The sequence below is a fragment of the Pseudomonas sp. BW7P1 genome (genome assembly GCF_024981055.1).
In the GTDB taxonomy this organism is placed as follows: Bacteria; Pseudomonadota; Gammaproteobacteria; order Pseudomonadales; family Pseudomonadaceae; genus Aquipseudomonas; species Aquipseudomonas bananamidigenes.
Window position 1 is genome coordinate 3,070,769 of the sequence record NZ_CP103374.1, and the last position, 57,671, is coordinate 3,128,439.

Below are 57,671 nucleotides of genomic sequence, written 5' to 3' on the forward strand. Positions count from 1 at the left end.
GTCACGCGGGTAACGGAAACGCTGCTGGCGGTGGCCTGCGTGTGTATCGTCAGCTTGCTCACGGCCCGGCCGGAGGCGGTTTCCCGCAACTATTTCGCGAAAGTCGATCAGGTGATCAAACTGGTCGCCACCCATGCCGCTGCAGTAATCCGTACGGAGGAAAGCGAGGCTGAGTTCCAGCGCCGGCAAATGCTGCTGCTCGGCGAAATCAGCGCCCTGGAAGGGCTGCGGCGACATTTGTATTTCGATGCTCCGCGCCTGCGCAGCGCCAACAATCTGGTATTGCTGCTGGGCAATCAACTGATGTTGCTCACCTCGCGCCTGACCGCCCTGCGTCATCAACGTCAATTGTTGACCGAGCGCTGGGAAGGTGACCTGCCACTTGAGGTTCAGCGCCTGCGCGCCGATGAGCTGGCATTTCTCGATGAACTGGCTCGCCACGGACGTTCATTGCCGCAAGAGACGCGGCATCGACTGGTCATTCTGCAACAGCAGTTCGAGCAACTGGCCTACAGGGCCGAACAACTGACGGAGGACATGAGTGCGACGCTGCGCTCCCTCGCATGGGCGCTGCGTTGGGAGCAGGCGCGGCTGCTGCAACAGATCGAGCAGATCCTCGAGCTGAGCGAGGCGATACAGGACGGGCGGGAGGCCAGTTGCATGTTCCGTGGCCAGTCCAGTCCTTTGCACCTGGATTTCACCCTGGCGACCATGAACGCGATTCGCGCCTTCAGCGCCCTGTTGATCGCCGGGCTGATCTGGATCGAAACCGCCTGGGATGGTGCCCGTGGCGGAATGATTCTGGTCGGGATCCTGTGTTCGCTGATGGCGACGTTTCCGCGCCCCTTGATCGCAGCACAGAGTTATGCCCGGGGGCTGGGCCTGGCACTGGTGGTTTCGGCGCTGTATCAGTTCATGCTGGTGCCGGCGGTCAGCGACTTCGAATGGCTGGCCTTGCTGCTTGCGCCGTTGCTGTATGTGATTGCGGTCGGGCTGGCCAGTCCGGCTACCGCAGGCATCGGGATGGGGTTGGGGCTGTCGAGTTTCCTGATGCTGGGCCCCCAGAATGTCGGCACAGGCCAGAACACGGCCATTCAATGGTTCGAGTTCGCCGGCGCCTACGTCAGCGCGGCGATGCTGGCCTTGATCGTGTATGCGTGGATCTTTCCGTTCCGTCCGGTGTTGCGGATACGCCGGCTCTACAACGAAGCGCGAGAGCAGGTCTATCAATTGACCAGGCTGCCTGCCACGGACGAACAGCAATTCGCTTTTGAAAGCCGCATGGTCGATCGCCTGACAACGATGCTGGGGCTGTTGCCGGCAGCGAACGATCCGGACATGCAGCGACGTTATGAAATCAGCCTCGGCTGTGTGGCACTCGGTGTCGCCACTTTCCAGCTCAGGCAGCAAATGCAGACCAATACCTTATTGTCGGATGCCTTCAGCCAACAATTGATGGCGGCCCTGCGTCAGACCGGGCGTTTCGTCGCCGGTCGGCCGGACGCCAACTTGAAACCCTTGCTGACGACACTGCATGGACTGGGCGACGGGCTGGATGATCTGCATGTCGCGACCCATGAACACCTGTGGTCCGTTTTTCGTATGCGCGTGGCGTTACTGATCGTCGTGTCGTTTCTTGAACGCCATGGCGAGTACATGCAGCACCACGTCCCTGAAGGAGTACCTGGCCTTGCCCATTGATTTCGAGATTGGCGGCGTCTACCTGCCGCCCATTGCCCAGGCGTTGATTCTGGCCATCCCGATCTTTCTGTTGCTGGACTGGGGATTGCGTCGTCTTGGCGTGTTGCGTCTGGTCTGGCATGAAGCGCTGTTCGAAGGCGCTCTGTACGCCTGTGTGTGTGCCACATTGATTTTGCTGATGGGAGCCTGAGGCCTTGAAGACATTGCTCACCCGATTGACGACATTGGCGGTGGTGCTGTTGGCCATCGTGCTCGGCTGGTTCGCCTGGGAGCATTACACCCGGGCACCCTGGACCCGGGATGCGCGGGTGAGGGCGGACGTGGTGACACTCTCGGCGGACGTTTCCGGGCGCATTGTCAGTCTGGCCGTGCAGGACAACCAGCACGTTGAAAAAGGGCAACTGCTGCTGGAAATCGACCCGGCCCGCTACAGCCTGGCCGTCGAGCATGCCAAACGCTCGGTCGAAGTGGCGAGGGCCACACTGGGGCAGTCCCGGGCATCCATCGTGGCCAGCGAAGCCTTGCTCAAACAGCGCGAGAGCGAGGAACGGCGCAGGCGCACGCTCAAGCAGGGGTTTGCGATATCAGGTGAGGAGTGGGAAAAGTCCAGCACCGACGTGGCCGTGGCCCAGGCTGACCTGCTGCGCAATCAGGCCAATCTGGGGCTGGCCGAAGCCAACGTGCAACTGGCTGTTGCAGCACTGACCCAGGCAGAGCTGGACTTGCAGCGTACCCGGGTCGAATCGCCGGTCAGCGGCTACGTCACCAACCTGTTGACCCGGCAGGGCGACTACGCGGTGGCCGGCAGTGCATTGCTGGCACTGGTGGACAGTGATTCGTTTTACGTCAGTGGCTATTTCGAGGAGACCAAGCTGCCGAGGATCGAAGAGGGCGACCGCGTACGGATCGAGCTGATGAGCGGAGAGCGGTTCGGCGGCACCGTGCAAAGTATCGCGTTCGCCATCGCCGATCGGGAAAACGCGCCGGGCAGCCGGCTGCTGGCCAACATCAACCCCAGCTACACCTGGGTGAAACTGGCGCAACGGGTGCCGGTGCGGATCGGCATCGACCCTGACTATGCGGGCAAGGACCGTCTCCGGGCGGGCACGACTGCCACCGTGACCGTTCTGGAAAACCACGACAGACAGGCACAAAAAAGCCCCGCGACCGAATGATACGCGGGGCAAAAAATTGGTTGGTTGCGGCCAACCAAAGGAGCTCTTTGAAAACCTGTTACTTGCTGGCGACCGTTTCCGGTTGCCAGCCGCCACCGAGGGCCTTGTAGATCGCCACGATGCCGCGATACAGATCGACTTCGGCCTGGGCCTGGCTGTCTTCGGCATTCAAACGTTCACGCTGGGCGTCGAGCAAAACCAGGAAATCGGTGGTGCCTTCGCGATAGCGGATCTCAGCCAGATCGGCGGCCTTGCGGCTCGATTCACTCTGACGAATCAGCGAGATCAAACGTTGCTGGCGTTTGCCGTAGTCGCTGAAAGCGTTCTCGGATTCTTCCAGTGCCAACAGCACTTGTTGCTCGTAGGTCGCCAGCGCGCCCTCGGCGTCGGCATCGGCACCGCGCAAGCGGGCCCGCACGCTGCCAAGGTCGAACGCTGCCCAGGTGATGCTCGGGCCCAGTGCCCAGGCGTTGGCCGCCGAGGAACCGATCTGCGAGCCGCGCCCGGCAGTCCAGCCGAGAAAGCCGCTGAGGCTGACCCGTGGGAACAGGTCGGCCTTGGCCACACCGATACGCGCCGTGGCGGAAGCCAGTTTGCGTTCGGCGCTGAGGATGTCCGGACGACGTTGCAGCAGTTCACCTGGATCACCGATCGGCAATGCCTTGGCAATGGCAGGCAAGTCCTTCGGGCTCAGATCGACGGTCAGCTTGTCCGGACGCTCGCCCAGCAAGGTCGCGATGCGGTTTTTCTGCCGGACCTGTTCGGCCTGCAATTGCGGCACGCTGGCTTCGACTGAGGCCAGACGGGCATCGGCGCGTTCGACATCGAGCTGGTCGCCAACGCCGGCGTCACGCAGGCTGATGGTGATCTTGCGCGATTCCTGCTGGTTTTCCAGGTTGGCCAAGGCGATCTTTTCCCGCAGCTGGGCGCCGCGCAGTTGACCGTAGGCGTCCACCAGTTCGGCAATCATGGTGACTTGCAACTGGTACAGATCGGCTTCGGCAGCCTGCTGATCGGCTTCGCTGGCTTCCAGGTTGCGCTGGATGCGACCAAACAGGTCGATCTCCCAGGCCATGTCCAGCCCCAGGTCATAGCGTTCACTGTTGACCCGTCGGGTGGTCTGGCCGGGGATCTGTCCCTTGCCCAGATTGCTGCTGGCGCGGCTGGTGATGGTCGGCATTGCATCGTTGCTGACATCGTCGCGGATGGCCCGGGCTGCTTTCCAGCGAGCGAAGGCCACGCGCAACTGACGGTTGCCCTGCAGCGACTGGGTCACCAACTGGTTAAGGGTCGGATCGTCGAACTGTTGCCACCAGATGCCTTCGAACTTCGAACGATCAAAGTTCTTCTGGCCGGCGGCACCGTCGGAGGCGGCCGTGATGTTGGCTGCCTCCGTGGCCGGGGTCTTGTAGTCGGGGCCGACGGCGCAGGCACTCAGGGCCAGCACCAGCAGACTCGGCAGGAAGACTTTCAGACTCATGGGTGCGCCTCCAGTGGCTTTTGAAGATTGTTCGCCTTGGCCGCTTTGCGAGCTTCGCTGCGCTCCACGAAGTTGCGGATCAGGACGTAGAACACCGGCGTCAGCAACAGGCCGAAGAAGGTCACCCCGAGCATCCCGGAGAACACTGCCACGCCCATGGCATGACGCATCTCGGCACCGGCACCACTGGAGAGCACCAGCGGCACGACACCCATGATGAAGGCCACCGAGGTCATCAGGATCGGCCGCAGACGCAGACGGCAGGCTTCCAGTACCGCAGCCAGCGGGCTGAGGCCTTCCTGCTGTTTATCCTTGGCGAACTCGACGATCAGGATCGCGTTCTTGCACGCCAGACCCACCAGTACGATCAGGCCGATCTGGGTGAAGATGTTGTTGTCACCGCCCGATGCAATCACACCGGTGATGGCCGACAGCAGCGTCATCGGTACGATCAGGATCACCGCAAGCGGCAGGCTCCAGCTTTCGTACTGCGCGGCGAGTACCAGGAACGCCAGCAATACGCAGAGCGGGAACACGAACAATGCAGTGTTGCCGGCCAGGATCTGCTGGTAGGTCAGGTCGGTCCACTCGTAGGTCATGCCGTTCGGAAGTTCATCCTTGAGCAGTTTCTCGATGGCCGCCTGAGCCTGACCGGAGCTGTAGCCCGGAGCCGCCGCACCGTTGATTTCCGCAGTGATGAAACCGTTGTAATGCATCACGCGATCCGGGCCCGAGGTGTCACTGACCTTGATGAAGGTCGCCAGCGGGATCATTTCGCCCTTGTTGTTGCGCACTTTCAATTGACCGATCTGGTCGGATTCGAGCCGGAACTGCTGTTCGGCCTGAACGTTGACCTGATAGGTGCGTCCGAAGCGGTTGAAGTCGTTGGCATACAGCGAACCCAAGTAAATCTGCAGGGTGTCGAAGATGTCGCTGACGGCCACGCCGTGGGTCTTGGCCTTTTCCCGGTCGATGGCGGCATCGATCTGCGGCACGTTCACGGTGTAGCTGGTGAACAGGTTGGCCAGCTCCGGAACATTGTGGCTCTTGGTGATGATGTTCATGGTTTCCTTGTACAGCTCCTCGTAGCCCAGGTTGCCCCGGTCTTCGATTTGCAGGCGGAAACCACCGATGGTGCCCAGACCTTGTACCGGCGGCGGCGGGAAGATCGCCATGTAGGCTTCCTGGATCCCGGCGTACTGGCCGTTCAAGGCACCGGCAATCGCACCGGCGGACATGCTCGGATCCTTACGCTCTTCGAACGGTTTCAACGTCACGAACACGATGCCGGCGTTCGGACTGTTGGTGAAACCGTTGATCGACAGGCCCGGGAAAGCCACGGCACTTTCCACGCCTGGCTGTTTCAGCGCCAGGTCGGACATGCGCTTGATCACATCTTCGGTGCGGTCCAGGCTCGCGGCGTCCGGCAGTTGCGCGAAGGCCACCAGGTATTGCTTGTCCTGACCGGGTACGAAACCGGTTGGCGTGCTGGAGAAACCGAAGAAAGTCAGCACCATCAGGCCTGCGTACAGCAACAGGGCGATGCCGCTGCTGCGGATGACCCGGCGCACGGTACCCACGTAACCATGGCTGGCCTTTTCGAAGAAGCGGTTGAAGGGACGGAACAGCCAGCCCCCCAGCAACTTGTCCAGCACTCGGGAGAACCGGTCCTTCGGCGCGTCGTGGCCCTTGAGCAGTACCGCGGCCAGAGCCGGCGACAGGGTCAGCGAGTTGAAGGCCGAGATCACCGTCGAAATCGCGATGGTCAGGGCGAACTGCTTGTAGAACTGGCCGGTCAGGCCGGAAATGAATGCCGCAGGCACGAACACGGCGCACAGCACCAGTGCCGTGGCGATGATCGGGCCGGTCACCTCACCCATGGCCCGTTGGGTTGCTTCGAACGGCTTGAGCCCCAGTTCGATGTTTCGCTCGACGTTTTCCACCACCACGATGGCGTCGTCCACCACGATACCGATCGCCAGTACCAGACCGAACAAGGACAGGGCATTGAGCGAGAAGCCGAACAGGTGCATCACCGCAAACGTACCGATCAGCGATACCGGCACCGCCACCAGCGGAATGATCGACGCACGCCAGGTCTGCAGGAACAGGATCACCACCAGAACCACGAGGATCAGTGCTTCGAACAGGGTGTGAACCACCGCTTCGATGGAACCGCGCACAAAGATCGTCGGGTCATAGACGATGCTGTAGTCCATGCCTTGCGGGAAGTTCTTTTTCAGCTCTTCCATCTTGCCGCGAACTTCGTTGGAAATTTCGATGGCATTGGAGCCCGGGCGCTGGAAGATCGGGATCGCCACGGCCGGCTGATTGTTCAGCAGCGAACGCAGGGCGTATTGGCTGGAACCCAGCTCGACACGGGCGATGTCTTTCAGACGAGTGATCTCACCGTTATCGCCTGCGCGAATGATGATGTTCTCGAACTCTTCCTCGGACACCAGGCGGCCCTGGGTGTTGATCGACAGTTGAAAGCTCTGGGCATTCGGCGCGGGAGGTGCGCCGAGCTGACCGGCCGCCACCTGACGGTTCTGTTCGCGAATGGCCGTCACCACATCCGTGGCGGTCAGGTTGCGCGAAGCGGTCTTGTTCGGGTCGAGCCAGACCCGCAGCGAGTAATCGCCCATACCGAACAGCTGCACGTCACCGACACCACCCAGGCGTGCCAGCTCGTCCTTGATGTTGAGGATCGCGTAGTTGGACAGGTACAGCATGTCGTAGCGCTTGTCCGGCGAGGTCAAGTGCACAACCATGGTCAGGTCGGGCGAAGCTTTGTCGACGGTGATACCAATACGCGTCACTTCCTCGGGAAGTTTCGGTTCGGTGCGGGTCACACGGTTCTGAACCTGCACCTGGGCGTTGTCCAGGTCGGTGCCCAGGGCGAAGGTGATGGTCAGGGTGATCTTGCCGTCGGCGGTCGACTGCGAGGACATGTACAGCATGTTCTCGACGCCGGTGATGGCCTGTTCCAGTGGAGCGGCCACGGTTTCACCGATGACTTTGGGGTTGGCGCCCGGGAAGTTGGCACGCACCACCACGGTTGGCGGCACGACTTCCGGGTATTCGCTGATCGGCAGCTGGAACAGCGAGATGGCGCCGGCGATCAGGATCAGCAGCGAAAGCACCGCTGCGAAGATCGGCCGTGAAATGAAGAATCGGGAAAAATTCATCGGAGTTGTCGTCCCTTAACCGCGTGGGGTCGTAGCAGCCAGTTTCACAACCGAACCCTGTGCGCCTTTGGCAGGTGCGACTTTGGGCAGGTTGCTGGCTTCCAGCGCTTGTCGTTGTTGAGCCAGTGCAGCGAGGGTCTGTTCGCTGGCCATCGGAATCACTTCAGGCGATACCGGAGAGCCTGGACGAACCCGTTGCAGCCCCTTGACGATGATCGTGTCGTCCTTGTTCAGGCCGCTGCGCACGATGCGCAGGCCTTCGATCTTCGGCCCGAGTTCCACCGGGCGGTAGGCGGTCTTGTTGTCGCCATCCATCACCAGTACGAATTTCTTGCCGAGGTCGGTGCCGACCGCTTCGTCATTGATCAGCATGGCGTTGTAGGTGCCGCTGCCAACCAGTTTCAGACGCGCATAGAGACCCGGGGTGTAGGTGCCATCGCTGTTGTCGAACACGGCGCGGCCACGGATGGTGCCGGTCTTGGGGTTGACCTGGTTGTCGACGAAGTTCATCTGACCCAGGTGCGGGTTGCCGTCTTCGTTGGACAGGCCCATGTACACCGGTGTGGTCGCACCGCGCTGACCCTGACGGGCGAGTTGGGTGTATTTGAGGAACACACGTTCATCGGCGTCGAAGTAGGCGTAGACCTTGTCGGTGGAAACCACGCTGGTCAGTGGAGTGGTGTCGGCAGTCACCAGGTTGCCGGCGGTGATCTCCGCACGGCTGACGCGACCGCTGATCGGTGCGGTCACGCGGGTGAAGCTCAGGTTCAGTTTGGCCAGGTCCAGCTGGGCCTGCAGTGCACCCACGGCGGCGCGGGCTTCTTGTGCAGCGCTGGTGCGCGAGTCGGCCAGTTCGGCGGAAATCGCGTTGCTGGCGCGCAGACGTTCGCCACGGCCGGCTTCGTTTTCGCTGCGGGTGGCATTGGCACGGGCCTGAGCAACCAGGGCTTCAAGGCGGCGAACCTCGGCCTGGAACGGACGCGGGTCGATCTGGAACAGCAGGTCGCCTTTTTTGACCAATGCACCTTCGGTGAAGGCGACTTCGTCGATCTGGCCGGAGACCCGTGGACGGATTTCAACGGTCTCCGGCGCCTCGAGGCGCCCGGTGAATTCGTCCCACTCGTTGACCGGCTGTTCCAGCACCTTGGCCACGCTGACTTTTGCAGCGGGCATGGTGGCGGCGGTCTCCGGGGCTTTACCGCAGGCGCTCATCACCATCACGGCCAACAAAGCCAACGGGAAGCGCAAATGTTTGAGTGATTGTTCCATGGATGCATCCGCCAATGTATTGAAGATGGGCGGATGATGCTCGGCGGGTAGTTAGCAAACGAATCGAATGACACGAAGGTAACTATCATTCGGAATGATATAAGGCCGAGCGAAGCCCTCTAGCATGAGTCTTTCGTTAGGGGGCTATCAATGTGTTTCATGACAAATCTGTGTTGCCGTGAATGCAACAGTCATGAAACCGCTGAAGAGGGCTTCAAAGCGTGAAGCCATGTAGCGAGTAAGCCGATCCTGCTTCTTTATAGTAGAGTCGCCATCGAACCACCTGTCGTCTGAAGTTTTCCGGCACAAGGTGTGCGCAAAACGGACAGTTGGAACGACCTGTAAATGAACGACTCTACGGCTACAACCAGCGGCAACTGGTACTCGGTCATCGCGCTGGCACTGGCTGCATTCGTCTTCAACACCACCGAATTCGTACCTGTCGGCCTGTTGAGTTCGATCGGCGGCAGTTTCGACATGACGTCGGCGCAGGTCGGGCTGATGCTGACCATCTATGCCTGGGTGGTGTCGCTGACGTCGCTGCCCATCATGCTGCTGACGCGCAACGTCGAACGGCGCAAGTTGTTGCTCGTCCTCTTCGGCATGTTCATTGTCAGCCATGTCCTGTCGAGTCTGGCGACAAGTTTCGCAGTCCTGTTGCTGAGCCGGATCGGTGTGGCGTTGTCGCACGCATTGTTCTGGTCCATTACCGCCTCGCTGGCAGTACGCCTGGCGCCGCCGGGCAAGCAGGTGCAGGCTCTCGGGTTGTTGGCAACCGGGACGTCTCTGGCAATGGTGCTTGGTATTCCCCTCGGTCGGTTATTGGGCGAAGCCATGGGCTGGCGGACGACGTTTATCGCAATCGCCGCGCTGGCCGCCACGCTGGTGCTCTGGCTGGCCAGAGTCTTGCCGCTGTTGCCCAGCCAGAATTCCGGCTCACTCAGAAGTCTGCCCATGTTGTTGAAGCGGCCGGCGCTGGTGGCGATCTACATCCTGACCGCCATGGTCGTGACCGCGCATTTCACGGCTTACAGCTATGTCGAGCCTTTCATTCAGGTCGTGGCAGGCATGAGCGGCGAGACGGTGACGCTCATCCTGCTGATCTTCGGCGGTGCGGGTATTTTCGGATCTGCTTTGTTCAGCTGGCTGCATCGCTACAGCCCGTCGCGTTTTCTGATCGTTGCCGTATCGCTGCTCGCGCTGTGCCTGGCGTTGCTGCTGCCTCTGAACGGCAGCGTCTCGTACCTGTGTGCGCTGAGCGTGTTCTGGGGAATGGCGATCATGGCGTTCGGCCTTGCGTTGCAATCCCGGGTGCTGGTGCTGGCACCTGACGCCACTGATGTGGCAATGGCGCTGTTTTCGGGGATCTACAACATCGGCATTGGCGGCGGGGCGCTGATGGGGAGTTGGGTGGGGAGCCAGTTTGGTTTTGCTTATGTCGGGGTGGTGGGCGGTATGTTGGCGGCGTCGGCGTTGTTGATTTACTGCCTGTCGGTCTATCGGGTGGCTCGATCCGGAGCTTCTGTTTGAGTTCTTGAACCGCTTTGCTACCGATAGTAAAGCGGTTTCGGAAAGGCTTCTCAGGGACTGTTCGGATCCCCCAAAAACATTTTGACTCGCCTCTAGACCAGTGTTTCTAGGCCGAAATACTCCGTCTATGCCCCCACTTTTGCCCCCGCTCGTATCTAGTGCGGGAGCGATACGAAGAGCTATTTCTCAAAGCTTCCAGTATGGCACTGGCTGGCTATCAGTGTGCGTCCATCCACTATGGGGGGGACGGTTTGGAGCTCATCTACCCGGCCAATGCTCCTCAAGAACGCTGGAGATGCTGCACGACAACTAGGTCAGTGAACTTCGTCAAAACGGTTGAATGGTTCCGACAGGCCAACCGCGGCAAGCGTCCAAAGGGTGGGGCTGGCAAGGGCGGGAAGCGTGGCAAATGACTAGAGGTATTACGGGAGCGGGGGCGATTTAGCCCCCGATGTTGTCACGATCTAGCGCGAATTTTTTTGAACTGGGCACGACCACTAACAACTTTATAAGTGAAACTTTCGTTTCTAGTTGTCCCTTCGACATCTTCGTAGCCTAACTGCACGGTTCCCTCTTCCGGATTAAATGCCGCCCCTCTGGTAAGTTCAAACTCTATATCAGCTTGGCGATTCATTTGGCCGATGGCTACCTCTCCAACATTCAAAAAACGCGGACTGAAAGTGAGGGTCACATTGAAAGCGGTGTTACCGTCATTGCGCATGCGAACCTTGTTCATAGAGGTCCCTGGCTGCGAACCAGAGCCGCTGACTGTCGTCGTAAGGGAAAAGTTCGCTATCAGTGTCCGTTCCCTCTCCTTTTGTTGGAGCTCCAGTGCACTCTTTTGCGCTTCGATTTGCTGCAAAGCCGCATCAGCCATTATTGACTGCTGCTCGACGGACTTTTTGAGCTCGGCCGCCTGCATGTTCAGTGCCTGAGTGCTTTGCTGTAGCTCGACGCTCTGCATCTTCAACGCTTCGGTACCCTGTCTTAGTTCATCACCCTGTTGGATGAAGCCGAACACCAACCAGAGGAACGCAACAGGCCCAAACACACCGGCCAAGAAGTCGCCCACCTCATTCAACGGCATGGTCATCAGGGTGTCGACGCGCCCCCAAATCACAACGGCCACTATGACTAGATAAGTAAGCGTCAGGGCCCCGCCGATTTGCCCGAGATGCTCGCGCAAATGCCAACCCTTTGGCTTGATTCTATGCGCGATGCACTTCAACACTGCCACAGCCGCAAACGTTACTACCAACGTGGTGATAATGACACCCCACAGCGGCCATCCCTCGTTCGGCACAGCAGGTGGTGTGCTCCAAAACGCCCCTGACATTGGTTCCCACAGACCCGCCATCACTGTCCCTCTTGATCGGCGCCGCGATACTTTCGTGGCAAATAGCCGGCAATCATAGCGGCGGGTTACTGATCAGTCACCAGGGTGCCGAAGCACCAGCTTGGCCAGGTGCTACTGGTTCCAAAGCTGATACCTAGCAAGCGTTCCGGATAAAGAGCACACTTTGCCATCACAAATAGTTGGTAGAGGGGAGCAGCGTGGGCGCGGAGCTGGATCGGGTCAAGGAGCGGAGAAGGAGTAGGGCGTTGATTGAAAACCTCTACCAGGACTCAAATCGGGTATATGTAATCCATTACTCATGTGAGTCTTTTTACGATAACGCCACCGGTGAATCGAAGCGAGTTACCTCCATCGCTACGCGGAATCTGAAGTCAGGCCAAACTAAATCTTGGTCGATCCACAAGGAGGCGGAGCTGGCGAAACAGCTCAATAACATGCAGGCCGAGCTGGACAAGTTCGAGAAGGCTATGCTCAAGGGGTATTTTCAGTGGCTTGAACGGCACAAAGACTGCCGGTTTCTTCACTGGAACATGCGTGATGAGAATTTTGGTTTTTTTGCTTTGGAGCACAGATTTCGAGTGCTCGGCGGCAAGCCTTTCGAGTTGCAGGATGACAAAAAAATAGATTTAGCGCGTGAGCTCGTTGCCCTGTACAGCAGGAATTATGCACCGCACAACGATTCAAGGGGGCGAAAGGGTCGCATAATGGCCCTAGCGGAACTCAATGACGCCAGTGACCAGGACGCTCTCCCCGGAGCGGAAGAAGCAGAGGCGTTCGTCAATGCCGAATACATCAAAATGCACCAATCGACCCTAAGGAAACTGGACCTCTTTGCGAATTTTTTTGAGCGAACGCATGATAAATCGCTGAAAACTGCGTCGACCTGGCGAGATCGGCACGGTGTGCATCCGGTTGTAATTTTTGAGGCAATGAAAGAGCACCCGCTGTACACAGCGCTTATAGTACTCAGCCCACTTGCGATCTCTTTCGTGAACTTCTCTAGCTTCTGGAAGTGGATAAAGGGGCTCGGGGGGCAGTGATCCAGCGACGTGAAGTCGTTGCCGAACTCGCAGGGGGGGGCGCCGGCCCCCTTACAGTAATGCAGCGCCTTCTACTGATTTTACTCAATACCCCACAGGTGGGGACCTGTGGCGCGTGAGGTCCTCGGGCAGTCCGGGATTGGATAGGGTAATTAGGGTTGTTCGCGAACCCGCATCCAGTCGGAAAAATCTTCGGATGCAAAGCCGACGCTGCAGTTGGCGTCGAACCGCTCGTTGATTCTGATGAGAGTCATCCGCTGAGCTTCTTGTGGTGAGGTTGGGAGGAAAGCTCCATCAGGTTCGCTGTGCATGAAAAAATCGCCGAGCTTGGCTCCGCAGTTTTCGCAGTGATTCATCAGGTAACGGCTGCCTACCGTTTTACTGTAGGCCTGCTTGAATTCGTTGGTGAAGTGCTGGATCTGCTTCGTGACCAAGGGAGAGAGGCTGGCGACGTTGGAGACCGTCCCGCGATACCCATGACACTTCCATTCGTCGAGGTTGCTTGTGAGCGCAAAATCTTCATCCTCATCCTCGTAGTAATCGAACTCTTCGTGTTGCTCGGGCAGCTTGAACGAGAACACGCGAGTCAAATTAGAGCAGCCCCAGCAGGCGGACACGGACTCTATGACGTAGTAATAGGGTGCTCTTACACTAAATTCAGGTCCGTGCTCCAGGTCTGCATGCGCTGTTACGGGCAGCCATTGAGCCAAGGGGGCGATGTCGACACCTTCCGGGATGTACCAAGTCTTCAGGCTTGGGTCCCATCTGGCACCGAGTGATTTCGCTACATCTTTTTCTGAGAAGGGGACTTTCAGATCAATCCTTGCCATTTCTTTATCCGTACGTATTGCTCATCAGTAAGCGCAGCTTTAACCTGAAGCGATTATGGAATCTTGATCCCCAAAGCATTCAGCGATGGGGTATCCATCCGACCATGCACGGTCAGCCCACTATCTGCCTGAAAGGCCATCAGTGCACCACGAGTTGCCTTGCCCATAACCCCATCAATGGTGCCCTGGTAATACTGGCGCACCATCAGCGCGGTCTGCACACGGGTGACCAAGTTGCTTTTCTGCTCATTGGTTGCGCGACTCTTTGAAGTGCTCGAACTTGTCCCGCTGGTAGTGCCAGACGACTGATAAAGGCTGTTGCTGCTTGAGGTGCTGCTCGAAGTACTCGGCGTACTGTAACTCCGAGTGCTGGTAGCGGGTGGGCTGTAGTAGCGAGGTGCGCTATACCCACCCGAGCCGCTGTAGTGAGAACTGTGTGAGCTGTGGGATCGATGTGAGCTGTGCGAGCGATGTGCCGCGTAGATGTTCACGGCGTCTGGCGCATTGAGCGTATCGGTAAACACCGGAGGCTGAAGCTTGTCGCTAGGTTGCCAGCTTGTATCGGCGAGCGGCATATGGCCTGCCTGTGCCAGGGTAGTTCCTGCAATTGGCAGAAGGGTGATTCCACTGATCATGACTTTCCAGCGATCAAGCAATTTCACTGTGCACTCCTTGCGTAGGCGCTAAAGGCCTCAGGCGATAGTCGTTGTATGCCGCGGCTTTGCCAGCGGTCGGTGTGGGATTTGAAGAAGCCAGAGCAATGTTTGACGGCAGAGCATTGCTGGCAGGTATCGATGAACAGGTTCTTCCAGTCCGAGATGCTCTGGCGGGCGAAACGCGAGAGGTGGGCTGGGATCAGGCACAGGGGCAAGTTGTAGATTGAGACCGGTACTCCGCGGTTGAACAAGAAATACACGGCTTCGCTCAGCGAGTCCTGATAGTCCAGCGGGTCAATCCACAGTTCTTCGTAGTTCTTCCTAGCCAAGCCGGTACTTTCGATACCCATCAGCGCAACATGCCGCACGAAGGGTAGGTTCCTGAACACGTAGTGGGCGAGCTCCGGCAAGCGTGGCGTGGTCAGGCGATTGAGCACCACGCGTATCTCGATGATCTGGTTGGCGCGCGCCAGGTTGTAAACCCCTTCCAGGGTTTCGCTGAACGCGCCGGGAGCCTGCACCACATGGTCATGGTCTTTGGCATTGTCGGCATACAGCGGGATACCCCAGCTCAACTGAGGGTGACCGATGGCAGAGAGCGCTGCGATCCAACTCGGGTCCTGGAACAGACGCCCGTTGCTGAGCACATGAATGGATTTCTGCGGCAAAACGGCTTTGCACTTGGCCAGGATTTCGAGCAGGCCGTCGCGATAAAGCGTTGGTTCTCCGCCGCTGATTCCCAGATTTTCCTCGCCCGGGTCCATCAGGTCGATTAGCCGTAGGTTCTCCTCAATGTGCCAATGGTCATCGATATCTTTGGGCGGCTGCGAGCACATCAGGCAAAGGCTGTTGCAACGATCTGTCATGAACAACAGGTTGCTGTCTGAGCCACGTCGATAAAGCACTCTTACCAAAGTGTTGCCCGGTGTGATGGCGATAACATCACCGGGCTGTACAACTTCCGCATCTTTGGGGGTGTGCAGATGTAGAAGTTCGCTGTCGAATTCGCCTATCAATGGCTCTGGGGTCAGAAATCCACCCAATGGCAACGAAAGCATGTGAGGATTCCGTTGCAGTTCATCATTTGGCAGCCAAAGCAATAGGTCACCGAACTCGGCGTTACCGGCACAAACAGCCAAGCCTTGTTCGATGAACTCATTCAGAGTGATGACCTTGAGCAGTTTTGGCTCGTGCAGGTGAAGGATTTCGAAATGGGTATCTTTGCGTAGCATCGCTATCAGGTCCTGTAACCCGGAAAACGAACATCGCTGTAGGAGCGTCTGTTCAACCAGGACAGCAGCACTCTCTGTACATTGTCGTCGCCGTCGCGAAGCAAACCGAACAAATGCTTCAGCAGCCCCATGTTCTTCTTGCAGAAGTTGCTGAATATTCGGTGTCCGATCGGATCTCCCTGGCGAGCATAGTGTTCGATAGGGTCTGCACCGCAGTAGGGGACCAGCGCGCAGTCCGAGCAGCCGGGCAGTGCTTCCGCAATACCACTGGCAAGCAATGCATCCATGACGGGCGATGTCAGCAGCTCAGGTAAGGGTTGCCGGACGGTACCAAGCCTCAAACCGTCTTCGCCCATTTCCAACAACATCCGGGCTTCGTCAGAGGGATAGACATAACCGTCATAGTTGTAAACCAGCGCTGCGGTACCCGCGCCGGTGGGGGAGCGCAAGTCCACGTAGCCAGAGGAGAAGGGCGTCAGGATATTCTTCAGCAGCAGGCTCGTGTAACTCTCCGAGAGGTATACGCCTTGCTGATTGATCTCCAACAAATAGGCCAGTGCTTTCTGGTAGAAGGCCAGGTAGCGCTCAATCGGGTAATCAAGGCGATGGGCACTCTTGGTGGCGAAACCATAAGGGCTCAGTGGCCGAAGTGAGATGCTGGAAAAACCCTGGCTTACATACTCGTCGATGATCGCTTCAGGCTGTTCGAGGCTTCTTGATGTCAGTGTGGTCAGCGCGGAAACCGCATCATGGCCAAGACGCTCACGGACCCACCGGATGCCTTTTACAGTGCGCTCGTAGGAATCTCGTGAGGGGGTGGGGCGGTTGGCATTGTGCAAGGGGGCCGGCCCATCGAGCGAGGTGGAAAACTGGATGCGATTTTGTTCTGCGAAGTCGAGTATTTCTTCCGTCAGATGGTGCAGCGTGGTGGTGATGACGAACTGGATATCCCGTTGTTCGACCACGTTTCGCTCAACGACCCATTCGACAATCTGGCGGACGCGCTCGAAGGCCAGAAGCGGCTCGCCACCTTGAAACTCCACAGTCAGGGCAGGAGCGTTCGATTCGAACATGCGATCGACCGCTGCCTGTGCATCCGCTTCCGTCAGGTCGTGGCCGGATCCTCCCAGAGGAGCCCGCGACACCTGGCAGTACTGGCAGGTGTGGTTGCAGCGCAATGTAACCACGAACAAGTGCAGTGCAGGGCCTTGGAAAAGGAAGTCTTTGCGACTGCGATACTGCGCGGCCATTTCCGGGAGCGGGTCGTGGCGGTCTGGTTCGTAGATGAAGTGGCGGGCCAGTAGGTCCTTGTAAAAAGGCGTACCTGTTTGGGCATCGAAGTAACTGAGGGCTCGTAATTGCGCGTCGTTCACGTGCATGTACTCACCGGTATCGGAGGTGAGCAGGATGTCTCGATCATGTCCCGTGTTCATGCGCATTAATCGAAAAGGCAGCAAGCGGTAGTGCATGGCGTCTGTCGCAATAATGGTCACTGGGAAATCCCACATCCAGCGAGCGCAGCTCGGGCCAGGACTTCGCGCAACCCTACTGTTTCTCGGTTGATATGGTCGCGTAGGGCGAAGTCGTTCAGTTGCTGAAGGATCAGCGAGTGAGCCTGCTCCGGGGAAAACGTTAGCCTTGTTTCAGTGGGGTGAGCGGTGAGACTTATCTGATTGGCCTCAATACCGACCTGGATCGTGACAGTGTCGGCCAGGGAATAAACGGCACGTTGCACCACGCTGAGCGGGTAGGCTGCGCTGTCGAGTCTCAGCGTGACTGGCCATGTCATCGGAACCGATCCTTCAAATCCGTTGGAAAAGTGTGGATTTTGCCGGTTGCCGAGGCATTGTGCCATCATATTTTTCATATTTGCACACATTTGTCCGGCAAGGTGGTGCTGTACTCACTCGGTTAGGCTATCGATAAGAGGTAAAGCCAAGGGCTTATATAAACCTCGCTGCGAAGCGCGGATGAGCGAGTAGCAGCTGCACAAGCACGCCCAATGAGCTTGCATGGAGCAGTCATTTGAACAAGGTAAGGAACTTGTCGATGGGGCGCCGCCGGAGAGACGACGCCCTTTGCCTCGATCAGACAACTCGTAAATGAGCGAAATACAAGAGGCGGCGATGGAGTTGAAATTGGCTTACAGACTATCCGGATCCCCAAAGAACATCTGAATCCGCGACCTTAACCAGCGCTCCCCCGGATCGTTATCCTGCGATCCACGCCAGGCCATGTGCAGTTCGAACGTGCGCGTCGGCAGCGGTGGGTCTTCCGCCCGGACCCCGCCCGCCGCCGTCAGCGCATCCGCCGTGTAATCCGGAACGGTGGCGACGATGTCGGTGCCGGCCAGCAATGTGCTCAAGCCGTTGAACTGCGGCACGGCCAGTACGACGTGGCGCTTGCGTCCGAGTTTTTCCAGTTCTTCATCGATGAAGCCACTGAGGTCGCCGGCGAACGACACCAGCGCATGGGGGCGTGCGCAGTAGTCGTCCAGGCTCAGCGGGCCGGGTACGGTGTCGGCGCGCAGCAGTTTGGGCTGGCTGCGGCGCAAGACCTTGCGCTTGGCGTTGGCCGGCAGGTCGGTGGTGTAGCTGACGCCGATGGAAATTTCGCCGGAGGCGAGCAGACCGGGCATCAGAATGTAGTTGACGCGGCGCACCACCAGCACGATGCCCGGGGCCTCGGCGCGCAGGCGTTTGAGCAGCATGGGCAGCAGCGCGAATTCGACGTCGTCCGACAAACCGATGCGAAACACCGATGTACTGGTGGCAGGGTCGAATTCAGCCGCACGGCTGACCGCCGTTGAAATCGAATCCAGCGCCGGAGAGAGCAGGGCGAAGATTTCCACCGCCCGGGCGGAGGGTTCCATGCTGCGCCCGGTGCGCACAAACAGCGGATCATCGAACAGACCACGCAGGCGCGAGAGCGCCGCACTGATCGCCGGCTGGCCGAGAAACAGCTTTTCCGCCGCGCGGGTCACGCTGCGTTCGTGCATCAGGGTTTCGAATACGATCAACAGGTTCAGGTCGACACGACGCAGGTCATTACGATTCATCTGGAGTCCTGGCAGAGTCATCAAGCTTGACGAGGGCAGCCATATGAGAACAATGGCCGGCATGAATATTACGGGGAAAGGCTGGTAGTCTGCACCGGGTAATTCAGCTTTACTGAGCAGGCAGAGCCGGTTTTTTCATGGATTTTCACAATGCTGGCCATACTGCGGAATCAATGACAGGCATGTCGACTATTAATGGCCACTGATGGTCTTGGCCGGAAAGCCCAGATAGAGTTCAGGGCATTAGAGGTTACTTTGACGAGGTTTGCGATGTCCCGCACGATCCGTTTTCACAAGTTTGGTCCGGCCGAGGTGCTCAAATGCGAAGAGCATGCGGCCGCTCAGCCAGGTCCTGGCGAAGTGCAGGTGCGTGTCGAGGCGATCGGCATCAGTTGGTACGACACACTCTGGCGCCAGAACCTGGCTTCGTCCCAGGCCCGCCTGCCGTCCGGGCTGGGCCATGAAATGGCGGGTGTGGTCACAGCCATTGGCGACGGTGTCGAAGACCTGAACGTCGGTGACAAGGTGGCCAGCTTCCCGGCCGAGAGTCCCAACGATTATCCGGTCTACGGCGAACTGATCGTTCTGCCACGTACCGCGCTTACCCGTTATCCGGACGTGCTGACCCCGATCGAAGCCAGCGTGCATTACACGCCGCTGCTGATCGCCTATTTCGGTTACGTCGATCTGGCGCGAGTCAAACCCGGGCAGTTTGCCCTGGTCACCGACGCCAGTCATTGCGCCGGTCCGTCGTTTGTCCAGCTGGGCAAGGCGTTGGGTGTGCGCGTGATTGCCGCCACGAAAACGGCGGAAGAACGCGAATACCTGCTGTCCCTCGGTGCCGAGAAAGTCATCGTTACCGAAGAAGAAGACCTGTTGATGCGAATCAACAAGATCACCGACAACCGTGGTGTCAACGTGGTGTTCGACGGTCTCGGCGGGCCGCAGATGTCGTTGTTGGGCGATGTGCTTGCGCCACGCGGCAGCCTGGTGCTTTATGGCCTGCAGGGTGGTAACCAGACACCGTTTCCGGCCTGCGCGGCGTTCCAGAAGAACATCCAGTTCTTCGTGCACTGCATCGGCAATTTCACCGGCAAACCGGAACTGGGGATCGTCCAGGATCATGTCGCCCTGCAACGTGCCCTGCGTGACATCAACCAATTGACCGCCGACCGCGTGCTGGTGCCACTCAAGACCCGGGTTTTCCCGTTCAACGAGTTTGTCGAGGCGCACCGTTACATGGACGAATGCCCTTGTCGTGAGCGCGTTGCGCTGCAAGTCGAACCTGCCTGACCTTTGCCATCAGAGTCCGTGACCTCACGGACTCTTGTGCGTTTCTTCCTTCAGACCTTGAGAAACCCTGGGTGCAATGCCTGGGGAGTTCAGTAACTGAGCTGGTTTTTACTCTTGATCTGTATCTTCTAATCGCCCTTCAGACCCTGATAATTGAGTGATTGTTTTCATCTTAAGGAATGAGCGATGTCGGTGCATTCTATTTGCCCTGTGCAATACCGGACTGCTGTTGTTGAGCGATGTTCCGGATTCTGTTTAATTGCTGTAGGGCGGTTATGTAATACCTTCTTTTTTTCTTGTGCTAATGGTGCGCAGGTCGTTGTAAGAATTTTCCTCAGAAAACTTAACGAGCGGCGAGGCCCAGTAAATGCTGGCCTTTGCGCCACGCCTGCCGAAGGCTTGTGATGTTTTGAGCACAACTGTTTCAAATAACTACAAAACCTTAAGTGTTAGCATTTCAGCGTCTATTAATTAATGAAGAATGATTGCCTGTCTGATGTTTATGGCGGCGCAATGTATAACCTTTGATATCGGGTGAAGTACTGATGAGCACGATCCATGATCAGGCAATGAACTATGTTTACCAACAAGTATTGCAACGATTGCTGAGTTTCTTTTCCCGTGCGGAACGCACGGCATTGCAGCTGCTGATTCAGCGATTGGCGGTAGCTGCCGGCGGCATGGATCGTCTCGGCGAATTCAAGGTGATGGTGACTCAATCCGGCACCCGGGAGTGCTGTTACAACCTGGCCCTTTTGCGCGCGGCACAACTGAGCATTGCCGGTCGTGCTCCCGGGACCTTTCAACTGCGGGTTGCGACGCTGCGAAGTGGAACCCTGCCGCCGGCGGCGTTGCACAACATGCATCGCAGCTTCAGTGCGCTGTTTCTTTATGACGACCCCAGGGTCGAACTGCTCATGGTCGACCATCGAGAAGTTCTGCCCTTCAATCACCAGGCGCCGGACTCGGAAGCAGGCCGTGAGGCAAACTGCATCAATTTGTTGATGCTCGGCCATCGCCGGGGGCAGGGTGAAGACCTGGCGCTATGGGATGACACTTACCTGGCAACAGCAGAGTTTCTCGGCCAGGTCGCTCGCTGGAACAATGGCGTCGACGCGCTGGTCGGCAGCGACTCCGCTCGCAGCCAGGAGTCATTTCTGCACGGTCTGGATCGCGCAGCCCGCAAGGCAGGCCTGGGCGCGTTGCCGAAACGGGCCAACGGCTTCGACGAATTGTTCGGTCTGCTCGATGGCATGGGCGGCGATTACTATCGGGAGCTTTATCCGGAGGGTGATCTGCAACCCTGGCGCCCGTCAGGTCAGTTCGAGGCCTGTCGGCGTACTTGTTACATCGGCATCGACGATATCGTGGCGGGCAAGATGGAGGAACGATGGCCACTGCTCAGCGATTTTCTCGGTTTTCAGGCCGATGAACTGCAGATCGAGACGGGTGATGTCGAGTCGAGAGACCCTATCGTCGAAGCCTGCTTCAATGGACTGCACGCCTGTCATGTCGATGGGCGCTCATACGAGGCCGGTGTTTCGGATTACTTGCAGCGTCGCCTGGCTGCGATGCGCGGCAAGAGCGTTTCAGAGGCGGTGTGCGAACGGTTCCTGGCATCGTTCGGCAATCTGTCCGATCTGACGGAGCACAGGTCGCTGGCGCTGGCCACACTGCAAAAGAGCTTCGGGCTCAGTGAGTTACAACTGGTGTGCCTGTTGTTCACGCCCTTCATCGAAGGCGGTGCCGGTCTTGAACGTTTTCTGCGGACCTGCCATCCAGGCATGTTGATCGCCATGCCGGATCTGCACCGCGCCATGCAGGGGCTGCATGCCCCGGACCAAGTGCTGCAATGGATGACAGAAGTCAGTGGGTTGCCGGTGCATCTGATCAGCCGGCTATATGCCATGGACTCCATTTCCAGGGAGAAGCCGGTCGCGCAGGCATCCGAATTCAACGACGACATGGTTGCCGTGGGCGACCGCTCTGCGGAAGGTTGAGTGTGAGACTGTCGTCCAGGGACGAAAACATGTCGGCGTACGCCTGCTCATGAATGCCGCACGTGAATCCGACTTCGCCTATCAGGCCGTCTATCGATACCTCACCCAGTTGATTGACGAACCTGGCGGCACAAGTGACTTCCGGTTGCCTTCCCTGCGGCAACTGGCCGAGCGTCTGGGCGTGTCGATTTCAACCATTCAGTACGCCTATGCTCTGCTGGAAAAGGAAGGTCGGGTCTATTCCGTGGCCAAGTCAGGCTATTTCGCACGGGCAGCGGCCGCGATCAAACCGCCCGATCAGGGAAGTGATCTGCTGGAAACCGTCTATGTCAACGCCAGGTATTCCGGGATGCGCGTTTTGAGCGCCGACGACCCGGCTGCGGTGCAACCGCTGGACGGTCCGTTGCTGATGCTCGAAAGGGAGCTGATGCGTCAGTACCCCCGACAGCCTCAGGTGCTGGCTCAGCCGTGTGGCGAACTGGAGCTGCGCACGTTGCTCGCCGCACGTTATACCTCGTCGCCCACCCACTGCTGGCACGCCGAAGATGTCTACATTGGCGCCGATACGCGAAGTGTTCTGGAAATCCTGATTGCCGTACTCGAACTGCGCCACGCTACCGTAGTGGTGGAGTCGCCCTGCGACTGGGCGATATTGCGCCTGCTTCAGTCGGCGGAAGTGCGGATCATCGAGTTGCCCCTGCAACCCGGTGGAGTGATCGATCCCGAGCAACTGGCGTGGATGCTCGAAACCGAGCCGGTGCGGCTGGTCCTGCTGTCGTCGCAATTGAACATGCCCAATGGCAGCCTGGCCCCACAGGAGAACCTTGAGGTTGTCGCCAGTCTGCTCAGACGACAGGGCATCTGGGTGCTGGAAAACGACAGCTACAGCGAGTTGACGGATGACAGTGAGCGGCGACCGCTACGGGAACTGCTGGATCCCGATAGGCTGCTGGTGTTCTCCACGTTCGAAAAGGTGATCGGTGTGGAGGCGCCTTACGGTTTCGTGCTCGCTCGCCAGTGGCGTGATCACCTGCAGCGGCACTTTCTGCTGCGCTCGTTCCGCCTTTCGCCGATTCGTCAAAGAGCCATTGCCCGCCTGTATGCAAGTGGTCGGGTCGATCAGCACCTGCCAGTGCTCAAGCGTCTGCTCAAGGAGCGCCGTACGCAGATGATCGAGTTGCTGCGAGAGGGGCTGGGGGATGCGTTGCATTTTGACGAGCCGCAGGGTGGCGCAACGATCTGGGCAAAGTCATCCCGTCGGGTAGCGATGGGGGCGGTGTTTCAGCGCCTGCTGAAGCAGCATGTTCTGATCGCGCCGGGAGAATTGTTCAGTACCCAGGGCATGCACGCACAGCATATGCGTTTGAGTGCCATCGGCAGCAGTGGCCCCGAGCTGGCGGGCGTCGTGGATTTGCTCGGCGATGCATTGCGGTTGGCCCCCGGGGACTGAGCTGTTAAAAAACATCGGGGATGTACCGGATAGATCCCATCGCACTACGGTCAAACTGCCAGTAAACTCCGCTGTAATTTCCTGAACCACTCTATTTCAGAGGTTTTGCATGACACTCAGTCCTTTTGCGGGCAAACCGGCACCGGCAGAACTGTTGGTCGACATCCCGCGACTGGTAACGGCGTATTACACCGGGCAGCCTGACGCGTCGATTTCCACCCAGCGCGTGGCATTTGGCACCTCCGGGCATCGTGGCAGCTCCTTCGATCTGAGTTTCAACGAGTGGCACGTACTTGCGATCAGCCAGGCGATCTGCCTGTACCGCGAAGCCCAAGGCATCACCGGCCCATTGTTCGTCGGCATTGATACTCATGCGCTCTCGACTCCGGCGGGCGCGAGCGCGCTTGAAGTGCTGGCCGCCAATGGTGTGACGGTCATGATCGCCGAAGGCGACGAATACACGCCGACGCCTGCCGTGTCCCACGCCATTCTTTGCTACAACCGTGGCCGCACGACCGGCCTCGCAGACGGTATCGTCATCACGCCTTCGCACAACCCGCCACAAAGCGGCGGTTTCAAATACAACCCTACCAATGGCGGTCCGGCCGACACCCACATCACCAAGTGGATCGAAGCCAAGGCCAACGAACTGCTGGCCAACAAGCTGGCAGGTGTGAAACGCATCGGTTACGAGCAGGCGCTCAAGGCGCCAACCACCCATCGTCACGATTACGTGAACACCTATGTCGCCGACCTGATCAACGTTATCGATTTCGATGCCATCCGTGGCGCCGGGCTGCGTCTGGGCGTCGATCCGCTGGGTGGAGCAGGGGTGCGCTACTGGTCGGCCATCGCCGAGCACTATCGTCTGGACCTTGAGGTGGTGAACAAGGAAGTCGATTCGACGTTCCGTTTCATGACCGTCGACTGGGATGGCCAGATCCGCATGGACCCATCCTCCAGCCACGCCATGCAAGGCCTGATCGGCCTCAAGGAACGGTTCGACGTGGCGTTCGCCTGCGATCCGGACCACGACCGTCACGGCATCGTCACTCCGTCCGGCGGTCTGTTGGCGCCGAACAATTATCTGGCAGTGTCGATCGACTACCTGTTCCAGAACCGTCCGCAATGGCGCGCCGATGCGGCCGTGGGTAAAACCGTGGTCAGCAGCGGTCTGATCGATCGCGTAGCCAAGCGTCTGGGCCGTCACCTGTACGAAGTGCCGGTCGGCTTCAAGTGGTTCGCCGACGGGCTGTTCGACGGCTCGCTGGGTTTCGGCGGCGAAGAAAGCGCCGGCGCATCGTTCCTGCGCAAGGACGGGGGTGTCTGGAGCACCGACAAGGACGGTTTGATCCCGGCCCTGCTTGCTGCTGAAATGACCGCCCGCACCGGTCGCGACCCAAGCCAGGCCTACCGTGCGCTGACCGAAGAGCTGGGCGAACCGTTCTCGGTACGTGTCGATGCCAAGGCCAACCCTGAGCAGAAAGCCCTGCTGAGCAAGTTGTCGCCGGAGCAAGTGACCTCGACCGAACTGGCGGGCGAGAAGATCCAGAGCATTCTCAGCAAGGCGCCGGGCAACGACCAGGCCATCGGCGGTCTGAAGGTCATGACCGAAAATGGCTGGTTCGCGGCACGTCCTTCGGGCACCGAGGATATCTACAAGATCTACGCCGAAAGCTTCATTGGCGATGACCACCTCAAGCAACTGGTGGCCGAAGCGCAAACGCTGGTCGATGGTGCAATTTCCACCCAGTGATTGGTGCTCAATAGAAAAGGGCGACCCAGGCGGTCGCCCTTTTTTTGCCCGTCATTCAGCCGATCAGGCCAGATCCACCAGCACGATTTCACTGTCCTCGAGCGCTGTCACGCTCAATACCGATTCGTGGCTCACCGCAACACCGTCCCGGGCTTGCGCACGCAAGCCGTTGACTTCTATCGCACCGGTTGCCGGCACGAGGTAGGCGCGACGCCCGGCATCGAGTCGATACTCGGCGGTTTCACCAGCCTTGATCGTGGCGGCTACCAGACGGGCGTTGGCGCGAATCCGCAGACTTTCGTCGTCTCCGTCCTTGCCGCTGGCGAGCGTCACGAAGCCTTCGCGATCCCCCTTGGGGAACGGTTTGGCGCCCCAGGAGGGCGGTGCGCCGGTTTCGGTCGGCAGAATCCAGATCTGGAAGATTTTGGTAGGGGTGGCTTCCAGATTGTATTCGCTATGGGCGATCCCGGTGCCGGCGCTCATTACCTGAACGTCGCCGGCTTCGGTGCGGCCCTTGTTGCCCAGGTTGTCCTGGTGGGTAATCGCACCCTCACGCACGTAAGTAATGATTTCCATGTCCCGGTGCGGGTGGGTCGGGAATCCGGTTCCGGGGGCGATGATGTCATCGTTCCACACCCGCAGATTGCCCCAGCTCATGCGCTGCGAATCGTAGTACTCGGCGAAGGAAAAATGGTGATGGGCATCCAGCCAGCCGTGATGGGCGCCGCCCAGCGAGCTGAAGGGTCTGAGTTCAAGCATGGTCTTCTCCTCATCAGGTTCGTCATGGGCGTTCCGGCCTTGGCCTTGAAGCGACACCCGTGATTGATGGCGGTCATCATCTATCAGGAAATGATCGATAAAAAGCGTAAAAATTGCGGTATTCCAATCGAATGGTTAGATGTTTAAAACCTCGAATCGCTCTCATCCAGCCTTCAGTTCATCGCCTAAGCCAATGACCTGTAAGCATTTCGCTAGAACTCCAAGGCAAATGCAGACACCATAGCCCCTCAACAGCCTCACACTCTGGAGTCCGTCAGCGTGGCGCAACACACCCCCGATCTTCCTCCCGAACTTCGTCCCCTGGCCGAGATGTCTTGGCTCAAGCGACTGGCGGCGCGTTTCCTGGGTCATGGCCTGACGCAGTTGCGTGCACAGCACCGGGCGTCGTGGCTGCATGGTCAGGCCGATGGCTTTCGCAGCGGTCATACGGCCGGTGTCGAATACGGTTACAAGGAAGGCAAGGCTGATGGGCTGGAAGAGGGGCGTCAGGTGTTGTTGATCCGCGACAGCCGCAGCACCGAGCATCCCGCGCCGGCCATTGACGACCACTTGTTCGATGACTGGCGCCTGCCGCTCACCGCTGAACTGAAGAAGCGCATGAAGGCGGACGTCGCGCGTTTATTGCCGACGCACGCCCAGCCGAGTGCGGCGCAATGGAAAATGATTTTCAGCGACACGCCTTCAACCTCGGTCGTCGCTGGCGCCGGAGCAGGCAAATCCACCACGCTGGTGTTGCGCATTTTGCTGCTGACGCACTATCTGGGCTTTGAGCTGGACTCGATGACCGTGGTGACCTTCACCCGGGAATCACGCAAGGACTTCATCAATAAGCTGATCGAACTGTTTGCGCTGTGGGGTCGGGTCATCAGCCAGAAAACCGCCCGGGATCTGGTGCGCACCTTCCACTCGCGAATTCTGCCGATGGTGCGCAGCCTGCCGGGGTTCGAGCGCTTGCAGGCCTTTGAAAATCTGAGCCATCGGCCGCAAGGTGCCGAGGATGATGTCGACAGTAATCCGTTCGATCTGCGGATCAACGACGCTCAGCGCCAGCAGCTCAATGCCTGTTATCACCGTCTCTACACCGACAACGAGCGTTTTCGCCAGCTGATTCAGCCTTTGTCCCGGCATGCCCTGCAACTCAAGGAGCTGGAACGCGACCACCCGGATGTACAGAAGCGGGTGGCGGTGACCGAACTGGCTGCCAGGCGCGACGAAGAGCTGTGCGATGTGATCGAAGACCTGTGGTTTCGCGCGGGGGCCTGGCCGATCCAGGGGGTCGAGCCGAATCGCCAGACCTTTGAGATCAACGGCTGCACATTCCACTGTCACGGCTATATTCCGAGTCTCGATGCCTGGGTCATTCTGGGTTTCGATCCTCGGGAAAACCCTCAGGTTTGTCGTCCAAATGCCAAACTCACGGTTCGGGCGGAATGGGCGGTCAAGCGCACCCTGTTTCAAGCTTTCTGTCATAAACCTTTGATTTGGCTGGATGGTTACGAGGCTTCTCGGCAGGTTCTGGCTTCTCTGGCTGGAGATGCGAGTGCGGGGCCGGGGTTCGATTACAAGGTCAAGGGTGAGCTTGCGTCTGCACCTTTGCTTGACTGTTTTGTCGCCGCCGCAGGCTTTATCGAGAACCTAGGCCTGGATGTGCCGGACGCCGTTGGTCGCATGAGTTTCGCCAAGGACGACCCCGACCGGTTTTTCTTCGAGGCCTTGAGTCTGTTCTGGCGTGCGCTGGAAGACCATCTGCTCGATCAAAAGCCGCCGATCATGACCTACAACCGGATGTTCGCGTTGTTCAGCGAGCATTCGCCGGAAAACCTCAAGCTGCTGAGCGATGAGCTGTTGCGTCCTTTGTCGCATCTGATGATCGACGAGTTTCAGGACGTTTCACCGCAGATCGTTTCGTGGATCCGCGCCAGCCTCGCAGAAATTCGCAGTCGTGGCCCGGCCATGCACGTCGGGCGTGGGGCGCAACGTTCTTCTTTGCTGTGCGTGGGGGATGACTGGCAGTCGATCTATGGCTGGCGCGGCAGTTCGCCAAGTTACTTCATGGAGTTCAACAAGACGTTTTCCTCGCCCGGCACGACGCGAGTGATGCTCAGCGACAACTATCGCAGCCATCAGCACATCATTGACGCGGCCGAACACATCGTTCGCGCTGCACCGGCGATTCCCGGCAAAAAAGCCAAAGCCGCTGGAGAGGAGAAGCCGTTGCAACCGGTCAATGTGCTGGAACGCGACGATCAGGCCCTTGGCCTGCGACTGTCAGAGCACTATGCAAAGGGTGATTCAATCTTGATGCTCTATCGAAAAAGTAGCGATAAGTCGTTGATAGAGCAGCATATTCAGTCCGTAGTTAATGTTGATTCGAGATTGCCGTATGAATCCCGACGCCTGAAACAACTGACCTATCACAGCGCCAAAGGCTTGCAGGCCGACGCGGTGTTCCTGCTGGGTGATTGCCAGCATCTCACCAGTTCGCCCTACAAGAATCAGGTCTATCGCATGGCCGGTTTGGGCAAGGCGGGTGACAACGAGCCTTACGACAGCGCGCAAAAGGATGAAGTCCTGCGTCTGGCCTATGTCGGTATCACCCGTGCGGTGAGTCATTGCTATTGGTATGTCGAGCCGCAGGATGCTCAGGCGGTGAACATGCCGCGTGCCTCGGACCGGGTCGCCAGGGGCAAGCCGTTCTTTTCCGATCATCGGCCGGAACAGAAAACCGCTTGATTTGAACAAAAAGAAGCCCGCGAAATTGCGGGCTTTTTGTTTTAGATCAATGAGTTAGGCGTAACTCTTCAAGGATTCCGAAGGAATGAAAGCCTCCAGTTCATCCTCGACCGCTTCGATTATTCGCTCGACATCGGCCGCGTTCATCACCGTGGCACAGGGTATGCCGGCGATGGCGATCATGGTTTCACCACTGGCCCGATCGAACAGGCGGGCAATCATGCTGCCCGGCGCATCCATCGTGGCTTCGAAGCCCATGGGGTGAAAATGCCAGCGCATCAGCTGGCAGGCATTTGGGAATGTGACTTTGCTGGATCCATTGTTCATGTGTTGCCCGCCTTCTTCATCGAGCGCTTCCGTTTGCTCATGGTAGGTGGGAAGAGCCCTCATTGGCTCAACCGGAGACTGTTCTTAAAAGTAGCATCTGGATGTGAAAAGCCTGTGAGTTTTTTCAGGCCGTTTGGCGATTGCAGGGATTTTTTTGATGTAAGTCACAGTCGATCAAACTATCGCCAAAGTGCCATTATTCCTGGCGTGTTGATGTCGTTCGGGAAGTTGGGCAAGCTCGGTTCTTTTCTTCAAGAGCCTTTTATGCACGCCGACGATGACGGTCCGGAACAGACCCGGGCCACGGCTGATACCGTCATGCGCTATCACCTGTGCTGGAAACACCGGGATCTGGACGGCGTCATGGCGCTGTATCATCCGGACATCCAGTACAACGATTTTTTCCAGAATCGCGTGCTCGGCCTCGATGAATTGCGCGAGTACGTTCGTGTCAGCATGCCTCGGGAATCCGACGAAGCGCTGGAGCATTGCGACCGTATTCGCATTGATGGCAACACTGCGTTCATCCAGTACGAAGTGACGCTGCGTGGCGGTAACGGCCTGGTGTCGTTTCGTTCCAGTGAAGCGATCACGGTCAGGGACGCCAAAATCTGGCGCGTCAACGAATATGCCTCGCTGGTACGCGAACACAGTGCCGGTGCCCCGATGACAAACCAGCGCCCGGCGGCAAGCCGGCTGGGGCTGTCACCGCGTCAGCTGAGCTTCATGGCCGACGATCTGCAGCAGTATTTTCAGCGTCAGCAGCCGTACCTCGATCCCGAACTGGACCTGCAGCGGGTGGCGAAGGAGTGCGGGTACAGCCGCAACCAGATTTCCTATCTGCTGAATCAGGTGCTGGGGCAGAGCTTCTACCGCTACGTCAACCAGGCCCGGCTGCAACATTTGCTGCAATCACTGGACGGCGCCATGCCGCCGCTGCGCATCGATGAACTGGCGTTCGCCGCCGGATTCAACTCGCTTTCGGCGTTCTACAGTTGTTTTCGTCAGCACACCGGCCAGTCGCCCAAAGCCTACGTCAAACAAATTTCTTTGCGGGCACGCGCGCAAGACATCCCCTGAGATCAACCACTAGGATCGACGCCATCGAAATCTGGATTGGCGGAGTCTTGCATGCCGGCGTGGCGCACTATCAGTTTGTGGATGGACCAACTCGACGAGCCGCTCACTGCGCGCCCGGCGCTGGAGCAAGACCTGGACGTCGACGTGGCGATTATCGGCGCCGGTTATACCGGGTTGTGGACGGCGTACTACCTGAAGAAGCTGGCGCCGGGGCTGGACATCGCCCTCGTCGAGGCGCAAACCGCCGGTTTTGGGGCATCCGGTCGCAACGGTGGCTGGCTGATGGGCAATCTGCTCGGCGAAGATCGCTTGCTGGCGGGACTGTCGCCCGAGCAGCGTCGGGCCTCATACGATTTGCTGCACAGTATTCCCGATGAAGTAGAGATCGTCCTCGAACGCGAAGGCATCGACTGCGATTATCGCAAGGGCGGGGTGTTGTACTGTGCGGCCCGCTATCCCGAGCAGGAAGCCAGTCTGCGTGCCTATCTGAAAAAATTGCATGACCAGGGCCTGACCGACGATGACTATCGCTGGCTCAGTCGCGAGCAACTGGCGCAACAGATCCGCGTTGCCAAGCCCTATGGCGCAATCTACGCACCGCATGTCGCAACCCTGCAGCCGGCAAAACTGGTGCGCGGTCTGGCCCGCACCGTTCAGAGCATGGGCGTGAAGATCTACGAAAACAGTCCCGTAACCCACTGGCAGGCGGGCAGTCTGCGCACCGAAAAGGCCAGCGTGCGCAGTCGCTGGATCGTCCCGGCCATCGAAGGCTATTCAGTCACGCTGCCACCGCTGGGCCGTTATCAATTGCCGGTACAGAGCCTGATCGTCGCCACTGAGCCGTTGTCGGCGGCGATCTGGAACGAAATCGGTCTTGATCGCGGGCAGGCCTTCAGTGAGTTCAGCCGCCAGGTCACTTACGGTCAGCGCAGTGCCGATAATCGGCTGATTTTCGGCGCTCGTGGCGGCTATCAGTTCGCCGGTCGGTTGCGCCATGACTTCGACCTGACCCGGGATGAGGTGGAACTGCGCCGCTACCTGTTCGGTGAACTGTTCCCGCAGCTGAAAAACACCACGATCACTCACGCCTGGGGTGGCAACCTCGGTATGTCCCGGCACTTCAGGCCGCACATGCTCTGCGATCGGGCCAATGGCATCGCATTGTCCGGCGGTTACGGCGGGGAAGGTGTCGGCGCGTCCAACCTGGGCGGGCGCACCCTGGCCGATCTGATTCTCGAGCGCGATACCGAACTGGTGCGCCAGCCCTGGGTGCTGCCGGGCGGCGGGATCCATGCACTGCGGGCATGGGAGCCGGAGCCGTGCCGCTGGCTCGGCTACAACGCGATCATCAAAAGCTTTGTCCACGAAGACCAGACCCTGGCCAACCCGGCGACCGCGCCCTGGCGGCGCAGGCTTGCCAGTCGGGTGGCCGGGTTCATGGAAGGTTTCATGCACTGAACGTTGTTTTACTCCTGATGAGGTAACGCCATGAGCATCACCCAATTCAAGAACACTCCCGCGTTGCAGCTGGAGGACTCCAATCCGGTCGCCGTGCCGATCGGCACTCCGGTCGCCATCGCTTCGACCACCAGCGTCGAACGCGATGACGGCGTCGAAACCGGCGTCTGGGAATGCACGCCCGGTCGCTGGCGGCGGCAGATCACCGCCCAGGAGTTCTGCCACTTCATTTCCGGGCGCTGCACGTTCACCCCGGACGACGGCGGCGAGACCCTGCACATACAAGGTGGCGACGCGCTGATGTTGCCGGCCAATACGCTCGGCATCTGGGACATCCAGGAGACCGTGCGCAAGACCTACGTCCTGATTTTCTGATTGCTTGATCCTTTTGATTGCCTGCCAACAACAATAGCCAATACAGGAATCGATCCATGCTCCGAAAGACACTCGCTCTTGCACCCATGATGCTCGCGGTTTCCCTTGCCCACGCCGCAGACACGGTCAAGGTCTACAACTGGTCCGACTACATCGCGCCGGACACCGCGAAGAATTTTGAAAAAGCCACCGGCGTCGGCGTGACCTATGACGTCTACGACAGCAACGAGACCCTCGACGGTAAACTGATGACCGGCAAATCCGGTTACGACGTGGTGTTTCCGTCCAACCACTTCATGGCCCGGCAGATTCAGGGCGGGGCGCTGATGAAGCTGGACAAGAGCCAGTTGCCGAACTGGAAAAACCTCAATCCGGTGTTGCTCAAGGCCTTGCAGACCAACGACCCGGGCAACGAACACGGCTTTCCTTACCTGTGGGGCAGCACCGGCATCGGCTACAACGTCGCCAAGGTCAAGGCGGTGCTGGGCGATAACGCGCCGGTGGATTCCTGGGACCTGATCTTCAAGCCCGAAAACATGCAGAAACTGCAGAAGTGCGGCGTGGCGATCCTCGACAACGGCCCGGAGCTGCTTCCCGCAGCGCTCAACTACCTCGGGCTGCCGCATCACAGTAAAAATCCCGAGGACTACAAAAAGGCCGAAGCGCTGCTGATGAAAGTGCGGCCCTATGTCAGCTACTTCCACTCGTCGAAGTACACCAGCGACCTGGCCAATGGTGACATCTGCGTAGCGGTCGGCTTCTCCGGCGATATCCTGCAGGCGGAAAACCGCGCCAGAGAGGCGAAGAACGGCGTCGATATCGGCTACGCGATTCCCAGGGAAGGGGCTGCGATCTGGTTCGACATGGTCGCCATGCCCGCCGATGCTCCGGACGCCAAGGCCGGCTACGCCTTCATGAACTACCTGCTGCAGCCGGAGGTCATGGCCGGTATCAGCAACTACGTGCATTACGCCAACGGCAATGAGCAGGCCGACGCTCTGATCGACCCGGCCATCAAGAATGACACCAAGGTTTATCCGAGCCCGGACATGATGGGCAAGCTGTTTGCGCTTGAGGCGATGCCCCTGAATATCGACCGGATCCGGACGCGGGTGTGGAACAAGATCCGCACCGGTAGCTGAAGTTTCAGGAATTGCAATTATGAGGGCGAGTTTCTTCGCTCTCATAATAAAAGTGTTTATCTGACTGATGTCACTTCAATGGCGTTGCACTAATAAAGTGCAGCAAAGTGAGACGCGTGCAGCAAAAAGAAACTTACCGATATTTAATATTTAAATAAGAAATCGTCAGACAATTAGGCAAACTCACCAAACTTGCAACATTCTTTCGGCGGCATGCGCTTTGTTTACGGGGCTTTCCCGGAATAGTTCAATTTGATCTCGAAAAAACGCTAGACGACAGATTTCAAATTGTGTCAGGTTTCTTACGCCTTCATTGGGCGAGTGATAGGACAATCTCGCCAGAGGTTGTCGCTATCGGACAAAAACTGTTCCATTGCTAAACAAGGAAGTGTGTTTATGTCGAAAGTAAAAGCTAATGCTATTGATACCGCCGAACAGCTTTTCCAGCTGAACGCGGCGCCACAACCTCTGGCTGCGACCAGCTCGGCGTACAACCAAATCAATAGCTTCAGCCATCAGTACGATCGTGGCGGCAACCTCACGGTCAATGGCAAACCCTCCTTCACGGTGGATCAAGCCGCCACTCAGCTGCTGCGGGACGGTGCCTCCTGGCACGATCTCGACGGTAGCGGCAAGATCGAACTGACCTACACCTTCTTGACCTCCAAGACCGCCAACTTCGGTGGACTGGGCGTCACCGGTTTCAGTCAGTTCAGTTCCCTGCAAAAAGCCCAGGCGGTGCTCGCCATGCAATCCTGGGCCGATGTCGCCAACGTGACCTTTACCGAAGCCGCCAGAGGTGGCGACGGCCACATGACCTTCGGTAACTACAGCGGCGGTCAGGAAGGCGCAGCGGCATTCGCGTTCCTGCCAGGTACCGAACCAGGCTATGACGGTCAGTCCTGGTACCTGACCGGCAGTGGATACGATGTCAACAAAACCCCGGGCGTGAACAACTACGGGCGTCAGACACTGACCCACGAAATCGGCCACACCCTGGGCCTGTCTCACCCTGGCGACTACAACGCCGGCAATGGCAACCCGACCTACAATGACGCGACCTACGGGCAAGACACCCGCGGTTACAGCCTCATGAGTTACTGGAGTGAAAGCAACACCAGCCAGAACTTCAGCAAGGGCGGTGTCGAGGCCTACGCTTCGGGCCCGCTGATGGATGACATCGCCGCCATCCAGAAGCTCTACGGCGCCAACATGTCCACCCGTACCGGTGACACCACCTACGGCTTCAACTCCAACGCCGGTCGCGACTTCCTCAGCGCGACTTCGTCGGCGGACAAGCTGGTGTTCTCGGTGTGGGATGCCGGTGGCAAGGATACCTTCGACTTCTCGGGTTTCACCCAGAACCAGAAGATCAACCTCAATGAAGCCTCGTTCTCCGACGTGGGCGGCCTGGTGGGCAACGTGTCCATCGCCAAGGGCGTCACCATCGAGAACGCCATCGGCGGTTCGGGCAACGACCTGATCATCGGTAACAGCGCAGCCAACGAACTCAAGGGTGGTGCCGGCAACGACATCATCTACGGGGCCGGCGGCGCCGACAAACTGTGGGGCGGTTCGGGCTCGGACACTTTCGTGTTCGCCGCCAGCTCCGATTCCAAGCCGGGTGCAATCGATCAGATCCTCGATTTCGTCAGCGGTCTGGACAAAATCGACCTGACCGGCATCACCAAAGGCGCAGGCCTGCATTTCGTCAGCGCCTTCACCGGTGCGGCGGGCGACGCGATCCTGACCACCTCGGGCGGCAACAGCCTGCTGTCGGTGGACTTCTCCGGGCATGGCGTGGCGGACTTCCAGGTCAGCACCGTTGGCCAGGCGGCGTACAGCGACATCGTGGCGTGATGTAACGGGAAAGCGGCGTGTCATGCGCCGCTTTCTTTCACTTGCATCGCCCTGGCCGGTAAGCAAGGCTACACGCCGGAGTGAAATTTCCTATGATCCAATTCGCTTTTACCCGCAAAGCGGCGGCGTACCTGTTGCCGATGCTGATGATGTATGGAGAAACAACCATGGCAAGCAGCCTGAGACTCGAAGATCCATCGGTATTTGCCGGGCCGTGGCAGGCGACCTTGAGCGCCCGCGGCGACAGCCCCGAATCACAAGCGATGCAGGACAAACCGTCGAACACCTGTGTGGTCGACCTTGAGGCCAATCAAGTCCTGGGCAAGGGTGCCGATTGCCTGAGTGCGTGGTTGCAGGAGACCGCCACCGGCTGGTTTCCGGATCCGGACGGGCTCTCGATCACCGGCAAGGAGGGCTCAAGAATCCAGTTTTTCAGCCGACAACGTGATGGGCTTTATCTGAGTACTTTGAAGTCGGGCCTGGTGATTACCCTGGAACGGGCGGCGAAACAGCCGTGATGGCCAGGAACGATACACAGTTTAAATATAAGGCAGTCCGTTACAGTTATAAGCGGGGCTTTAATAATCAAGGATTCCGGTTTTGTGGCGGAAGTTGTTATTGAAGTGTAAGCGGATACTGTTGGTGTATGTCCCGCCACGAGCGCGGGCTCATTAATTGAAGACTCGCCAAGTATGGCGGGAAATATCATTTCAGGAATAAACAATGAAGATGGCGAAGGCCTCGGCCACCGCTCCCTTATTCAAGGCATTGGGGGACTATAAAGGCATTCTGATCAGCGTCGGATGTTTTACCGCACTGATTAACGTGCTGATGCTGGTGCCCTCCATCTATATGCTTCAAGTCTATGACCGAGTGCTGTCTTCGCAAAACGAAACCACCCTGGCGATGTTGTCGCTGATGGTCGTCGGTTTCTTCGCGTTCATCGGTCTGCTGGAAGTGGTGCGCAGCTTCATTGTGATCCGCATCGGCAGCCAGCTGGAGCGTCGTTTCAACCTTCGGGTCTACCAGGCGGCGTTCGAGCGCAACCTGTTCAAGGGCGAGGGTAATGCCGGCCAGTCTCTGGGCGACCTGACCCACATTCGCCAGTTTGTCACCGGGCCTGCGCTGTTCGCGTTTTTCGATGCGCCATGGTTCCCGGTCTATCTGTTTGTCATTTATCTGTTCAACGTCTGGCTCGGCGTGCTCGCCACTGCCGGTGCGGTGCTGTTGATCGCGCTGGCGTGCCTCAATGAATACATGACCAAGACTCCGCTGGGCGAAGCCGCCGGTTTCTCGCAGAAGTCCAGCCAGTTGGCCACCAGCCACCTGCACAACGCCGAAACCATCCAGGCGATGGGGATGCTCGGCTCGCTGCGCAAGCGCTGGTTTCAGGTGCATTCGCGTTTCCTCGGCTTGCAGAACCAGGCCAGTGACACGGGCGCGGTTATCAGCTCCCTGAGCAAGACCCTGCGTCTGTGCCTGCAATCGCTGGTGCTGGGACTGGGTGCCTTGCTGGTGATCAAGGGCGACATGACCGCCGGCATGATGATCGCCGGTTCGATCCTGATGGGCCGGGTGTTGAGCCCGATCGACCAGTTGATTGCCGTGTGGAAACAGTGGAGCGGGGCGAAGCTGGCTTATCGCCGTCTCGATGCCCTGTTGCAGGCGTTCCCGCCGAGCGACGACGCCATGGCGCTGCCGGCGCCGAAAGGCCAGATTGCCTTCGAACAAGTCAGCGCCGGCCCGCCCGGGCAACGTGCGGCAACCTTGCACATGATCAACTTCAATCTGGCGGCCGGTGAAGTGTTGGGCGTGCTCGGTGCCTCCGGTTCCGGCAAATCGACCCTGGCGCGGGTGCTGGTCGGTGTGTGGCCGACCCTGGGCGGTACGGTGCGCCTGGACGGTGCCGACATCCACCGCTGGAACCGCGATCAACTCGGTCCGTACATCGGCTACCTGCCGCAGGATATCGAACTGTTCAGCGGCACCATCGCCGAAAACATTGCGCGCTTCAGCGAGACCGATCCGCAGAAAGTCGTGGCTGCCGCGCAACAGGCCGGGGTCCACGAGATGATCCTGCGCATGCCGCAGGGTTACGACACCCAACTGGGCGAGGACGGCAGCGGTCTGTCCGGCGGCCAGAAACAGCGTGTGGCGCTGGCGCGGGCCATTTACGGTACGCCAAGCCTGGTGGTGCTGGATGAGCCGAACTCCAACCTCGATACCGTCGGCGAAGCGGCGCTGTCCAGCGCCATCGTGCAACTCAAGGCGCAAGGCACCACGGTGGTCCTGGTGACGCACCGTTCTTCGGTACTGGCCCAGGCCGACAAGCTGTTGGTGCTCAACGATGGTCGCCTGCAAGCCTTCGGCCCGAGCCATGACGTGCTCAAGGCACTGTCCGGCAACCCGCCACAACAGCCCCAGCAAACGGAGAAACCCGCCCAGGCACCGGGCGGGCTCAGCATGAGCCGGCAGTACCAGCCCTCGACAAGGAATTCGGGTGTATGAGCAGCGCGAGCATGAACACAGAAAACGAAGCGACCATGGAACACGCCTACATCACCGAACGTCCGGAACGCGACGCGAAGTTTTTCGCCCGCATGGGCTGGATTCTCGCCATTGCCGGCGCCGGCAGTTTCTTTGCCTGGGCAGCCCTGGCGCCGCTGGATCAGGGGATTGCGGTGCAAGGCACGGTGGTGGTTTCCGGCAAGCGCAAGGCCGTGCAGTCGATGAGCAGCGGCGTGGTCAGCCGGATCCTGGTGCGCGAGGGCGAGATCGTGAAGCAGGGCCAGCCCTTGTTCCGCCTCGACCAGACACAGGTTGCCGCCGACGTGCAATCGCTGCAGGCCCAGTACCGTATGGCCTGGGCCAGCGTGGCACGCTGGCAGGCCGAGCGCGACAATCTCAAGCAGGTGACGTTTCCACCGGAACTGAGCGACAGCCCCGACCCGCGTCTGGCGCTGGTGCTGGAAGGCCAGCGTCAACTGTTCAGCAGCCGGCGTGAGGCCTTCTCCCGCGAACAGGCCGCCTTGCGTGCCAGTATCGAAGGTGCCACGGCGCAACTGGCCGGCATGCGCCGCGCCCGTACCGACCTCAATGCGCAGGCGCAATCCCTGCAGCAGCAATTGAGCAACCTGCAACCGCTGGCAGACAACGGTTACATCCCGCGCAACCGGCTGATGGAATATCAGCGTCAACTGTCGCAAGTGCAGCAACAGCTGGCAGAGAACACCGGTGAAAGCGGCCGTGTGGAGCAGGGCATTCTCGAATCGCGCCTGAAACTGCAACAGCACGGCGAGGAATACCAGAAAGAAGTCCGCAGCCAACTGGCGGATGCGCAACTGAAAAGCGTCACGCTGTCCGAGCAACTGACCTCCGCCGGTTTCGACCTGCAACACAGCGAAATCCTTGCGACCTCGGACGGCATCGCCGTCAATCTCGGCGTACACACCGAGGGCGCGGTGGTGCGTCAGGGCGAAACCCTGCTGGAGATCGTTCCGCAAGGCACTCGCCTGGAAGTGGAAGGGCACCTGCCGATCAATTTGATCGACAAGGTCGGCACGCACCTGCCGGTGGACATCCTTTTTACCGCGTTCAACCAGAGCAAGACACCGCGTGTTGCGGGCGAAGTCAGCCTGATTTCCGCCGACCAGATGGTCGATGAGAAAACCGGTGCGCCGTATTACGTGTTGCGCAGCAGTGTCAGCGATCAGGCCATGGAGAAGCTCAATGGCCTGGTGATCAAGCCGGGCATGCCGGCGGAAATGTTCGTGCGCACGGGCGAACGCTCACTTCTCAACTACCTGTTCAAACCGTTGCTCGACCGGGCCGGCTCCGCATTGACTGAAGAATAAGGATGTTCGGCTGTATGAATAAGCTTTCCATGCTGGCGGCAGCGTTCGCGCTGCTCGCGGGCAACAGTGCCATGGCGGCCATGGGGCCGTTCGAGATCTACGAACAGGCATTACGCAACGACCCGGTGTTTCTCGGCGCGATCAAGGAACGTGACGCCGGTCTGGAAAACCGTGCCATCGGCCGCGCCGGGCTGCTGCCGAAACTCGGTTACAACTACAACAAGGGGCACAACACGTCGAAGGTTACGCAACTGACCGATCGCGGCAATTTTTCCGAGAACCGCAACTACAACAGTTACGGCTCGAACCTGACCCTGCAACAACCGCTGCTCGACTACGAAGCCTACGCGGCCTATCGCAAGGGCGTGGCACAGTCGCTGTTCGCCGATGAAAACTTCCGTGGCAAGAGTCAGGAATTGCTGGTGCGCGTCCTGGACAACTACACCAAGGCCCTGTTCGCCCAGGATCAGATCGACATCGCCCAGGCCAAGAAAAAGGCCTACGAGCAGCAGTTCCAGCAGAATGAGCACATGTTCAAGCAGGGTGAAGGTACGCGGACCGACATTCTCGAGGCCGAGTCGCGCTATGAACTGGCGACCGCCGAGGAAATCGAAGCGCGCAACGAGCAGGACGCCGCGCTGCGTGAGCTGGGCGCACTGATCGGCGTACCGGCGGTGGACATTGCCGATCTGGCGCCACTGGATCAGAACTTCCAGACCTTCGCCCTGATGCCGGCCAATTACGACACTTGGCACGAGCTGGCGATCAGCAACAACCCGAATCTGGCCTCGCAGCGCCAGGCCGTGGAAGTGGCCCGCTACGAAGTCGAACGCAACCGCGCCGGGCACCTGCCGAAAGTCAGTGCCTACGCCACGGTGCGTCAGAACGAATCGGAAAGCGGCAACACCTACAACCAGCGCTACGAAACCAACACCATCGGTTTTGAAGTCAACGTGCCGCTGTACGCCGGTGGCGGCGTATCGGCCTCGACCCGTCAGGCCAGCCGCAACATGGAGCAGGCCGAATACGAGCTGGACGGCAAGACGCGCGAAACCCTGATCGAATTGCGCCGCCAGTTCAGTGCCTGCCTGTCCGGGGTCAACAAGTTGCGCGCGTATCAAAAGGCCCTGACCTCGGCCGAAGCGCTGGTGGTCTCGACCCGACAAAGCATCCTCGGCGGCGAGCGGACCAATCTGGATGCGTTGAACGCCGAACAACAACTGTTTACCACCCGCCGCGATCTGGCCCAGGCACGGTATGACTACCTCATGGCCTGGACCAAGTTGCATTACTACGCGGGCACCTTGAGCGAGCAGGATCTGGCTCGGGTGGACGAGGCATTCGGGCAAGGTCCGCGAACGCGATAACACAGTAGTTTTTACACCAAACAACAAAAACGAGTGGTGAACATGGACGTACGCTTCAAGCCGGCATCGGTCGGCACGCTGTTGCTCGCAGTTTCTATCTCCCAGGCTCATGCGCAGTATGTGGAGTCGGGCAAACCCGGTGATCCCGCGAGTTGGCGCTCGGCGGAATTTCTCCGTGACTGGGGCCTGGACCGGATGCAGGCCGATCAGGCCTACGCCGCCGGCATCACCGGCAAAGGCGTGAAGATCGGTGCGCTGGATTCCGGTTTCGATGCGGCCCATCCCGAGTTCGCCAGCGACCGTTATCATCCGCTGCTGACCAGCGGCAGCTACGTCGATGGCTCGCCGTTCAGCGTCAATGGCACGCTCAATCCGAACAACGACTCCCACGGCACCCATGTGGTCGGCACCATGGGGGCCTCCCGTGACGGCAACGGCATGCACGGCGTGGCGTTCAACGCGCAGATCTACGTCGGCAACACCAACAAGAACGACAGTTTTCTGTTCGGCCCCAATCCCGATCCACGCTATTTCAAAGCGGCCTATGACGCGCTGGCCGACGCTGGCGTGCGGGCGATCAACAACAGCTGGGGCAGCCAGCCGCCGGATGTCAGCTATCGGACCCTGGCGGATCTGCACGCCGCTTACGCCCAGCACTGGAACAAAGGCACCTGGCTCGATGCCGCCGCCGATGTTTCGCGTCGTGGTGTGATCAACGTATTTAGCGCCGGCAACAGCGGTTATCCCAACGCCAGCGTACGTTCGGCGCTGCCGTACTTTCAGCCGGATCTGGAAGGTCACTGGCTGGCGGTGTCGGGACTGGACCAGAGCAATCAGCAGAAATACAACCAGTGCGGCCTCGCCAAATACTGGTGCATCACCACGCCGGGCGCGAAGATCGACAGCACCATCCCCGACGGTGGTTACGCGATCAAGTCCGGTACCTCGATGGCTGCACCGCATGCCACCGGGGCGCTTGCGCTGGTAATGGAGCGTTATCCGTACATGAACAACCAGCAGGCGCTGCAAGTACTGCTGACCACCGCGACCCAGCTTGACGGATCGGTGACCGACGCACCGACCACGCAGGTCGGCTGGGGTGTGGCCAACCTGAAGCGGGCGATGGGCGGGCCGGGGCAGTTGCTCGGCGCGTTCGACGCGCATCTGCTGGCCGGGCAAAGCGATGTCTGGAGCAACGACATTTCCGACAGGGCGCTGATCCAGCGTCGCAGCGAAGACCTCGCCGAGCACGATGCCTGGCAGCAAACCTTGCGTGACAAGGGCTGGCAGAACGGCGTTCCGGCCGGTGCCAGCCAGCAGGACCAGACCGATTACGCCATCGGTACGGCCCGAGACGCAGCCGCCGCGAGCCGGGTGTATGAGGGCAGTCTGATCAAGTCCGGCGCCGGTCGCCTGCTGTTGACCGGCAACAGCAGCTATCGCGGGCCGACCACGGTCAACGGCGGTCTGCTGAGCGTCAACGGTTCGCTCACTTCGACAGTCACGGTCAACGACAGCGGCACCCTCGGCGGGTCCGGACGAGTCGGTGCGCTGATCGCCAATAACGGTGGTCGTGTGGCGCCGGGCAATTCCATCGGCACGTTGAATGTGGCCGGTGACGTGAGCTTCGCAGCGGGTTCGACTTACGCGGTGGAAGTGTCCCCGACGGCCAGCGACCGGATTGTCGCCGGCGGCATCGCGACGATCAGCGGCGCGACCGTCAGTCTGTCGCTGGAAAACAGCCCGACCTTGCTCAGCACCGCTGAAACCAGAAGCCTGCTCGGTCATCAGTACGACATTCTGCAAGCCGCAGGTGGCATTCAGGGGCAGTTCGGTGCAGTGGTGCCGGACTACCTGTTCATCGGTGGCAACCTGGCGTCCACCGGCAACGGGATCACGCTCAGTGTCGAGCGAAACGACACCTCGTTTGCCAGTGTCGGCCAGACCCCGAACCAACGGGCCGTGGCCGGCGCCGTCGAGGGCATGGGCGCAGGCAACTCGGTGTACGAAAGCCTGTTGCTGTCGGCGACTGCCAGCGATGCGCGACAAGCCTTCCAGCAACTGAGCGGGGAAATCTACCCGGCTCTCGGTTCGGTGCTGATCAACGACAGCCGCCAGTTGCGCGACGCCATCGGCGAGCGCCTGCATGACGTTGACAGCACCCGAAGCAACGGTTGGGTCAAGGCCCTCGGCGCCTGGGGGACAACCGACTCGCGACACGACACCGCCGGTTACAGCACCTCGATCGGCGGTCTGCTGGCCGGTGTCGATGGTGCGTTGGATGAGCACACTCGTATCGGTCTGGTCACCGGTTACAGCGACAGTTCGTTGAGCATGGGATCCGGCACGCATTCATCGGCCAAGGTCGACAGCTATCACCTCGGGGCCTACGCCGGGCACGACATCGGTGCCTGGCGCCTGAGCACCGGAGCGGCCTACAGCTGGCACCGCGCCGACGTGAAACGTGATCTGCAATACGGCGACGTCAGCGCCAAACAGAAAGCCAAGGTCGATGCCGCCACCACACAGGTGTTCGGCGAGGCGTCGTATCGCCTGAATCTGCAAGCGCTGGCCCTTGAGCCGTTCGCCAATCTGGCCTACGTGCATCTGGACAGTGACGGTTTTACCGAGAAGGGTGACGCGGCCGCGCTGAAGAGCCGTGGCGACCAGCGTGACGCGGTACTCGGTACGCTGGGCGCCAGGGCGATCAAGACCATCAACCTGTCGGGCTCGCAGAAACTTGATGTCAGCGGCCGTCTCGGCTGGCAGCACAGTCTCGGCGACATCGAATCCGAACAGCATTTGCGCTTCGCCAGCGGCAGTGCGCCGTACAGCGTCGAAAGTTCGCCACTGGTGCGCGATGCCGCGCTGGTGGGCGTGCAGGCCAGCCTGGCGCTGAGCCGCGACGTGCGGGTCAACCTCGATTACAACGGACAACTGGCCAGCCGCGAGAAGACCCACGGCGTCGGCCTGAGCCTGAACTGGCAGTTCTGAATAAACGGATTTTTCGCAACATCACTAAGGAAGGTCGCTGGATGAAAAACAACAACACCCCCGCGCAATCGGGTGGAGGCTTTCGCCTGAAATCTCTCAACTGCGCACTGCTCTGCGCCATGGCCGCCTGGGGCAGCGCACAGGCTGCACCTTACGTGGAGAACGGCCGGGCAGGGGACCCGGCCAGTTGGCGCAGCGCCGAGTTCAAGGCCGATTGGGGCCTTGGTGCGATTGGCGCGGATTACGCCTACGCCGCCGGTTACACCGGCAAGGGTGTGAAACTCGGGATCTTCGACCAGCCGGTGTATGCCGCGCACCCGGAGTTTTCCGGTCCGAACAAAGTGATCACGCTGGTCACCAGCGGCATTCGCGAATACACCGACCCGTACATCCCGGTCAAAGCCGGGGATGCGTTTCTTTATGACGGTTCACCTTCGGTGGGCTCCAACGGCAAACTCGGCGCCCACGGCACCCACGTCGGCGGCATCGCAGCGGGCAGCCGTGACGGCGGCCCCATGCACGGCGTGGCGTTCGGTGCGCAGATCATCAGCGCCGACAACGGCGACCCGGGCCCGGAAGACGGCATCGTGCGCGGCAACGACGGCGCGGTGTACAAGGCCGGCTGGGATGCCCTGGTCGCCAGCGGTGCACGGATCATCAACAACAGCTGGGGCATCGGCATCACCGATCGCTTCGACCTGGGTGGTCGTGACCCGGCCTATCCGCATTTCACCGTCAACGATGCGCAACTGCAGTTCAACGAGATTCGTACGCTGCTCGGCACCAAGCCCGGCGGCGCCTATGACGGTGCGATTGCCGCCGCACGCAGCGGGATCGTGACCATTTTCGCCGCCGGCAACGACTACAACCTGAACAACCCGGACGCCATTGCCGGTCTCGGTTACTTCGTGCCGGAAATCGCACCGAACTGGATGACCGTCGCCGCCCTGCAGAGAAACCCGGATCAGGCCAGCGCCAACCCGTACATCATGAGTACGTTTTCCTCGCGCTGCGGTTACACCGCGAGTTTTTGCGTCTCGGCGCCGGGCACCCAGATCTACAGCTCGATCATCGGTGGCACCAACGCCGACAACCTGACCACCGGCTACGCCAACTACAACGGCACTTCGATGGCTGCGCCGCACGCCGCCGGTTCCGTGGCGGTGCTGATGGAGCGCTTCCCGTACATGACCGGTGCCCAGGTCGCCAGCGTGCTGCGCACCACCGCCACCGACCTCGGCGCCCCCGGGATCGACGCCCTGTACGGCTGGGGCATGATCAACCTGCGCAAAGCCATCGACGGCCCGGCGATGTTCGTCACCGAGCAGGACATCCCGACCGAATTCCGCATCGAAGGCGCTTACGGCTCCAGCCAGTTCGTGGCAGACCTGCCGGGCATCGGCGCGATCATCGACGCCGGCAAGCCCACTCAACGTGTGTGCACCGACATCACCTGCGGGCTCGACACCTGGCGCAACGACATTTCCGGCCATGGCGGTCTGACCAAGCAGGGCCTCGGTACGCTGGTGATGACCGGCGCCAACACCTACACCGGTCCGACGCTGGTGAATCAAGGGCGATTGGCGATCAATGGCTCTCTGCAATCGGCGGTCACGGTCAATAACGGCGGTATCCTCGGCGGCAATGGCAGCATCGCGGCGCTGACCGCGAAAAGCGGCGGTATCGTTGCGCCGGGCAACTCGATCGGCACCTTGAACGTGGCCGGGAATGTGACGTTCGAACCGGGCTCGACCTACGCCGTGGAAGTCTCGCCTGCCAGCAGCGACCGCGTCGTGGCCGGTGGTACTGCAACCATCGAAGGCGCGACCGTCGCGCTGTCTCTGGAAAACAGCCCGACCTTGCTGACCACCGGCGAGGTGAAATCCCTGCTCGGCAGCCAGTTCAACATCCTGCAGGCGGCGGGTGGCATTCAGGGCCGTTTCGGTCAGGTCCTGCCAAGCTACGCCTTCCTGGGTGGCACCCTCGATTACTCGTCGGGCGGTGTGCAACTGGAGGTGGGGCGTAATGGCGCTTCGTTCGCCAGCGTCGGCCTGACTCCGAACCAGCGGGCCGTCGGTGCCGCCGCCGAACGTCTGGGCGCGGGCAATGCGTTGTTCGAAACCCTGTTGCTGTCGCCGACCGCTGCGGTGGCGCAGGACGCGTTCCAGCAACTGTCCGGCGAAATTCACCCGGCCATCGGCACGATGCTGATCAACGACAGCCATTACCTGCGCGATGCGGTGGGCGAACGTCTGCGTGAACGGGATATGTTCGATGCCGGCGCGCCGACCGATGACCGCAGCAACGCCTGGATGAAGGTGCTCGGTGCCTGGGGCAAGAGCGATGGCGGCCATGACAACGCCAATTCCAACAGCTCCGTCGGCGGACTGTTGCTCGGTGTGGATGGCCTGATCACTGAAGATACCCGTCTGGGTTTCGTTACCGGTTATAGCGACAGCTCGTTGAACATGGGCAGCGGCACGCATTCTTCGGCGTCAGTCGACAGCTATCACCTGGGTGCGTACCTGGGGCATCAGATCGATGCGCTGCGCCTGAGCGCCGGTGCGGCTTACAGCTGGCATCGCATCGACGTCAAACGTGATCTGCAATTTGCCGGTGTCAGCGGCAAGCAGAAAACCAAACGCGATGCGGCCACCACGCAACTGTTCGCCGAAGCGGCGTATGACCTGGGCCTGCAACCGATGAACCTGGAGCCGTTCGCCAACCTGGCTTACGTGCACCTCAACAGCGACAGCTTCACCGAGAAAGGGGATGCCGCCGCACTGAAGGGCGGTGAAGACAACCGCGACGCCGTACTGTCGACCCTCGGCGTGCGCGCCAAGCGCACATTTGCCCTGTCCGAGAAACATCAGCTGGAACTGGGTGCGACACTGGGCTGGCAGCACAACCTGAGCAGCGTGGATGCCGAAAACCATCTGGCCTTCGCCAATGGCAACAGCGCATTCAACGTGCAAAGTGTGTCGATGGATCGTGACGCAGCGGTGGTTGGCGTTCGTGCCGGGCTGGCGCTCAATCGCGATGTCCGGGTCAACCTGGACTACAACGGACTGATCGGTTCGAACGAGAAGGATCACGGTGTGGGTCTGACCCTCGACTGGCAGTTCTGATTTGAAGGAAGAGAGAGCACGACATGGGACTGTTTGATTACAAGAATGCCGACGGCAAAGCGTTGTACAGCGATGCCATCGCGCTGACGTTGTATTCCTACACGCCGACCGGGCAGGCGTTGCCCGGTACCGGGTGGAAACCGCTTGGCGCCTCGGCGCTGGGCTATCAAGGCAAGACGGACGCGAAAGGCACGTTCTTCGGCGAGAAGGACGGCTTCACCAGCGCCGAGGCTGAGGTGCTCGGCAAATACGACGCTGCCGGCAAGCTGATCGGCATCGGCGTGGCCTTTCGCGGCACCGGCGGCCTGGGTTACAGCGATACCTTCGGCGACATGAAAAACAACCTGCTGGCCGCCATCGGGCCGGTGGACTACGCCAAAAACTATGCGAAGAACGCCTTCGACAACCTGCTCAAATCCGTGGCCGCGTTTGCCGCGGCTCAGGGTATCGCAGCCAAAGACGTGCTGATCAGCGGCCACAGCCTCGGCGGGCTAGGGGTCAACAGCGTGGCGGAGCTGAGTGCCAGCGACTGGGGCGGGTTCTTCAAGGACGCCAACTACATCTCGTTCGCTTCGCCGACCCAGAGCAGCACCGGCACCCACGTGCTGAACATCGGTTACGAGAACGATCCGGTGTTCCGCGCACTCGACGGCACCACGTTCAGCACGGCGTCGATGGGCAAGCACGACAAGCCGCACGACTCGACCACCGACAACATCGTCAACTTCAACGAAAACTACGCGTCCACCGCGCAGAACCTGGTGCCGTTCAGCATCGTCAATCCGTTGAACTGGTCGGCTCACAGCTCGCTGGGCTACGCCGATGGCCTGAACCGGGTGATCGACTCGAAGTTCTACAACCTCACCAGCCAGGACTCGACCATCATCGTGTCCAACCTGGAAGCGTCATCCCGGGGCAAGACCTGGGTCGAGGATCTGGGCCGCAGCGGCGAGCCACACTCCGGCAGCACCTTCATCATCGGCACCGACAGCAACGACTGGCTCAAGGGCGGGGCGGGCAACGACTTTCTCGAAGGCCGCGCCGGCGATGATCTGTTCCGCGATGACGGGGGCTACAACATTCTGCTTGGCGGTCAGGGGCACAACACCTTCGACCTGCAGAAACCGTTGCAGAACTTCAGCTTCGCCAACGACGGTGACGGCACGCTGTACGTGCGCGACGCCTACGGCGGCATCAGCATGACCCGTGACATCGGCGCAATCGTGAGCAAAGAGTCCGGTTCGATGTGGAGCAGCAAGGAAATCACCTGGACAGTCACTGCCAAAGGCCTGGCCAACGGTGCCGAGCTGACCGGGTACAACCATTCGCTCAATGGCGGCGCACTCGGCGACACGCTGAAAGCCACCGCAGACGGTGACTGGCTGTTCGGCCTGGGCGGTGACGATCACCTGTTCAGCGACAAGGCTCATGTGACCTTCGTCGGCGGCGCCGGCAACGACGTGATGAATGCGGTGGGTGGCAACAACACCTTCCTGTTCAGCGGCGCGTTCGGTTTCGACTCGATCCACGGTTACCAGGGCAGCGACAAACTGGTGTTCATGGGCGTGCAGGGCGCGGGGCAGGGTTACGACTACAAGCAGCACGCTTCGCAGTCAGGCGCCGATACCGTGCTGAATATTGGCGACTATGCCGTGACCCTGATCGGGGTGGGTGTGGCTAACCTGTCGGATTCGAGTTTCGTGTTCGCCTAGTAAACCGGTGGGAGCGAGCCTGTTCGCTCCCACAGTATGAATACGCAGTAAATGCTCCGGGACGCCCCGAGAGGGGCGTTCTGGTTGTGAGCTATCTCTGAATAATTCCAACAAAGAGAGAGGCAACAGCAATGGGTGTGTATGACTACAAGAACTTCAGCACAGCGGACTCCAAGGCATTGTTCAGCGATGCCATGGCCATCACGCTGTATTCCTATCACAACCTCGACAACGGTTTTGCGGTCGGCTATCAGCACAACGGCTTCGGCCTCGGTCTGCCGGCCACGCTGATCAGTGCGCTGATCGGCGGCACTGATTCGCAAGGGGTGATTCCCGGCCTGCCGTGGAATCCGGACTCGGAAAAACTCGCCCTCGACGCCGTGAAAAAGGCGGGCTGGACGCCCATCACTGCCGCGCAACTGGGCTATGACGGCAAGACCGACGTGCGTGGAACCTTCTTCGGCGAAAAGCCCGGCTACACCAGCGCCCAGGTGGAGATCCTCGGCAAGTACGATGCCCAGGGCCATCTCACGGAGATCGGCATCGCCTTTCGCGGTACCAGTGGGCCCCGGGAAATCCTGATCGGAGACTCCATCGCCGACGCCATCAATGACCTGCTGGCCGCGTTCGGTCCGAAGGATTACGCCAAGAATTACGTCGGCGAAGCCTTCGGCAATCTGATGAACAACGTGGTGACCTTCGCCAGGGCCAACGGCCTCAGTGGCAAGGACGTGCTGGTCAGCGGCCACAGCCTCGGGGGGCTGGCGGTCAACAGCATGGCGGACTTGAGCGGCAGCAAGTGGGGCGGCTTCTTCCAGGACGCCAACTACATCGCCTACGCCTCACCGACCCAGAGCAGCACCGACAAGGTGCTCAACGTCGGTTACGAGAACGATCCGGTATTCCGCGCGCTCGATGGTTCGACCTTCACCGGGGCAACGCTCGGTGTCCACGATGCACCGAAAGTCTCGGCGACCGACAACATCGTCAGCTTCAACGACCACTACGCCTCGGCGGCGTGGAACGTGCTGCCCTATTCGATCGTCAACATCCCGACCTGGATCTCGCATTTGCCCACCGCTTACGGCGACGGCATGAACCGGGTGATCGAGTCGAAGTTCTACGATCTCACCAGCCGCGATTCGACGATCATCGTCGCCAACCTGTCGGACCCGGCACGGGCCAACACCTGGGTGCAGGACCTCAACCGCAACGCCGAACCCCACAAGGGCAGCACCTTCATCATCGGCAGCGACGGCAACGATCTGATCCAGGGCGGCAGCGGCAACGATTACCTGGAAGGCCGCGCCGGCAACGACACTTTCCGCGACAGCGGCGGTTACAACATCATTCTCGGTGGCTCGGGCAGCAACACCCTTGAACTGCAGCAGTCGGTGAACAAGTTCGCCTTCGCCAACGACGGTGCCGGCAACCTGTACATCCGCGATGCCAACGGCGGGATCAGCATTACCCGCGACATCGGCAGCATCGTCACCAGGGAGCCGGGGTTCCTCTGGGGCCTGTTCAAGGACGACGTGACCCACAGCGTGACCGCCGAGGGTCTGAAAGTCGGCAGTAACGTCACGCAATACGCATCGAGCGTCAAAGGCACCAACGGCACCGACACCCTCAAGGCCCATGCCGGCGGCGATTGGTTGTTCGGCCTGGACGGCAACGATCACCTGATCGGCGGGGCGGGCAACGACGTCTTCGTCGGTGGCGCCGGCAACGACCTGATGGAATCGGGTGGTGGGGCGGATACCTTCCTGTTCAGCGGTGCGTTCGGTCAGGACCGGGTGGTGGGATTCACCGGCAATGACAAACTGGTGTTCCTCGGCGTGCAGGGTGTGTTGCCGGGCGATGACTTCCGTGCCCATGCCTCGGCGGTGGGGCAGGACACGGTGCTGAAGTTCGGTGCCGATTCGGTGACGCTGGTCGGGGTTTCGCTGAGCAGTCTCAGCGCCGATGGGATCGTGATCGCCTGATGTGTGTGGCGCCTGCAAAGGCGTCATGGCAAACAGGCTCGCTCTCACAATCAGTCAAATGTGGGAGCGAGCCTGCTCGCGAATGAACGATAACGCGGGATTGAAAGTGACCCGCAAGCCACGACCTGACTCAAACCCCTGCATCAACAGGAAACGCGGACTAAAGCCTTCGCATGCGCACTCGTCATGTAAGGGCAGCCGCCATTGAGTACAGGAGATTCAAACGTGAAAGGTTTCAAGGGGTATATCTGTATCGTCGGGTTGGCGCTGCTGTCGGCCAACACCTGGGCCGATCTGCCTCACAGCTCGATTCTGAGCCGCTACGGTGTCGATTCCGATGAGTTGCCGAAACCGGCACCTGCCGAGCACACCGAGCCGGTCGAAGAGAAAAGCCGCTTTCAAATCCAGCCGGAGCAGCCCTTCGTGACGATCCGTCTGGGTGACGGCAAACAGCCGGAAACCACCGGCAACCTCAGCATCGATCGCATGACCCAACAGGAGCGGGAGCGTTGCCAGCGACTGCAAGCCGAACTTGCCCGTCGAGGTGAGCATTACTTCAGTTGCGACAACAGCATTCCAGGCATGACCCTGCCGCAATAATCGCGCTGTTCAGGGAGCTGCCGCAGGGGCAGCTCCGCCGGCGCAGTCAGTCTTCCTTGCGCACCGTCGCCACCTCATCCGCCTTGACCCGGATCTTCGTGCCGGAAATGTCCTGAAACTCATAGAAGCCGTCTTCGGATTTGGTTTTCGGCATGTCCTTGGTCAAGTATTGCGTGCCGTTCTGCAGGGTCACCACGGTAGGGGTGGAGCAACCGGCCAGCGCCAACAGCGCCACTGTCGTCACTGACAAACCCAATGTCCTGAAATTCATATCCGGTATTCCTCCGTTCAAATTCGACCGCTGTCGGTCTTCTAACGCGGTTGGTGCCGCATCGTCCGTAAAAGTTCGATGGACCTTCGAAAAAAACGGATCGACGATGCCACTGATCCTTTTCCGTTTGCACCCGTCGGGGCAGAACTGGTATCTGTACGCATAACCAGTATTCGCTTGCCATGGCCCTCGATCACCGTGACTTCCAGCCCCCTCGACGATCCGTTCTATTACCTCAACAACTTCCGGCAAGTGCTTGACTGGCTTGAGCTTCGCTATGCCGACGTGATGAGCGATACGGAGCATGCCTTCATTCGTGACTTCAAGTCACTGCCTCGCGGATCCCAAGGGTTGCTGGTGCGGATGGTGATGCGCAAGGGCGTGCATTTTCGTGCGGGCAAGCTCAACTATCCGGAAATCGGTGACATTGCGTCAGCCGCGCAACCGTTGTTGGATCATGGCTGGCTGGATGAACGGGCGCTGCTGTCGATGCCGGAGCTGTTCGATCTGCTGCTCAAGGCCGAAGTCGCGCAAGCCTTCGGCCCGGCCATTGACGATCCGAAGGGCCGCAAGGTCGACTGGCTGCCGATGCTGCAGGCGCAGTTTCCCGAGCCACGCTGCTGGCATGACTGGTGCCCGGCAATGGCTGATCGGCTGTTCAGCCTGACGCTGATGGACCTGTGCGACCGGTTTCGCCTGATGTTCTTCGGCAACCTGTATCAGGACTGGTCGGAATTCGTCCTCGCCGACCTCGGGATCTTCACCTACGAGAAAGTCGAATTCAGCGCCGACTCCAGAGGCCTGCGCAGCAGTGCCGACGTCGAGGCCTGCCTGTTCCTGCACGATTGCCAGCAGCGTTTCGAGGCGGGTGAGGCCATCGAGCCGATTGCCGGGCAGTTGATTGCCCTGCAGTTCGATAACCCGTGGTTGCAGCGCAGGCTCGGCAAGTTGCTGTTCCAGATCGGCCAGCATTGCGAGCGCATCGCAGCGTTTGCGCTGGCCCTGAATCTCTATCGTGACTGCGCCTATCCCGGTGCACGGTTGCGGATGATTCGTGTGCTGGAGCGTTGCGGCGAATATGCGCTGGCGCTGGAACTGGGTACGCAGGCCGAACAGGCACCGCAAAGCGCCGCCGAACAGCAGGGCCTGCAACGGGTGCTGCCACGCCTGCGGCGAAAACTGGGTGGCCCGCCGCTCAAGCGTGTGGCGCCAGGACCTGTCGAACGCCTTGACCTGCATCTGCCACGGCTCGACCCGGCGTTGTCCGTCGAGTATCACGTGCAGGCCCATCTGCATGATGACGCCGGCCCCGTGCATTACGTGGAAAACAGCCTGATCAATTCGCTGTTCGGCCTGTTGTGCTGGCCGGCGATATTCGCGCCGCTGCCGGGGGCGTTTTTCAACCCGTTCCAGCGTGGACCGGCTGATTTGCTTCATGAAGACTTTCATGGGCGGCGGGCCGAACTGTTCGCAGCCTGCCTGGCGGAGCTGGACGACGGGCGCTACGCCGACACCATTCGCAGCCGGTTTGCCGGCAAGTGGGGCATTCAGTCGCCGTTCGTGTTCTGGGGTGCACTGAATGAGGCACTGCTGGAGCAGGCACTGACCTGCCTGCCGGCCGAACACCTCAAACACTGGTTCAATCGCCTGTTGCTCGACATCAAGGCCAACCGTGCCGGCATGCCCGATCTGATCCAGTTCTGGCCGCAGCACAAGACCTACCGGATGATCGAAGTCAAAGGTCCCGGCGACCGCCTGCAAGACAACCAGTTGCGCTGGCTGGAGTTCTGCCACACGCACCGGATGCCGGTGGCGGTGTGTTACGTGCAATGGGCGGAGCAGGGCGCTTGAGCTACAGCATCGCAGTACGGGCACTGTGCGAATTCACCGCCAAAAGCGGCGACCTCGACTTGCGCTTCACCCCGTCACCCACCGCGCTGGAGGGGATCGCCGGCCATCGTACCGTCGCCTCGCGGCGCAATGACGCCTATCAGAGCGAAGTGGCGCTGGAGGGCGAGTTTCGTACCTTGAAGGTCAAGGGCAGGGCGGACGGCTACGACCCGGCGCAGAACTGCCTGGAGGAAGTCAAGACCTACCGGGGCGACCTGAGCAAGCAACCGGCCAATCACCGCGCCCTGCACTGGGCGCAGGCGAAGATCTACGGTTGGCTGATGTGTCGCAGGCTTGAACTGGAGCAGATCAATCTGGCGCTGGTGTACTTCGACATCGTCAGCGAAAAGGAAACCTGTCTGGTCGAAGCCCACAGCGCCGACGCGCTGCGCGAGTTCTTCGAACAACAGTGCGGCTTGTTCCTGGCGTGGGCCGAACAGGAAATGGCCCACCGCGAGGCCCGCAATCACGCGGCTCGACAACTGCGCTTTCCCCATGATGATTTTCGCCCTGGCCAGCGTCATCTCGCCGAGTCGGTGTTCAAGGCTGTCAGCACCGGACGCTGCCTGATGGCCCAGGCACCGACCGGCATCGGCAAGACCCTTGGCACGCTGTTTCCGATGCTCAAGGCCCTGGCGCCGCAGCAACTGGACAAGGTGTATTTCCTGACCGCCAAGACACCGGGGCGCAAACTGGCGCTGGATTCGGCGCAAGTGTTGTTCGATCACAACGCAACCCTGCCGCTGCGGGTGCTGGAAATGGTCGCCCGGGACAAGGCCTGCGAGCATCCCGACAAGGCCTGTCACGGCGAGTCCTGCCCGTTGGCACAGGGCTTCTATGATCGCCTGCCGGCGGCACGCGAGGCGGCCGGTCGATTACGACTGATGGATCAGGCGGCGCTGCGAGAAGTCGCCGCGCAACACTCGGTCTGCCCGTATTACCTGAGCCAGGAAATGGCCCGCTGGGCCGATGTGGTGGTCGCTGACTACAACTACTACTTCGATTTCAGCGCATTGCTGTTCGGCCTGGCCCAGCTCAATCAATGGAAGGTCGCCGTGCTGGTGGACGAGGCGCACAACCTGGTCGAACGCGGTCGGCAGATGTACAGCGCCACCCTCGATCAGGGGATCTTCAACAGCGTGCGCAAAACCGCGCCCGACGTCCTGAAAAAGCCCTTGCAGCGGGTCAATCGCGAGTGGAATGCCCTCAATGACGCGCAACTGGCGCCGTATCAGGCCTACGACAGGGCGCCGGAAAAACTGCTTCAGGCCATTACATCGTGCAGTGCAAGCATCGGTGACTACCTCAACGATCATCCTCAGGGGCTCGACAGTGGCTTGCAGAACGCCTGGTTCGAGATGCTGCAATTTGGCCGGGTCGCGGAGTTGTTCGATGCGCATTACCTCTTCGATCTCGGTAAGCGCGATCTCGACCGCAAACGCCCGCTGTCGCAACTGTGCCTGCGCAACGTGGTGCCTGCCGCGCTGCTCGGCCCGCGCCTGACGGCGGCCCGCAGTTGCGTACTGTTTTCTGCGACGCTCAGCCCGCGCCACTATTACGCCGATCTGCTCGGCACGCCGCCGGACACGGTGTGCATCGACGTCGAATCGCCCTTCAGCGCCGAACAGCTGCAGGTGCGGATCGTCAGCCGGATCTCCACCCGCTTCACCCACCGCCAGGCGTCGCTGGAGCCGATCGTCGAATTGATCGCCCGTCAGTTCGGCGAGCGTCCGGGCAATTATCTGGCGTTCTTCAGCAGCTTCGATTACCTGCAACAGGTGGCGCAATTGCTGGCCGAACGGCATCCGCACATCACCCTCTGGCAGCAGTCACGGGGCATGGCCGAGGGGCAGCGGCAGGCGTTTCTCGACCAGTTCACGGCGCACAGTCAGGGCGTCGGGTTCGCGGTGCTTGGCGGCGCGTTCGGTGAAGGCATCGATTTGCCCGGTGCCCGGCTGATCGGAGCCTTCATCGCCACACTGGGCCTGGCGCAGTTGAACCCGGTCAACGAGCAGATGAAACGGCGCATGGCGGCGATCTTCGGTGCCGGCTACGACTACACCTATCTGTTCCCCGGTGTGCAGAAAGTCGTACAGGCCGCCGGTCGGGTGATCCGTACGCAACAGGATCGGGGTGTGGTCATGCTGATCGATGACCGCTTTGCCGAAAGCCGCATCCAACAGCTGCTGCCGCGCTGGTGGGCGCTCGATCATGCAGATGCTGCTGTCCTGTCCGACGGTTTGACGCATACTCCAGCTATTGAATATCTGCTTTGAGCCAAGCCTGATGAGCGAGAACAACAAGTCCGCTGCGATCGAAGACACGCGTTTTCGCCTGTTGCTCGATGCCGTCGTCGATTATGCGATCTACATGCTCGACCCCGATGGCATCATCACCAGCTGGAACTCCGGGGCCAGACGCTTCAAGGGGTATGAAGAAACCGAAATTCTCGGCGAGCACTTTTCGCGGTTCTACACCGATGAAGACCGCGCCGCCGGCAAACCGCAACGTGCACTGGACACGGCGATCCGCGAAGGCCGGTTCGAAGGCGAAGGGTGGCGGGTACGCAAGAACGGTACGCACTTCTGGTGCCATGTGGTGATCGATCCGATTTTCAGCCCGGACGGTCAATTGCTCGGATTCGCCAAGATCACCCGTGACCTGACCGACCGCAAGATGGCCGAAGAAACGCTCAAACAAAGCGAACAGCAGTTTCGTTTGCTGGTTCAGGGCGTCAGCGATTATGCGATCTACATGCTCAGCCCTGAAGGGTGCGTGACCAACTGGAATCCCGGCGCGCAACGGATCAAGGGGTACGCACCGGAGGAAGTCATCGGCAAGCATTTTTCGATGTTCTACACCCCGGAGGACCGGGAGGCAGGCGAGCCGCAGCGCTCCCTGGAAACCGCGGTGCGCGAAGGCCGCTTCGAGAGCAAGAGCTGGCGTTTGCGCAAGGATGGCACGCGGTTTCTGGCCCATGTGGTGGTTGATGCGATCCGTGGCGACACCGGTGCGCTGCTCGGTTTTGCCAAGATCACCCGTGACGTGACCGAAGCCTACCAGGCACAACAGGCGCTGGAGCAGACCCGTGAGGCATTGTTCCAGGCGCAGAAGATGCAGGCCATCGGACAACTCAGCGGCGGTATCGCCCACGACTTCAATAATCTGCTGACGGTGATCCTCGGTAACCTGGAGATCGTGCGCAAACGTGTGGGCGACGATCCGAAAGTCAACCGTCTGCTGGAAAACGCCACGCAGGGCGCCTTGCGCGGCGTGTCGCTGACGCAACGCATGCTGGCCTTTGCCCGACGCCAGGAACTGAAGACCGAAGCCGTGGACATTCCCACACTGTTGCAAGGCATCACCGGCCTGCTGCGCAGTTCGCTGGGGCCGGGCATTCGTATCGAAACACGGTTTCCGGACGATCTTGAAGCAGTGCTGGCCGACACCAACCAGCTGGAACTGGCGGTGCTGAACCTGGCCACCAATGCCCGTGATGCGATGCCCGAGGGGGGCGCCGTGATCATCAGTGCCGAGCCGCGAGTGGTACTTGAGCAAAGTCAGTCGAGCCTGGCGGCGGGACGCTATGTGTGCCTGAGCGTGACCGATACCGGCGAAGGCATGGACGACGTGACGCTGGCTTCGGCAACCGATCCATTTTTCACCACCAAAGGACTGGGCAAGGGAACGGGGCTGGGATTGTCGATGGTGCACGGCTTCATCGAGCAGTTGGGCGGCCGTTTCATCCTCAACAGCGTGAAAGGGCAGGGAACCTGTGCCGAGCTCTGGTTGCCGGTCGCTGCCGATGATGTTGTTGCCAGACCTCTTAAACCTGGCAAAGCGATGGTGTCGTCGGTACCAAGGCTCAATGTCCTTGTGGTGGACGATGATGCGCTGGTGCTGACCAGTACCAGTCTGCTGCTCGAAGACCTGGGGCATCGGGTCATCAGTGCAAGTTCCGGCGCCCGGGCGCTGGAGCTTTTCGATCAGGGGGAAGTCATCGATCTGATGATCACTGACATGGCCATGCCCCTCATGAGCGGCGCACAGCTGGCACATGCCGCAAGGCTGCTCAAGCCGGACCTGCCGATCATTCTGGCTACCGGTTACGCCGAGCGCATCGAGGGGTTCGCAGCCGGGTTGCCACGGCTGCCCAAACCGTTCAACCAGCAGGGTCTGATCGAGATCATCGCTACGTCAATGAAGTGAATTCAATCCGCGCCAGCCAAATAAAAGCCCGGCATTCAAGCCAGGCTTTGGGGAAAGGCTCAGTGCGTGGCTTGAAGCTCCCGGCGCGGGCCAGTGCTGTTTCGCATCGATCCCTGAAGCGGCGGGAAGTCTTCGTTGAGCACGCTCAAATGGTCGATGGCGTCTTCGAAGCGCCGATCGGCTTTGCGGCGTACGACTCGATAGCGTTCGAACTGCTCGATATCCAGATTTTCGCCTTCCAGTAATTCATTGGCCGTGCGGTTGAGCGCCCGGGCTTCCTCGAACAATTGCCTGTTGCGTTCCAGTGCCAGATTTCTGCATGCCTTGATCTGCGCGGGGGTTGAGTCGTCTTTCATGACCGTTGGCCTTGTTTTTCGGGATTCTCCGTGGCGGGCGCTATTGCCGCTGAGGAGTATCGAGCCTGTTGAACCTCGCTGATGCACGAGGGGTTAAGGTTGTGACTGCGGGCAAAGGGCATGGGATCCATTTATTTACAGAAGGAATTTTGATATTTCCGTGCGGGCTGGCGTCTTGCAGTGATCATGTTTCCTGTTTCTTTCGCTGCTCGTAGCGGGTGAGGACGGGCTGTGTGCTGATACCGTGCAGCAAAATGCTCAGGGCCACGACTGACAGCGTCAGGTCTGTGCACTGGCTGGCCAGACTGTCGCCGAGCCCGTGATTGAGGGCGTAAAACAGGTAGAACAGGCTACCGATGCCGCGAATGCCGAACCAGCCGATCAACATCCGCTGACGCCTTTTCAGCAGCGCTCCCCATGGCATCGATGCAACGCAGGCCGGGCGGATGACGAAGAACAAAATGCCGCCCACCCACAATGCCCGCCAGTCCCAGTGTGCGGCCAGTACCACGCCAAGCAACGTGACCAGAAACAC

Annotated in this window: 42 protein-coding genes (2 of these 42 running past the window's edge); 27 read left to right on the top strand and 15 right to left on the bottom strand. The window is 59.8% G+C overall.

The genetic code is table 11. The features are described from left to right. The 3 genes in view from NWV16_RS13725 to NWV16_RS13735 are tightly spaced (at most 4 nt apart) and all read left to right on the top strand, a layout consistent with a single transcriptional unit that may run on beyond the window. Window positions 1-1,701, top strand: the 3' portion of a protein-coding gene (locus NWV16_RS13725) for an FUSC family protein (protein ID WP_260519467.1). Its footprint begins 435 nt before the window's first position; 1,701 of the gene's 2,136 nt are visible here — the last part of the coding sequence; its start codon lies beyond the left edge, outside the window; its stop codon occupies window positions 1,699-1,701. Further along, entirely contained in the window at window positions 1,691-1,891 is a 201-nt protein-coding gene (locus NWV16_RS13730; protein ID WP_260519468.1) for a DUF1656 domain-containing protein, read from the top strand. The genes NWV16_RS13725 and NWV16_RS13730 overlap by 11 nt, the downstream gene beginning before the upstream one ends. A gap of 4 nt (window positions 1,892-1,895) precedes the next feature. Continuing rightward, window positions 1,896-2,876, top strand: a complete 981-nt coding sequence (locus NWV16_RS13735; protein WP_065257898.1) for an HlyD family secretion protein — start codon at window positions 1,896-1,898, stop codon at window positions 2,874-2,876. 58 nt (window positions 2,877-2,934) lie between these two features. Here the strand turns inward: NWV16_RS13735 and NWV16_RS13740 are convergent, their stop codons facing one another. From NWV16_RS13740 to mexE, 3 genes are read right to left on the bottom strand one after another with little or no spacing between them, the layout of a single operon-like run. Further along, window positions 2,935-4,356: an efflux transporter outer membrane subunit gene (locus tag NWV16_RS13740; protein ID WP_260519469.1), complete on the bottom strand. Its 1,422-nt coding sequence runs from the start codon at window positions 4,354-4,356 to the stop codon at window positions 2,935-2,937. Next, window positions 4,353-7,544 carry an efflux RND transporter permease subunit gene (locus NWV16_RS13745; RefSeq protein WP_260519470.1) on the bottom strand — a complete coding sequence of 1,064 codons (3,192 nt, stop codon included), beginning with the start codon at window positions 7,542-7,544 and terminating at the stop codon, window positions 4,353-4,355. Before NWV16_RS13745 ends, NWV16_RS13740 begins: the two co-directional genes overlap by 4 nt. A 15-nt stretch (window positions 7,545-7,559) precedes the next feature. Further along, the gene (gene mexE, locus NWV16_RS13750) at window positions 7,560-8,813 is read right to left on the bottom strand and encodes a multidrug efflux RND transporter periplasmic adaptor subunit MexE (RefSeq protein ID WP_260519471.1); all 1,254 of its coding nucleotides are present in this window, start codon (window positions 8,811-8,813) and stop codon (window positions 7,560-7,562) included. Between the two features lie 345 nt (window positions 8,814-9,158). Between mexE and NWV16_RS13755 the strand changes: the two genes are divergently transcribed. After that, window positions 9,159-10,343, top strand: a complete 1,185-nt coding sequence (locus NWV16_RS13755; RefSeq protein WP_260519472.1) for a sugar transporter — start codon at window positions 9,159-9,161, stop codon at window positions 10,341-10,343. Window positions 10,344-10,800: 457 nt separating this feature from the next. Here NWV16_RS13755 and NWV16_RS13760 read toward each other — a convergent pair whose 3' ends face one another. Further along, complete coding sequence (locus tag NWV16_RS13760) at window positions 10,801-11,700, bottom strand: hypothetical protein (protein ID WP_260519473.1); 900 nt, start codon at window positions 11,698-11,700, stop codon at window positions 10,801-10,803. Between the two features lie 245 nt (window positions 11,701-11,945). Here NWV16_RS13760 and NWV16_RS13765 point away from each other — a divergent pair, with 245 nt between their 5' ends. Then, on the top strand, window positions 11,946-12,740 hold the full coding sequence (locus tag NWV16_RS13765; RefSeq protein WP_260519474.1) for a hypothetical protein: 795 nt from the start codon (window positions 11,946-11,948) through the stop codon (window positions 12,738-12,740). Between the two features lie 152 nt (window positions 12,741-12,892). Here the strand turns inward: NWV16_RS13765 and NWV16_RS13770 are convergent, their stop codons facing one another. From NWV16_RS13770 to NWV16_RS13795, 6 genes are all read right to left on the bottom strand, one after another. Continuing rightward, on the bottom strand, window positions 12,893-13,570 hold the full coding sequence (locus NWV16_RS13770) for a DUF5710 domain-containing protein (protein WP_260519475.1): 678 nt from the start codon (window positions 13,568-13,570) through the stop codon (window positions 12,893-12,895). 53 nt (window positions 13,571-13,623) lie between these two features. Next, complete coding sequence (gene hxsA, locus NWV16_RS13775; protein ID WP_260519476.1) at window positions 13,624-14,232, bottom strand: His-Xaa-Ser repeat protein HxsA; 609 nt, start codon at window positions 14,230-14,232, stop codon at window positions 13,624-13,626. Beyond that, the gene (gene hxsC / locus NWV16_RS13780; protein ID WP_260523523.1) at window positions 14,229-15,464 is read right to left on the bottom strand and encodes a His-Xaa-Ser system radical SAM maturase HxsC; all 1,236 of its coding nucleotides are present in this window, start codon (window positions 15,462-15,464) and stop codon (window positions 14,229-14,231) included. Before hxsC ends, hxsA begins: the two co-directional genes overlap by 4 nt. Further along, on the bottom strand, window positions 15,464-16,951 hold the full coding sequence (gene hxsB / locus NWV16_RS13785; RefSeq protein WP_260519477.1) for a His-Xaa-Ser system radical SAM maturase HxsB: 1,488 nt from the start codon (window positions 16,949-16,951) through the stop codon (window positions 15,464-15,466). Before hxsB ends, hxsC begins: the two co-directional genes overlap by 1 nt. Next, complete coding sequence (gene hxsD / locus NWV16_RS13790) at window positions 16,948-17,247, bottom strand: His-Xaa-Ser system protein HxsD (RefSeq protein ID WP_312846931.1); 300 nt, start codon at window positions 17,245-17,247, stop codon at window positions 16,948-16,950. The genes hxsB and hxsD overlap by 4 nt, the downstream gene beginning before the upstream one ends. Before the next feature lie 354 nt (window positions 17,248-17,601). Further along, on the bottom strand, window positions 17,602-18,516 hold the full coding sequence (locus NWV16_RS13795; RefSeq protein WP_260519479.1) for a LysR family transcriptional regulator: 915 nt from the start codon (window positions 18,514-18,516) through the stop codon (window positions 17,602-17,604). A 270-nt stretch (window positions 18,517-18,786) separates the two neighbouring features. On the opposite strand from NWV16_RS13795, the gene NWV16_RS13800 reads away from it, so the two are divergent. From NWV16_RS13800 to pgm, 4 genes are all read left to right on the top strand, one after another. Further along, window positions 18,787-19,809: a zinc-dependent alcohol dehydrogenase family protein gene (locus NWV16_RS13800; protein ID WP_260519480.1), complete on the top strand. Its 1,023-nt coding sequence runs from the start codon at window positions 18,787-18,789 to the stop codon at window positions 19,807-19,809. 545 nt (window positions 19,810-20,354) lie between these two features. Further along, window positions 20,355-21,809 (top strand): hypothetical protein, encoded by a 1,455-nt coding sequence (locus tag NWV16_RS13805; RefSeq protein WP_260519481.1) that lies wholly within the window; start codon window positions 20,355-20,357, stop codon window positions 21,807-21,809. A 49-nt stretch (window positions 21,810-21,858) separates the two neighbouring features. Next, the gene (locus NWV16_RS13810) at window positions 21,859-23,259 is read left to right on the top strand and encodes a PLP-dependent aminotransferase family protein (protein ID WP_260519482.1); all 1,401 of its coding nucleotides are present in this window, start codon (window positions 21,859-21,861) and stop codon (window positions 23,257-23,259) included. Window positions 23,260-23,368: 109 nt separating this feature from the next. Further along, entirely contained in the window at window positions 23,369-25,015 is a 1,647-nt protein-coding gene (gene pgm / locus NWV16_RS13815) for a phosphoglucomutase (alpha-D-glucose-1,6-bisphosphate-dependent) (protein WP_260519483.1), read from the top strand. A 63-nt stretch (window positions 25,016-25,078) separates the two neighbouring features. On the opposite strand, the gene NWV16_RS13820 is transcribed toward pgm, so the two are convergent. Continuing rightward, a complete protein-coding gene (locus tag NWV16_RS13820) occupies window positions 25,079-25,774 on the bottom strand; it encodes a pirin family protein (RefSeq protein WP_260519484.1) in 696 nt (231 codons plus the stop codon). Window positions 25,775-26,053: 279 nt separating this feature from the next. Here NWV16_RS13820 and NWV16_RS13825 point away from each other — a divergent pair, with 279 nt between their 5' ends. Continuing rightward, the gene (locus NWV16_RS13825) at window positions 26,054-28,528 is read left to right on the top strand and encodes a UvrD-helicase domain-containing protein (RefSeq protein ID WP_260519485.1); all 2,475 of its coding nucleotides are present in this window, start codon (window positions 26,054-26,056) and stop codon (window positions 28,526-28,528) included. Window positions 28,529-28,582: 54 nt separating this feature from the next. On the opposite strand, the gene NWV16_RS13830 is transcribed toward NWV16_RS13825, so the two are convergent. Continuing rightward, the gene (locus tag NWV16_RS13830; protein WP_260519486.1) at window positions 28,583-28,855 is read right to left on the bottom strand and encodes a DUF1652 domain-containing protein; all 273 of its coding nucleotides are present in this window, start codon (window positions 28,853-28,855) and stop codon (window positions 28,583-28,585) included. Between the two features lie 264 nt (window positions 28,856-29,119). Between NWV16_RS13830 and NWV16_RS13835 the strand changes: the two genes are divergently transcribed. From NWV16_RS13835 to NWV16_RS13900, 14 genes are all read left to right on the top strand, one after another. Next, window positions 29,120-29,935: a helix-turn-helix transcriptional regulator gene (locus NWV16_RS13835; RefSeq protein WP_065257883.1), complete on the top strand. Its 816-nt coding sequence runs from the start codon at window positions 29,120-29,122 to the stop codon at window positions 29,933-29,935. Between the two features lie 51 nt (window positions 29,936-29,986). Continuing rightward, on the top strand, window positions 29,987-31,393 hold the full coding sequence (locus NWV16_RS13840) for an FAD-binding oxidoreductase (RefSeq protein WP_260519487.1): 1,407 nt from the start codon (window positions 29,987-29,989) through the stop codon (window positions 31,391-31,393). A 30-nt stretch (window positions 31,394-31,423) separates the two neighbouring features. After that, window positions 31,424-31,768, top strand: a complete 345-nt coding sequence (locus tag NWV16_RS13845) for a cupin domain-containing protein (RefSeq protein ID WP_260519488.1) — start codon at window positions 31,424-31,426, stop codon at window positions 31,766-31,768. Between the two features lie 56 nt (window positions 31,769-31,824). Beyond that, a complete protein-coding gene (locus NWV16_RS13850) occupies window positions 31,825-32,910 on the top strand; it encodes a polyamine ABC transporter substrate-binding protein (protein ID WP_260519489.1) in 1,086 nt (361 codons plus the stop codon). Window positions 32,911-33,306: 396 nt separating this feature from the next. After that, entirely contained in the window at window positions 33,307-34,770 is a 1,464-nt protein-coding gene (locus tag NWV16_RS13855) for a serralysin family metalloprotease (RefSeq protein ID WP_260519490.1), read from the top strand. Between the two features lie 92 nt (window positions 34,771-34,862). Next, window positions 34,863-35,288, top strand: a complete 426-nt coding sequence (locus NWV16_RS13860) for an AprI/Inh family metalloprotease inhibitor (protein ID WP_176704414.1) — start codon at window positions 34,863-34,865, stop codon at window positions 35,286-35,288. 205 nt (window positions 35,289-35,493) lie between these two features. After that, entirely contained in the window at window positions 35,494-37,278 is a 1,785-nt protein-coding gene (locus NWV16_RS13865) for a type I secretion system permease/ATPase (protein WP_260519491.1), read from the top strand. After that, window positions 37,275-38,624, top strand: a complete 1,350-nt coding sequence (locus NWV16_RS13870; RefSeq protein ID WP_260519492.1) for an HlyD family type I secretion periplasmic adaptor subunit — start codon at window positions 37,275-37,277, stop codon at window positions 38,622-38,624. Before NWV16_RS13865 ends, NWV16_RS13870 begins: the two co-directional genes overlap by 4 nt. Window positions 38,625-38,626: 2 nt before the next feature. Further along, window positions 38,627-39,991: a TolC family outer membrane protein gene (locus tag NWV16_RS13875; RefSeq protein ID WP_065257876.1), complete on the top strand. Its 1,365-nt coding sequence runs from the start codon at window positions 38,627-38,629 to the stop codon at window positions 39,989-39,991. Between the two features lie 42 nt (window positions 39,992-40,033). After that, window positions 40,034-42,985, top strand: coding sequence for an autotransporter serine protease (locus NWV16_RS13880; protein WP_260519493.1), 2,952 nt, complete (start codon window positions 40,034-40,036; stop codon window positions 42,983-42,985). Window positions 42,986-43,026: 41 nt separating this feature from the next. Continuing rightward, complete coding sequence (locus NWV16_RS13885; protein WP_260519494.1) at window positions 43,027-46,113, top strand: autotransporter serine protease; 3,087 nt, start codon at window positions 43,027-43,029, stop codon at window positions 46,111-46,113. Window positions 46,114-46,136: 23 nt separating this feature from the next. Further along, entirely contained in the window at window positions 46,137-47,825 is a 1,689-nt protein-coding gene (locus NWV16_RS13890; protein ID WP_260519495.1) for a polyurethanase, read from the top strand. Window positions 47,826-47,956: 131 nt separating this feature from the next. After that, a complete protein-coding gene (locus NWV16_RS13895; protein WP_260519496.1) occupies window positions 47,957-49,810 on the top strand; it encodes a polyurethanase in 1,854 nt (617 codons plus the stop codon). 225 nt (window positions 49,811-50,035) lie between these two features. Next, window positions 50,036-50,410 carry a hypothetical protein gene (locus NWV16_RS13900; RefSeq protein WP_260519497.1) on the top strand — a complete coding sequence of 125 codons (375 nt, stop codon included), beginning with the start codon at window positions 50,036-50,038 and terminating at the stop codon, window positions 50,408-50,410. Between the two features lie 46 nt (window positions 50,411-50,456). On the opposite strand, the gene NWV16_RS13905 is transcribed toward NWV16_RS13900, so the two are convergent. Further along, window positions 50,457-50,681: a YgdI/YgdR family lipoprotein gene (locus NWV16_RS13905; protein WP_260519498.1), complete on the bottom strand. Its 225-nt coding sequence runs from the start codon at window positions 50,679-50,681 to the stop codon at window positions 50,457-50,459. A 198-nt stretch (window positions 50,682-50,879) separates the two neighbouring features. Between NWV16_RS13905 and NWV16_RS13910 the strand changes: the two genes are divergently transcribed. From NWV16_RS13910 to NWV16_RS13920, 3 genes are read left to right on the top strand one after another with little or no spacing between them, the layout of a single operon-like run. After that, the gene (locus tag NWV16_RS13910; protein ID WP_260519499.1) at window positions 50,880-52,532 is read left to right on the top strand and encodes a VRR-NUC domain-containing protein; all 1,653 of its coding nucleotides are present in this window, start codon (window positions 50,880-50,882) and stop codon (window positions 52,530-52,532) included. Next, window positions 52,529-54,847 (top strand): ATP-dependent DNA helicase, encoded by a 2,319-nt coding sequence (locus NWV16_RS13915; RefSeq protein ID WP_260519500.1) that lies wholly within the window; start codon window positions 52,529-52,531, stop codon window positions 54,845-54,847. The genes NWV16_RS13910 and NWV16_RS13915 overlap by 4 nt, the downstream gene beginning before the upstream one ends. 10 nt (window positions 54,848-54,857) lie before the next feature. Beyond that, a complete protein-coding gene (locus tag NWV16_RS13920) occupies window positions 54,858-56,780 on the top strand; it encodes a PAS domain-containing sensor histidine kinase (RefSeq protein ID WP_260519501.1) in 1,923 nt (640 codons plus the stop codon). Window positions 56,781-56,839: 59 nt separating this feature from the next. Here NWV16_RS13920 and NWV16_RS13925 read toward each other — a convergent pair whose 3' ends face one another. Both NWV16_RS13925 and NWV16_RS13930 read right to left on the bottom strand, forming a co-directional pair. Further along, entirely contained in the window at window positions 56,840-57,136 is a 297-nt protein-coding gene (locus NWV16_RS13925; RefSeq protein WP_260519502.1) for a hypothetical protein, read from the bottom strand. 184 nt (window positions 57,137-57,320) lie between these two features. After that, window positions 57,321-57,671 carry the end of a cation:proton antiporter gene (locus tag NWV16_RS13930; RefSeq protein WP_260519503.1) on the bottom strand. It continues 993 nt past the right edge of the window, so 351 of the gene's 1,344 nt are visible here — the last part of the coding sequence; its start codon lies off the right edge, out of view; the stop codon is at window positions 57,321-57,323.

Bases quoted from the DNA above. Each gene is read 5' to 3' on its own strand.
- NWV16_RS13805 (WP_260519481.1), top strand. From the start codon at position 20,355: ATGAGCACGATCCATGATCAGGCAATGAACTATGTTTACCAACAAGTA.
- NWV16_RS13745 (WP_260519470.1), bottom strand. From the start codon at position 7,544: ATGAATTTTTCCCGATTCTTCATTTCACGGCCGATCTTCGCAGCGGTG.
- NWV16_RS13920 (WP_260519501.1), top strand. From the start codon at position 54,858: ATGAGCGAGAACAACAAGTCCGCTGCGATCGAAGACACGCGTTTTCGC.
- NWV16_RS13870 (WP_260519492.1), top strand. From the start codon at position 37,275: ATGAGCAGCGCGAGCATGAACACAGAAAACGAAGCGACCATGGAACAC.
- NWV16_RS13880 (WP_260519493.1), top strand. From the start codon at position 40,034: ATGGACGTACGCTTCAAGCCGGCATCGGTCGGCACGCTGTTGCTCGCA.
- pgm (WP_260519483.1), top strand. From the start codon at position 23,369: ATGACACTCAGTCCTTTTGCGGGCAAACCGGCACCGGCAGAACTGTTG.
- NWV16_RS13820 (WP_260519484.1), bottom strand. From the start codon at position 25,774: ATGCTTGAACTCAGACCCTTCAGCTCGCTGGGCGGCGCCCATCACGGC.
- NWV16_RS13885 (WP_260519494.1), top strand. From the start codon at position 43,027: ATGAAAAACAACAACACCCCCGCGCAATCGGGTGGAGGCTTTCGCCTG.
- NWV16_RS13835 (WP_065257883.1), top strand. From the start codon at position 29,120: ATGCACGCCGACGATGACGGTCCGGAACAGACCCGGGCCACGGCTGAT.
- NWV16_RS13850 (WP_260519489.1), top strand. From the start codon at position 31,825: ATGCTCCGAAAGACACTCGCTCTTGCACCCATGATGCTCGCGGTTTCC.
- NWV16_RS13925 (WP_260519502.1), bottom strand. From the start codon at position 57,136: ATGAAAGACGACTCAACCCCCGCGCAGATCAAGGCATGCAGAAATCTG.
- NWV16_RS13755 (WP_260519472.1), top strand. From the start codon at position 9,159: ATGAACGACTCTACGGCTACAACCAGCGGCAACTGGTACTCGGTCATC.
- NWV16_RS13845 (WP_260519488.1), top strand. From the start codon at position 31,424: ATGAGCATCACCCAATTCAAGAACACTCCCGCGTTGCAGCTGGAGGAC.
- NWV16_RS13840 (WP_260519487.1), top strand. From the start codon at position 29,987: ATGCCGGCGTGGCGCACTATCAGTTTGTGGATGGACCAACTCGACGAG.
- NWV16_RS13865 (WP_260519491.1), top strand. From the start codon at position 35,494: ATGAAGATGGCGAAGGCCTCGGCCACCGCTCCCTTATTCAAGGCATTG.
- NWV16_RS13905 (WP_260519498.1), bottom strand. From the start codon at position 50,681: ATGAATTTCAGGACATTGGGTTTGTCAGTGACGACAGTGGCGCTGTTG.
- NWV16_RS13855 (WP_260519490.1), top strand. From the start codon at position 33,307: ATGTCGAAAGTAAAAGCTAATGCTATTGATACCGCCGAACAGCTTTTC.
- NWV16_RS13770 (WP_260519475.1), bottom strand. From the start codon at position 13,570: ATGGCAAGGATTGATCTGAAAGTCCCCTTCTCAGAAAAAGATGTAGCG.
- NWV16_RS13890 (WP_260519495.1), top strand. From the start codon at position 46,137: ATGGGACTGTTTGATTACAAGAATGCCGACGGCAAAGCGTTGTACAGC.
- NWV16_RS13830 (WP_260519486.1), bottom strand. From the start codon at position 28,855: ATGAACAATGGATCCAGCAAAGTCACATTCCCAAATGCCTGCCAGCTG.
- NWV16_RS13800 (WP_260519480.1), top strand. From the start codon at position 18,787: ATGTCCCGCACGATCCGTTTTCACAAGTTTGGTCCGGCCGAGGTGCTC.
- mexE (WP_260519471.1), bottom strand. From the start codon at position 8,813: ATGGAACAATCACTCAAACATTTGCGCTTCCCGTTGGCTTTGTTGGCC.
- NWV16_RS13760 (WP_260519473.1), bottom strand. From the start codon at position 11,700: ATGGCGGGTCTGTGGGAACCAATGTCAGGGGCGTTTTGGAGCACACCA.
- NWV16_RS13795 (WP_260519479.1), bottom strand. From the start codon at position 18,516: ATGAATCGTAATGACCTGCGTCGTGTCGACCTGAACCTGTTGATCGTA.
- hxsD (WP_312846931.1), bottom strand. From the start codon at position 17,247: ATGACATGGCCAGTCACGCTGAGACTCGACAGCGCAGCCTACCCGCTC.
- NWV16_RS13740 (WP_260519469.1), bottom strand. From the start codon at position 4,356: ATGAGTCTGAAAGTCTTCCTGCCGAGTCTGCTGGTGCTGGCCCTGAGT.
- NWV16_RS13860 (WP_176704414.1), top strand. From the start codon at position 34,863: ATGATCCAATTCGCTTTTACCCGCAAAGCGGCGGCGTACCTGTTGCCG.
- NWV16_RS13875 (WP_065257876.1), top strand. From the start codon at position 38,627: ATGTTCGGCTGTATGAATAAGCTTTCCATGCTGGCGGCAGCGTTCGCG.
- NWV16_RS13810 (WP_260519482.1), top strand. From the start codon at position 21,859: ATGAATGCCGCACGTGAATCCGACTTCGCCTATCAGGCCGTCTATCGA.
- NWV16_RS13895 (WP_260519496.1), top strand. From the start codon at position 47,957: ATGGGTGTGTATGACTACAAGAACTTCAGCACAGCGGACTCCAAGGCA.